Here is a 57,237-nt window from a genome sequence, read left to right as displayed (position 1 = left end):
CCAGTAATAGGGCGGATAGCCGTAGTACGGGTAGCTGTAATTGCCGTAGTAGGAGGGGTAGCCGTATCCGTAGCCGCGCCCATAGTAGCCGTAGCCGATGCTGCCGTAGGGCACGCCGTAATAGTCGTCGTAGCCGTAGTACTCGACCGAAGGCCGGCCGTAGTAGTAGTCGCCGGCGCCGCTGCGATAGCCGTAGTCGGTGACACAGCCGCTGAGCGCGGCGGCGGCCACCAGTGCGAGTGCGAATCGGCGAAGCATGGTCCAGCCCCTGTGGATAACCGAGGCCAGCATCGTCTTCCTGCTTTGAATCCGTGCTTAATTGCGCCGGAAAAGCACCGCCCTGGAACGCGGTGTTGCGGACGGCGAGGGTTTCGCGCGGGCGCGGTTCATCCGCGCGCCCCGCGCCGCCCGATGCGCTGGACACGACGGCCGCGCGCGCCCCAAGCTGCGCCCATGCAAGCCAGCGACCTCGCCTACCCCCACCTGCTCGCGGCGGCCGCGCGCATCGCCGCCTTCGCGCACGTCACGCCGGTCCTGCGCAGCGCCTCGCTCGACGCCGTCGTCGGCGCCACCGTGCTGCTGAAGGCCGAGCACCTGCAGCGCGCCGGTGCGTTCAAGTTCCGCGGCGCCTGCAATGCGGTGTGGTCGCTGTCCGATGCGCAGGCCGCGCGCGGCGTGGTCACGCACTCCTCGGGCAACCACGGCGGCGCGCTGGCGCTGGCCGCGCGCACCCGCGGCATCGCCTGCCACGTGGTCGTGCCCGAGGGCGCGGTGCAGGCCAAGCTGGCGGCGATCCAGGCCTACGGCGCGATCCTGCACCGCTGCGCGCCGGGCATCGCCGCGCGCGAGGCCGCCTGCGCGCGGGTGCAGGCCGAGACGGGCGCCGAGCTGGTGCATCCCTATACCGATGCGCGGGTGATCGCCGGGCAGGGCACGGCCGCGCTGGAACTGCTGCAGGCCGCCGGGTCGGCGGACACGCTCGATGCGCTGGTGGTGCCGGTGGGCGGCGGCGGCCTCGCCTCGGGCACCGCGCTGGCGCTGGCCGCGGTCTCGCCGCGCACGCGCCTGTTCCTCGCCGAGCCGGCCGGCGCCGCCGACGCCGCGGCCTCGCTGCGCGCGGGCGAGCGGGTGACCGACTTCGTGCCCGACACCATTTGCGACGGTCTGCGCGGCACGCTCGGCGCGCCGAATTTCGCGCTGCTGTCGGCGACCGCGCGGGCGCCGGACGTGGAAGTGCTGGTCGTCGAGGACGCCGCTACCGTCGCGGCGATGCGCCTGCTCTGGCAACGCACCAAGCAGGTGGTGGAGCCCTCCTCGGCGATCGCGCTGGCGGCGATCCTGGCGCAGCGCGAGCGCTTCGCCGGCCAGCGCGTCGGCGTGATCCTCTCGGGCGGCAACGTCGATCTCGACGCCCTGCCCTGGCCGTCCGCCGCGGCATGAGGGCGCGGCGCGCGTTCGCCCGCCGCCTGTTCGGCGCGCTGTTCAGGCTGCTGGCGCTTGTCGCGCTGTGGCTGGCGGGCGTGGCCGCCTGGATTCTGTGGGTGGGCGAACGCGACCAGGCCGCCGACGCCGGCGTGCGCGCCGACGCCATCGTGGTGCTGGGCGCGGCCGCCTACGACGCCGTGCCCTCGCCTGTGCTGGCCTCGCGCATCGACCACGGCATCGCGCTGTACCGCGCCGGCAATGCCGGCACGCTGATCTTCACCGGCGGCTTCGGCACCGGCGCGCGCTTCTCCGAATCGCAGGTCTCGCGCCGCTACGCCATCAAGCACGGCGTGCCGGCGCAGGCCATCCTGATCGAGACCCGCTCGCGCACCACCTACGCCAACCTGGTGGAAGCGCGCGCCCTGCTGCGCGAGCGCGGCCTGGGCCGGGTCATCGTGGTCAGCGATCCGCTGCACATGGCGCGCGCCCTGCGCCTGTGCCGCGAACTGGGCATCGACGCGCTGGGCTCGCCCACGCCCAGCACCCGCTTTCGCAGTTTCCGCCCGCGCCTGCAGTTCCTGCTGCGCGAGGTGTACTTCTTCCACCGCGACCTGTTCTCGGAAACGAGAACCTAGCGCGGCCCCAGCTGCTGCAGGCCTTCGTTGAGCATCAGCCGCGTGGCGGCCGCGCGCTGCGCCAGCGGGACGTCCTTGAGCGCATCGAGCATCCAGCCGAAGGAGCGGCAGCGCGCGTCGCGGCTGGCGGCATCGGCGCCGCTGGCAGTCATGCCGAGCATGAAATCGTCGTGCAGCAGCATCGCGGTGACGCCGGCCTGCTTCAGCGTCTTGGTGGCGGCGGCGGCGTCGAAGGGCTGGCGCGGCGACTGCGCGCCGGCAGCGGCGATGTTCAGCAGCGCGGTGCCGAAGCGCTGGCGGCTGTCCGGCCCGAGCCGGTTGGCGGTGGCGGCCAGCGCCTCGAAGCTGCGGTCGGCATGCGGATCGAACAGCGCGCACAGCGTGGCGGCATCGCGCGGCGTTTGCGAGGCGCGGTGCGCGGCCTGGAACAGGTCGTCGATGGCGGCGTCGGGCGCGCGCATCAGTACGTCGCCGGCGCTGGCGAGGATCGCGGCCGGATCGATCTGCGAGAGGTCGACGACGTAGTCCTGCGCGAGCACCGGGGCCGGCGCCAGGCAGAGCGCGAGCAGCAGCGCGCGCGGACGGAGTGGACGCATGGGATGGGCCATTCGGGCGGAGCGGATCGGCATTGCGGCCAGTCTAGTGGCTGTCCCGCAACGCTCCCTGAGCGGGCCGGCCCCCGCGCGAGCCTCAGCGCCGCCGCACCGGGATCGAGGCCGCCGGCACCGAGACCACGTCGAAACCGCCCTCGCGGATCGGCGCGCCCGGCTGCGGCGCCCAGGCCTGGGCGTAGATCACCTCCCAGGTGGCGGGCAGGCGGCCGTCGCCGCCGCGCATCGGCTCGTAGGCCGCCGCCGCGCGGGCGAAACGCGACTTGCCGGTGAGCGTGTGGCGGCGCGCGGTCAGCGCATTGGTGGCGCCGATGGCGCGCAGCTCGCGCATCAGCGCCGGCAGGTCGTCGTAGCCGCTGGTGAACACGTCGCGGTCGAGCACCGGGTTGCGGAAGCCGGCATGCATCAGCGCGTCGCCGAACTCGGCGATGCCGGCGAACGGGCTGACGTGCGGCGCCGCGTCGGCGAGCGCGAAGGCTTCGCGCAATTCGCCCAGCGTCTCCGGGCCGAAGGTGGAGCACAGCAGCAGTCCGTCCGGCTTGAGCACGCGGCGGAAGCCGGCGAACGCGGCAGGCAGATCCTCGACCCATTGCAGGCACAGGTTGCAGAACAGCACGTCGACGCTGTTCTCGGCCAGCGGCAGGGCGCGCGCGTCGGCGTTGATGCGGTCGATGGGCTTGTGCAACGGATTCAGGACGGACAGGTTCCAGCCGCCGCCGGTACGCGCCTGGCGCAGCATCGGCAACGCCAGGTCCAGGGCCAGCACGCGCGCGCGCGGCCAGCGCTTGCGCATGTGCGCAGCCGCGCGTCCCGGGCCGCAGCCCAGATCGACCACGACGTCGGGCACGCGGTCGTCCAGGTAGTCGAGCGATTCCAGCAGGCGCCGCTCGACCTCGTGCTGCAGGGTCGCCGCCGCATCGTAGCCGGCCGAGGCGCGCGAGAACGCGCGCCGCACGTGGCGGGGATCGAAAACCTCGCTCACGACGCCTCCGGCGACGGTGCGCCATCCAGGAAATCCCCGATCAGCGCGGCGACCTCGTCGGCATGGGTCAGGAATGGCGCATGCCCGCCATGCTCGACCTGCGCGAAGCGCGCGTCCGGCGCCAGCGCCGCGGCCTCGCGCATCGCCCGCGGATCGACCAGGCGGTCGCGGCGGCCCGCGATCCACAGGCTGGGCTGCGCCAGCCGCGGCAGCGCGTCGCGCAGGTCGGCGGTCTCCAGCAATTCCAGCCCGTCGGCGAGCACGTGCGCGGCGGGCTCGCCGCGCGCGAACAGTTCCTCGCGCAGCGCGCGCAGCTCGCCCCTGGCGTCGGTGGAGCCATAGGCCTCCAGCGCGATGAAGCGCTCCAGCGTGCCGCGATAGTCGCCGCGCAGCCCGCTGGCGAAATCCCGGAAGATCTCCGGCGACATGCCGTAACGCCAATCCGCACCGCGCACGAAGCGCGGGCTCGCGCACAGCATCAGCAGCGCCGGGACCGACGCGGCACGGGTGGCGGCGGCGTGCAGCGCCACCAGTCCGCCCAGCGACCAGCCGCACCAGGGCGCGGCGGGCACGCGCTCCAGGATCGCGGCGGCGCAGTCTTCCGGCGTCAGCGGCACCGCGCTGTCGCGGCTGCGGCCGTGCCCGGGGAGATCGACCAGATACAGGGTGCGCCGCTCGCGCAGGCGCGCCGCCAGCGGCGCGAACACGCCGCCGTGCATGGCCCAGCCGTGCAGCAGCACCAGCGGCGGGCCCTCGCCGAGGGTCTCGATGTACAGGTCGGAGGTCATGTCCGAGGCATTGTCCGGAATTTCATGGGGTGCGTTCTTGCCGTTGTATTCCTGGGGGCGCGTTCTTCCGTGTTTCCGGCTGCCGTGTTTCTGTGGGCCATGGCTGCCGTTCTTCTCTGCGCCGCATCTTCACTCCGTCATTCCTGCTAAAGCGGACATCCGCAAACGTTGGGGGTCGAAAAGCAAAGGCACTGGATTCCTGCTTGCGCAGGAATGACGGGGCAGATGACGGGGTGGCGGGACCGCCCGCAATGAAACGACGGCTCTGGCGCGGGCGCGCGCGCTTCATCGATCGCCCGCCTTTCCGGCCAGCGCGGAGAGCACCGCCACCGCCTCGTCGCGGCGTTCGGCCGGCACCAGCAGATGGTCGTGATGGAATGCGGCCAGGACGTTGCAGGCGATGCCGCGCGCGGCCAGCGCCGTCGCCACCGCCGCGGTCAGGCCGACGGCCTGCAGCGCCGAATGCACGCCCAGAGTCAGCCAGGCGGCGCGGAAATCGTAAGCCAGCCCCCGCGCGTCGGCCGCCTCGCGCGCCAGCACGTAGGTCGTGCCTTCGTCCTCGCGCAGCCAGGCCTGGGCCGAGGCGGCCAGCGCCGCATCGTCCCCGGTCCGCGTGACGAACACGTATTCGCCCTCGCGCACCCGCACCTGCAGCCCGGCCAGCAGGCGGGCGAGATCAGTTTCGGCTGCCATCGTCTTCCGGAAGCCGGGCGATGCCGCGATGCGCCGCTTGGATCGAGGATGCCGCGACGCGCGTGCCCGTCTCCTCCCACGCACGCGCGAGCGCTTCCGCCAGCCCTTCGATGTCCGCGGTGGTATGCAGCGCCGACAAGGCGATGCGCAGGCGCGCCCGGCCTTCCGGCACCGTGGGCGGACGGATCGCCGCCACCCAATAGCCGCGCGCCTCCAGCGCCTGCGCCATCGCCACGGCGCGCGCGTCGCTGCCGCACAGCAACGGCTGGATCGGCGTGTCCGAGGCCAGCAGTTCCAATCCGTGCAGCGCGGCGAGACGGCGCAGCTGCGCGATGCCGGCCTGCAATCTGTCCCGCCGCCAATGCTCGCTGCGCGCCAGCCGGACCGCCGCCAGCGTCGCCGCCGCCTGCGCGGGCGGCAGCGCGGTGGTGTAGATGTGCGGCCGCGCGGTCTCGGCCAGGTGCCCGATCACGTCCTCGGCGCCGAGCACCGCCGCGCCGTAGCCGCCCAGCGCCTTGCCGAGCGTGGCCAGCTGCAGGACGTCGCCGCCGCGCAGTTCGGCCGCGGCGACGCTGCCGCGGCCTTCGGGTCCGAGCACGCCGACGCCGTGCGCGTCGTCCACGTACAGCAGCGCGTGCTGCGCGCGCGCCACCAACGCCAGCTCGCGCAGCGGCGCCAGGTCGCCGTCCATGCTGAAGACGCCGTCGGTGGCCAGCATCGCCGCGCCGTCGGGCAGGGTGCGCAGCTGGCGCAGCGCGCCTTCGGCATCGGCATGCGGATAGCGGCGCAGGCGGCAGCCGCTCAGGCGCGCGGCGTCGATCAGGCTGGCGTGGTTGAGGCGGTCCTGCACGCAGGCGTCCTCCTCTTCCAGCAGCGATTGCAGCACGGCGAGATTGGCGAGGAAGCCGCCGCCGAACAGCAGCGCGCGCGGCGCGCCCAGCCATTCGGCCAGCTCGCGCTCCAGCGCCTGGTGTGGCCCGTGATGCCCGCAGACCACGTCCGAGGCGGTGCTGCCGGCACCGAAGCGCGAAGCCGCCTCCTGCAGCGCGTTCACCACCGCGAAGTGCTGCGACAGGCCGAGATAGTCGTTGCTGCAGAAATTGGCCAGCCAGCGCGGCTGGCCGTCCGGGTCCAGCACCTCGCAGCGGATGCCGTCGCGCCGCGTCACCGTGCGCCGCGCGCGCAGGCGGCCGGCGGCGACGCGTTGCGCGCGCGCCTGGGCGATACGGATGTGCAGGTCGGGCCGCGGCATGGGTCGGGGTCGGGCGGTCGGAAAGCGTCAGTGTGTCATCGCCCCGGTGACGGGGAATCGTTCGCGATCGGAAGCGGTCCGGCGGGATGCCCGGCTCGGGCCGCCTCGCGACGGCCCGGCAGGCTCAGGCCGCGCAGGGCCGCGCCGCCGGCTCGACGATCTCGGCATGCACCGTGCCGGCGTGGTCGTGCCCGTCCGCGTCCACCGCGACCTGCATCGGCCGCAGGCCCAGGCGCGCGAACAGCGCCTGGTCGCGCTCGGTGTCGGGATTGCCGGTGGTCAGCAGCTTCTCGCCGTAGAAGATCGAGTTGGCGCCGGCGGCGAAGCACAGCGCCTGCAGCTCGTCGCTCATCGCCTCGCGTCCGGCCGACAGCCGCACCATCGAGCGCGGCATCAGGATGCGGGCCACCGCGATCGTGCGCACGAACTCGAACGGATCCAGCTCGGTCGTGCCGTGCAACGGCGTGCCCTCCACCTGCACCAGGCGGTTGATCGGCACCGAATCCGGGTGCGCCGGCAGCGTCGCCAGCGTCTGCAGCAGCCCGGCGCGCTGGCGGCGCGATTCGCCCATGCCGACGATGCCGCCGCAGCAGGTCTTCATGCCGGCGTCGCGCACGTGGGCGAGCGTGTCGAGGCGGTCCTGCATCTCGCGGGTGTGGATGATCGATCCGTAGTACTCCGGATCGGTATCGATGTTGTGGTTGTAGTAGTCCAGGCCGGCGGCCTTCAGCGCGCCGGCCTGCGTCTGGCTGAGCATGCCGAGCGTGGCGCAGGTCTCCAGGCCCAGCGCCTTCACCTCGCGGATCATCGCCGCGACCTTCGGAATGTCGCGGTCCTTGGGCGAGCGCCAGGCCGCGCCCATGCAGAAGCGCGAAGCGCCCGCAGCCTTGGCCTGGCGCGCCTTCTCCAGCACCGCCTCGGTGCTCATCAGCTTCTGCGCCTCGACCCCGGTGTGGTAGCGCTGCGCCTGCGGACAGTAGGCGCAATCCTCGGGACAGCCGCCGGTCTTCACCGACAGCAGCGTGCTCACCTGCACTTCGGCCGGATCGAAATGCTGCCGGTGCACGGCAGCCGCGCGGTACAGCAGTTCGGTGAAGGGCAGATCGAACAGCGCCTCGACTTCGCCGCGTCCCCAGTCGTGGCGCAAGGGGGCGGGGAGCGGGGCGAGGGCGCTGGCGTCTTGGAGAGCTGGCATGGCGGGCCGGATGAGGACGAAACCGGCAGTCTGGGAAGCGGGCCGGATGCTGTCAACTTGACGGGAGCCGTCCGGGTTGACGAAAGCGCATGGGATCTCCGTCCGGCCCGGAACCGGTGTTCGCCACCGATTCGCTCGGTTCAGGCAACAAACATGCGCCTGTTTTGCGGTTTTTCGTGCCGTTTCTTGCGCCTATCGTGCAGGTCCGCCTTCCTTCGAGACCTGCCGTGGTCCGTCCGATCGGTTCCTTCTCGCGCCGTCTTCCCGCTCTGGCCGCTTTGGCGCTCGCGGCCCTGCTGCCCGGCGTCGTTGCCGCCGCCGACATCGCGCCTGCGGCCTTCGAGGCCGTCGGCCATACCTACGCCGTCGATTTCGGCGGCGGCAACGCCTTCGACATCCGCTTCGACTCCGATCGCGAGATGACCTTCACCAAGCGCCAGCCGCCCGGCCAGGGCCAGGTGGAAACCGTCCGCTTCCGGCACCGGCGGCTGCGCGAAGGCCTCTACCTCGTCTACTGGCAGGAAGCCGACCGCACCAGCGTCGTGCACGTGGAGGATTTCGCACGCGGCACGATCTACACCAACATCACCCGACCGGACGGAAGCTTCTTCAACGGCCAGTCGCCCCTCACCAAGATCCAATAACGAGGATTCGCCATGCACACTTTCCGCTCCGCGCCGCTGGCGGGCGCGCTCGTCCTGGCCCTGGGACTGGCCGCCTGCGCCGAGAACCCCGCGCCTCCGGCGGCGCCGGTCGCCACCGCACCGGCGACCGCCGCAACCGCCGAACCCGCCGCCGCGCCGCTGACGACCGAGGTCTACAACCCGGGTGCGGACGGCATCTTCCAGGTCAGCTCGACCCTGGTCGCCGGCGCGCGCGATGCGGTGCTGATCGACGCGCAGTTCTCCGTCGCCGACGGGCGCAAGCTGGTCGAGCGGATCCGCGCTTCCGGCAAGCGCCTGACCACGATCTACATCAGCCACGGCGATCCGGACTTCTATTTCGGCCTGGAGCCGCTGGTCGAGGCCTTCCCCGAGGCCAAGGTGCTGGCCACGCCGCAGACCATCGCCCACATCCGCGAAACCTCGGCCGGCAAGCTGCGGTTCTGGGGGCCCAAGCTCGGCGCCGGCGCGCCGACGCGCATCGTCGTGCCCGAACCGCTGCAAGGCGACCGGATCGCACTGGAAGGCAACGCGCTGCAGATCCTCGGCCTCGACGGCCCGACGCCCGATCGCAGCGTCGTCTGGATCCCCTCGATCCGGGCCGTCGTCGGCGGCATCCCGGTCGTCGCCGGCGAGCACGTCTGGATGGCCGACACGCAGACGCCCAAGTCGCACGCCGACTGGCTGGCCACGCTCGACCGCATCGCCGCGCTCAAGCCGGAGACGGTGGTGCCCGGGCATTTCGCGCCGGGCGCCGCGCAGGGCCTCGAGGCGGTGAGCTTCACCGCCGGCTACATCCGCGCCTTCGACGAGGAAGCGGCCAAGGCGAAGAACGCCGCCGAGCTGATCGCCGCGATGCAACGCCGCTACCCCGGGCTCGGCGGCGAGGCCTCGCTGGAACTCGGCGCCAAGGTCGCCAAGGGCGAGATGGCCTGGCCGTAAGGCCGATGCGTGCCCGCCGCGCGCGGACGCGGGCTTTTCCTAGCGTCCGCGCGGCGTTTCCCCGACTGCCGGAGCGCATGCGCTGCGGCAATCTGGCCGCATGCCTCCCCTGTTCGCGGACATCGCGCAGCGCCTTCCGCCTCCCGCCGGGCACACAGGCCTGCTGCAGCATCTCTGGCCCGCGCGCTGCCTGCTCTGCCGCGAACCGGCGGACGGCGCGCACGATCTGTGCGCGGCCTGCGCCGCCGTCCTGCCTTGGAATCGCCACGCCTGTCCGCGCTGCGCCGTACCGCTGCCGCCGGCGGACGATCCGACGGCGCCCGCTTCCGCGTGCGGCCGGTGCCTGCGGCATCCGCCGCCGCTGCAGTCCGCGCGCGCCGCCTGCCGTTACGGCTTTCCGCTCGACCGCCTGTTGCCGCGCTTCAAGTTCCACGGCGATCTCGCCGCCGGACGCCTGCTCGCGCAACTGATGGCCGCCGCCTGTGGCGAGTACGAACGGCCGGAGGCGATGATCGCCATCCCGTTGCATCACGCACGCCTGCGCAGTCGCGGCTACGACCAGGCCTGGGAGCTGGCGCGGCCGCTGGCGCGCGCGCTGGATCTGCCGCTGCTGCGCCACGCGCTGATCCGCCGCCGCGACACCGCGCCGCAATCGCGGCTCGATGCGGGACAGCGCCGCGGCAACCTGCGGCGCGCCTTCGCCGTCAACGCCGGCGCCGCGCTGCCGGCGCATGTCGCGCTGATCGACGACGTGATGACCACCGGCGCCACCCTGCACGCCGCGGCGCGCGCATTGCATCGCGCCGGCGCGATGCGCGTGGATGCCTGGGTGTGCGCGCGGGTGCCGGCGCCCGGCTGAGCAGGCCCGTTTTCGTGCAATCCCGCCGCGCGCATCGCAGGCGATACGCGCGGCGGCGATGGTCAGCTCGCCGGCTGCGCCGCCTCGTTCCTGCGTCCCAGCCACCACAGCGCCGCGCCGACCACGATCAGGCCGACGCGGATCGCGATGCCGACCGTCGGACCCCAGTTGTCGATCCAGCCCAGCAATTTGAACTCCATGTTCGCCAGATTCAGCAGGAACGAACCAAGTCCGAGAATGAACAGCAGACCGCCGATGGATTTCATGCGACTCCCCCAGAGTGAACGATGGTTGTGGGCCGGTTCCCCGCCGGCCGGGCGAGTCTAGCAAGCCATCGCAGTGCAGCAGACCGCCGCCGCAAGGCCGCCGCGGGCACGGGCGCCAGGGCAATGGCATGATCCGATCCCTGGACAGGCATCGGAACGGACCATGACCGCAACACGTCGCACGCTCGCGGGGCTGTGCCTCGCCGCCCTGCTGGCCGGCTGCCTGTCGCGCGCGCCCGAGGAAGCGCCTTTCACGCCGCCCTCGCCCCAGGTCCGCATCGAACTGCGCGACGTCCTCGACGCGCCGGAACCGGGATCGATCGAAGCCGCCGACGCCGAGGGCAAGCGGTACCGGCTGGCCGCGCGCCCGCTGCTCGACACGGGCGATGTGCTCGGCGCGCGCAAGGAGACCGACATCCACGGCATGCCGGTCGTCCTGCTGCGCTTCTCGGCGGACGCCGGCGCACGCCTGCAGCGCGATACCCAGTCCCGGCTGGGGCGGCAGGTCGCGTTCGTGGTCGACGGCCAGGTGGTGATGGCGCCGAACGTCGCCGGCCCGTTCGGCGACAGCGTGATGATCACCGGCCTGGCGGGCCAGGAAGGACAGCAGGCGCTGTTCGAGCGCATCACGCGATCGGGCGCGCACTGATCCGCGCGGCCGCCGCCGCGTCAGGAGGCGCGCATCAGGGCATGACCGGCGGCTGGTAGGCCAGCGTCAACCCGAGCAGCCACAGCAGGCCCAGCACCAGCGGGATGTGCACCAGCAGCTGCAGGAAGGTGAAGCCGACGATGTCGCGCGCCTTCAGCCCGAGCACGCCGAGCAGCGGCAGCATCCAGAACGGGTTGATCAGGTTGGGCAAGGCCTCGGCGGCGTTGTAGACCTGCACCGCCCAGCCCAGGTGCACCCGCAGCTCGTTGGCCGCCTGCATCACATATGGCGCCTCGATGATCCACTTGCCGCCGCCCGAGGGCACGAAGAAGCCGAGCACCGCCGAGTACGCGCCCATGACCAGGGTGAAGGTCTCGGTGGAGGCCACGTGCACGAACAGGCTGGAGAGCCGGTGCGCCAGCGTCTGCCCGTCGCTGTCGGCGGCCTTGGTGAGCATCAGCGCGATGCCGCCGTAGAGCGGGAACTGGATCAGCACCCCGGTGGTGCTCGGCACCGCCTTGGCCACCGCGTCCAGGAAACTGCGCGGCCGCCAGTGCAGCAGCAGCCCGAGGGAAAGGAACAGGAAGTTGTAGGTGTTGAGGTTGGCGATGGCCGAGACCGCCGGCTTGGAGGCGAACTCGGAGAACAGCCAGCCGAAGGCCAGCAGCGACAGCAGCACGGTCAGCAGCGGGCTGTATTCCAGCCACTCGCCCGGCCGCTGCCGCGGCGGCAGCGTCGCCGCGCGGTCCTCGCCGATCTCCACGAACTCCCCGGCCTGGCGCGCCGCCGCGCCCGAGGGCGCGGTGAGCCAGGCCACCAGCAGCGACACCGCGATCAGCACCGCCGTGAGCACGATCGACTGCCACAGGAAGATCGTCTGCGAGAACGGCAGCACGCCGGTGATCTCCAGCAATCCCGGCGGCATGCTGGCCGGATTGGCCTGCAGCTGCGCCGCCGAGGACGACAGCCCCATCGCCCACACCGCGCCCAGCCCGAGATAGGCGGCCGCGCCGGCGGCGCGGTAATCCATGTCCAGGTCCCGGCGCCGGGCCAGGGCCTTCACCAGCAGCCCGCCGAACACCAGCGAGAAGCCCCAGCTCAGCAGCGAGGTGAGCATGCTCACCAGGCCCACGTAGCACACCGCGCCGCGCCCGGTGCGCGGCGCGCGCGCCAGGAAATCGATGAAGCGCGCCATCACCGGCGCCGTCGCCACCACGTAGCCGCCGATGACCACGAAGGCCATCTGCATGGTGAAGGGATCAGGCTCCAGAAGCCTTCGCCGAAGGTCGCCGCGGTCGTCTTCGCTTCCGCGCCGGTCGCCAGGGTGCACGCCGCCACCAGCACCACGCCGAGCACGGCGAAGACGTAAGCATCGGGAAACCAGCGCTCGGCGAACGCCGCGCAGCGCAACGCGGCGCGTACCGGCCAGGCGGGAGGAGCGGCGCGTTCGGACGGATGCATCGGCGAATCTCCGGCGGCAAAGCCCGCATTGTGGCGGCGCGGCGCCGGCGCGGCAGCTATCCCTTGGTCTAGCCCGGCTGCGCGGACCTAGGCACCCGGCTGGAACAGGTAGTCGAGCGCGATCCCGGCGAACACCGCCATGCCCACCCAGTGGTTGTGCAGGAAGGCGCGGAAGCAGGCGTCGCGGTCGCGGTGGCGCACCATCACGAACTCGTACGCCACCAATCCCGCGGCCACCGCCAGCCCGCCCCAGTAGTACGCCCCGAGCCCCGAGCGCCAGCCCACCAGCGCCAGCGCCAGGAACACCAGCGCGTACAGCACGCCCTGGATCGCCAGGTCGAGCTCGCCGAACAGGATGGCCGTGGACTTGGCGCCGGCGCGCAGATCGTCGTCGCGATCGACCATCGCGTACCAGGTGTCGTAGGCCGTCGACCACAGGATGTTGGCCGCGTACAGCACCCAGGCCACCGGCGGCACCGTGCCCTGCACCGCCGCGAACGCCATCGGGATGCCCCAGCCGAAGGACATGCCCAGGTAGACCTGCGGCAGATGGGTGTAGCGCTTCAGATAGGGATAGCTGGCAGCCAGGAACACGCCGACGAAGCTCATCCACACCGTCAGCCGGTTCTGGGTGAGCACCAGCGCGAAGGCCGCCAGCATCAGCACCGCGAACACCGCCAGCGCCTCGCGCCCGCGCACCGCGCCGGTGGCCAGCGGCCGGCCGCGCGTGCGCTCGACCTGCGGATCGAGCCAGCGGTCGGCGTAGTCGTTGATCACGCAGCCGGCCGAGCGCGTCAGCCAGACCCCGGCGCTGAACACGAACAGCGTCCACAGCGGCGGCACCCCGCCGGCGGCGATCCACAGCCCCCACCAGGTCGGCCACAGCAGCAGCAGCCAGCCGATGGGCCGGTCGCCGCGCGTCAGCTTCCAGTACTGGCCGAGCCGTTCGCGCCAGCGCGGCTGCGCCAGGGGGCGCGAAAGGGGGAGAGGACGCTGTCCGGACATCCCATTAGCGTACGCGACTCGCGCCCCGGCGCACGATCGTGGACAATAGCCGGCCGCGCGCCCGTAGCTCAGCCGGATAGAGTAGTGGCTTCCGAAGCCATTGGTCGGGGGTTCGAATCCCTCCGGGCGCGCCAAATTTCCGCCATCTGGACCTGCATTGGCGCCAAACCGCGCAGCAATGCTCCCCGGCTACGGTTTAACAGCGACGGCTCGGCCTCGAGAAGCAACACGCCGAGCATATGCGGAATGAAGACTGCCTTGCCCGATCTGGCGACGATCGACATCGCCCAGGATTGAGCCCCTGAGCATCGGATCCACCGAAGCCCCGGCATTCCGCTCAGTTCCACTAGCGAAGCGGCTTCAATTCAAATGAATTCCGAGGCGACAATCCCTCTTCCAGCAATTGGCGCAAAAGAGCTGGAGAACAAGGCCATTGCAGCTTCCCCAGACATTCATGGCGTACTTTGCCCTGGAAAGGTAAAAACGGAACGGCACGCTCGATCCATGCGAAAAATCGCGGCAGGAACGGATAGGTGGTGACGATCCTCGATACGTCAATGCGGCCATCCGGATAGGGCTGCACGTCCAGGGCGTATCGAACACCCTCATGCCACCAGGACAACTGCCAGTTGCCTGCCTCGTAATGGGTGTCGTAATCAATGACCAAATGCCGTTCTCTGGCAATCGAGATCAGGAGATTTTTGAGCAATGAGTCTGCTTGCATTTTTCTCCTGGCACCGGACTGGGCCAGCCTGAAAAACAGCTTTCGCCCGGATTCTGGGGATCTTCGCGGCGAACCGTCAACGGTCGATGCTTTTCACGATCCCGCAACGCGCAGTCGCTCGGCAGTTGATGTGCATGTCGCCCCCCCAACGAACAAATAACGGTCCACCAACAACGACCCGGTACCATCGGCGCGCGTCATCAATGTCGCTCAAGGAGAGAAGGTCATGAAGAAGCTGTGTGCAGTCGCCCTGATGGGCCTCGCGTTCGGGACGAGCCAGGCCGCGTTCGCGGAAGTGGTCGTGCAGACCAACAACGCCGACGGCGCCAATCGGGACAGCGGCATCGCCGCCGTCAAGGAGAAGTTGAACGCCGCCTGCGCCGAACGCGGCGGCAAGCCCGTATCCGACTCGTTCGAGGTGGTGTTCGAGAAGACCAGCCCGAACCCGGACGTGCCCAAGCCGTACTACGTCGACGCGAAGATGAAGTGCGACCTTCCCTGAGGACGCCCGGCGCACCGTCGGCCCGCGGGCCGGCCGGTGCGCGATAGACAGAAAGCCCCGCTTCGGCGGGGCTTTTTGCATGGCGCCGTCGCGTCGTGCGAAGACGGCCAGCCGCGGTCGGCGCGCGGCGCCCGCCTACTTCTCGCTCGCCTACCTCAAGGGCAGGGGCCCTGCGCGATTTCGACACGGCCCTGCAGCACGCCGAAGGTCGAGACGAACCCGCTGCAGTCGATCCATCGTCCTCCGACCTGGTGGCCGGCATCGTCGTAGTACTTGTACTCGATCCAGCCGGAGCCGGTCGGCGGCGGGCGGGCGGCCGAGACGCCCAGGGCCAGGGCGGACAGCGAGGCTGCGATCAGCAGCGTGTTGCGGGCAAGCCTTTTCATGGAAAATTCTCCGGTTGAGTGCCGCATGCGGCAGCGCTGTGTCCTGATGCCGATCGGGACAGGCGCAGGTTTCCCGGGCACGGGTTCGCGTCCAGGGGAATCAGAACGGGTTCGGCTCGGTCGCGGGGCAAGGATCGAAGCAGGGCTTGCCGGGCAGGCAGGGCGGCGGCACGCACGCTCCGCCTGGCCCAGGCCCCCCGGGCCCGGTCCCCGGATTGTCCGGATCGATGCAGTACGGCGGATCGCCTACCTCGATCTGCCCCTCCGGACAGATCGAATGGTTCGGATCCAGCGGGCCCTGGCTCTGCGCGCTGGCCTGGCCGGCGCCCGTCGACCAGGCCGCGGCCTGCAGCGCGGCACCCAGCACCAGGATGTTCACAAGCATTTTCATCATGTTCCCCCTTGTCGAACGGATACGTCGCTTGTTATGCAGATCGAAAGCACGTCCTTGTGCCGGTACCAGCCGCCGCTCCATGCGGCACCGTCGGGCGCGTCCGATGCGCCGGATCGATCCTAGGCACGCCATCGCCCCGCTCAAGGCTGAAACCGGGCCATGCCGGGAACGAGCCGGGTCAGGAAGATCGCCCCCGCTCTTGCAAAGCCCCGCCGCGAATCCGCTCGCAGGCCCGGGCGACCACACCCGTCCAGGTTCGGCAGCCAGATAAAACAATGGGTTATGCGGATCCATTCCCGCCATTCGCGCCGCTGACCTCTCGTCTGCCTGCCGCCCATGCAAAAACGCCCCGGCCGGGCCGGGGCGTTCGATTGCGGCGATGCCGATTCGGTCAGGGACTGGTCTTCAAGGTCAGCGAATAGGCGCCGAGCACCGAGTTCAACGGCGTGTAGTAGCTGGTGTAGCGGGTGGTCTTCGCCGTGCAGCGGCCATCCGGGGTGTTGCCGCCGGACAGCACGCCCTGGCCCTGTCCGGCGGAGGTGATGAAGGAACCGCCGGAGTCGCCGCCCTCGGAGCAGGCGTTGGACCGGGTCAGGCCCGTCACGGTGCCGTCGGGGTTGCCGTCGTCATCCACGTACGAGACGGTGACGTTCTTGGCCTTGATGGTGCCGCAGCGCCAGCCGGTGGTGCGTCCGGAACGGCAGACCGCGGCGCCGATGCTGGCCTCGGTGCTGCCCTTCACCGTGACGTCGCCCTTGCCGTAGCCGTAGACCGACGGCGAGAGCGTCTGCGTGGTATCGACCTTCACCCAGGCGCGGTCGGGACCGCTTTCGTTGTCGTCCGGCATGCTGGAGGCGGCGAACGAACCGATCTTCACGTCGCTGGCTTCGTCGTAGACCACGGCGCCGCCGCTTGCGCTGTCGCAATGGCCCGCGGTGGCGAAGCCCTGATCGGACCCCTTCGACACCGGGAAGCCGATCGAGCAGCGCGAAATCCAGCCCGGACCGACTTCCGGAAGATCGCGATAGATGCCGTCGCCGCCCTGCAGGTTCGCCTGCAGTCTGGGCGCCGCGTCCATGGTCTCGAAGCGCACGGCGCCGGCGTCGGCGCCGCTGCGCGCGACGAAGTCGATGCCGGCCTCCTGCCCGTCCTTCGCCACGCCGACCACGACGCTGTTGCTCTGCGGATCGACGTACCAGCTGTAGACGCCCCTGGGCGCCCGCTTGCCGCGCTTGATCACCTCGTCCAGTTGTCCCTTCGAGGCGTTCAGGCCTTCGAGGTTGCGGCGCACCTGGCGGATCTCGACGCCGGCCATCGCCTTCTGCGGCTTGATCGAGGTGCTGCCCACGACGAGCTGGTAGCTGCCGTCGGCCTTCCTTTCGATCCAGCTTCCCGCGTAGTGGCTGCCTTGCGCCTTTGCCAGCGCCCGCTCCTGCAAGGCGGTGATGCGCTCGATCTTCTGGTACTGCACCAGCTGTTTGGCCGACATTCCCAGGTCGCGCTGCATCGCGGCCTTCAGGGTCGGGTTGATGTCCTCGCCCGCGAATGCGGGTGCGGCGACGGCCAGCGTCGCGACGACGACGAGCGGCGCGGAGGCGAGACGGTTCCTGAAACCAGACTTGGACATGCGAAGTTCCTCAAGGTTGAGATAGACAGGGAAAGACGGCGCCAGGGAGCGAAGGTCCTGTCCAAACCGCGCTCCAACGTATCCAAGAACGCGCTGCTGGCGCCGATCCCCTACCAAATCGACGTCACATCGGGCGATGTGCTATCGCAACGAATCCATTCGTCGTCGTCGACCTTGGAAACCGCGCGCAATGTGCGCACGCACCATCGTTCGCGCCATGCGATGGCGTGCGATCCTGCAGCCGGGCAATCGCGCCGCTGCCGGCATCGGATGTGCGAATGCGGCAAGCGCACCGGGACGCTCGCGATGCTTCGCCGGCCTGTGCCTGTTTTTCATGCGGGACGGCCGTCCGCGCAGCGGATACGATCAGGCGCGCCATCGACGACGGCGGCTGCGTCGTCAGTGTTCGATGTTTTCGACCGTGATGCGCAGCGGCGATTGCGCGTGCAGGATCGAGATCACGCCGTTCTCGTGGAACACCACCAGGGATCCGGGCGGCAGGCCCGGATAGGCCGTCACCGGCTGATAGTCGCCGTAGTAGGCCAGGTACAGGGCGAAGGTGTTCAAGGACGACCGGTGCCGTTCGTACAGCTGCCCGGCGCCGAGCAGGAAGAAGGCGCCGGCCAGCACGCCGCCGAACCGGCAGAACGTCCTCCATGTCGCGACGGTCCAGTCCTGCACCAGCAGCTGCGCGAACATGGCCACTTGCCAGAAGATCGCCAGGACGCCGAGCACGGCCGCCGCCATCCCGACGGACGCCGGCAGATAAAGCACCAGCGTAAGCATGGCCACGGCCCAGTCGAAATCCTGTCCCGGCAACCCCGTGGCCGAGGTCAGCACGGTGCGTGCCATGGCGTTGGCGATCAGCAATGCCACCGCGTGCGCGATCGCCATCAACGTGGCGGTGACCGGATGCCGCCAGGCCCGGCGCCATAACGGGAGGGTGGAGATCGCCACGCCGATGGCGAGCAGGGCGCCGCCGGCCACGACCAGGCCGTCCGACACGGGCGCGCGCGCATGCGCGAGGAAAAGCAGGATGCCCAGCAGGATGAACCCTGTGGCGACGCCGAAAATCCAGTCGACCAGGCGCGCCACGCGCCCGCGCGTTCCCTGCAGGGTCATCGCCGCCTCCGAGGTTTCCATGCCCGATGGCGGCGAGCCTACGCGATGGCCGTGCACGTTCCGTACACGGCCCGGCCTTCGGACAGGTCATGCCGGAGGGTTTCCAACGCCTTCACTGCTCGAGGCCGCGATCCCGGCGGGATACTGATGCTCGCACCCGGCGCCTCGCTCGCGCCGGGTGCGATGTCGTTGCCGCTATCGGCGATCCGTCACGCCATCCTCGCGGCGCTGGCGTTGCGGTTCTGCGCCTGCTGCTGGTCCTGATCCTGCTGCTGGGCGTTGTTCTGCGCGGCCACGTCCAGGCGTGCGAGGCTGTCCGGCAACGGTTGGTTGACGGCCTGGGCCTTGTCGACGTTGGTGTGCATCATGTCCATGTTGTTGCCCGGATTCGTCCACACCGCGAACAGGTTGCCGTTGACCTTGCTGGCGACCACGTCATGGATCTCCTTGAGCGGCGGCGTGGATTCCTGGGCGCTCAGCGCAAGGGCACCGGCGATCCGTTCCTTCTCGTCATCGTTGCGGTAGCCGCCCGCTTCCGGGCCCAGCTTGTCGAGCCCGCGCATGGCCTGTTCGAAGAGCGGATGCTCGCGACCCGGCAACGGCGGCGGACCCTGCCCGTCCCGGCGCTGGCTGGGATCGGCGTCCAGATCGGTCGGACGTTCGGAACGCCCGCCCGCTCCCGGGCCTCCCGGATACCCATCGCGGTTCGCGCCGTAGACCTCGCCTTCAGGACCGCGCGGCGGCCGGCCGTCGGGACACGGCGGCAGACCTACGGGACGTCCTCCTGCTCCCGGGCCTCCCGGATACCCATCGCGGTTCGCGCCGGAGACCTCCCCTTCCGGACCGCGCGGCGGCCGGCCGTCGGGACCCGGCGGCAGACCTTCGGGACGTCCTCCTNATTCGTCCACACCGCGAACAGGTTGCCGTTGACCTTGCTGGCGACCACGTCATGGATCTCCTTGAGCGGCGGCGTGGATTCCTGGGCGCTCAGCGCAAGGGCACCGGCGATCCGTTCCTTCTCGTCATCGTTGCGGTAGCCGCCCGCTTCCGGGCCCAGCTTGTCGAGCCCGCGCATGGCCTGTTCGAAGAGCGGATGCTCGCGACCCGGCAACGGCGGCGGACCCTGCCCGTCCCGGCGCTGGCTGGGATCGGCGTCCAGATCGGTCGGACGTTCGGAACGCCCGCCCGCTCCCGGGCCTCCCGGATACCCATCGCGGTTCGCGCCGTAGACCTCGCCTTCAGGACCGCGCGGCGGCCGGCCGTCGGGACTGGGCGGCAGACCTTCGGGACGCCCACCTGCTCCCGGGCCTCCCGGATACCCCTCGCGGTTCGCGCCGTAGACCTCGCCTTCAGGACCGCGCGGCGGCCGGCCGTGGGGACCGGGCGGCCGACCCGCGGGCCGGCCACCCGCTCCCGGGCCGCCCGGCTCCCCGTCCCGGGTGGCCCCGTAGACCTCCCCATCGGGACCCCGCGGCGGCCCGCCGTCGGGACCCGGGGGCCGACCCGCGGGCCCACCACCCGCGCCCGGGCCGCCCGGGTACCCTTCGCGGTTCGCGGCGTAGGCCGCCCCAGCGGGACGCCGCGGCGGCCGGCCGTCGGGACCCGGCGGCTGACCTTCGGGACGTCCTCCCGCTCCCGGGCCTCCCGGATACCCCTCGCGGTTCGCCCCATAGACCTCGCCATCGGGACTCCGCGGCGGCAAGCCGTCGGGACCCGGTGGCGGACGCATGCCCGGCATCGGCTCGCCGGGCAGCGGACGCTGCTGAGCCTGCGTTTCCTGCGGCTGGGTCTGCTGCGCCTGCGCGGTCTGCGGCTGCGCTTGCTGCGTCTGCGTTTCCTGCGACGGCGCCTGCTGCGCCTGCGCGGTCTGCGGCTGCGCTTGCTGGGCCTGCGTGTCCTGCGACGGCGTCTGCTGCGCCGGCGCGGGCTGCGGCTGCGCGTGCTGGGCCTGCGTTTCCTGCGACGGCGTCTGCTCCGCCTGCGCGGTCTGCGGCTGCGCGTGCTGCGTCTGCGTTTCCTGCGCCGGCGCCAGCTGCGCCTGCGCGGTCTGCGGCGGCGCTTGCTGCGTCTGCGTTTCCAGCGACGGCGCCTGCTGCGCCTGCGCGGTCTGCGGCTGCGCTTGCTGAGCCTGCGTCTCCTGCGACGGCGTCTGCTGCGCCTGCGCGGTCTGCGGCTGCGCTTGCTGGGCCTGTGTTTCCTGCGACGGCGGCTGCTGCGCCTGCGCGGGCTGCGGCTGCGCTTGCTGGGCCTGTGTTTCCTGCGACGGCGGCTGCTGCGCCTGCGCGGGCTGCGGCTGCGCTTGCTGGGCCTGTGTTTCCTGCGACGGCGGCTGCTGCGCCTGCGCGGGCTGCGGCTGCGCTTGCTGGGCCTGTGTTTCCTGCGACGGCGGCTGCTGCGCCTGCGCGGGCTGCGGCTGCGCTTGCTGGGCCTGCGTTTCCTGCGTCGGCGTCTGCTGCGCCTGCGCGGTCTGCGGCTGCGCGTGCTGGGCCTGCGTTTCCTGCGACGGCGTCTGCTGCGCCTGCGCGGCCTGCGGCTGCGCTTGCTGGGCCTGTGTTTCCTGCGACGGCGTCTGCTGCGCCTGCGCGGTCTGCGGCTGCGCTTGCTGGGCCTGTGTTTCCTGCGACGGCGGCTGCTGCGCCTGCGCGGGCTGCGGCTGCGCTTGCTGGGCCTGCGTTTCCTGCGTCGGCGTCTGCTGCGCCTGCGCGGCCTGCGGCTGCGCTTGCTGCGCCTGTGTTTCCTGCGACGGCGCCTGCTGCGCCTGCGCGGTCTGCGGCTGCGCTTGCTGGGCCTGCGTTTCCTGCGGCTGGGTCTGCGCGGGCGAAGCGCTCTGGTTTTGCGTCGTGTCGCCCGGCTTCTCGTTCGCCGCCACGTCCTGCTGCTTGTTCTGGCGATCGAAGCGACCGTCGTTGAGATCGGTCACCCAGGCGTCCGTCACGTCCTTGGGCGCCTCGATATGCACGTGCGCGCCCTGCGAATCGCCGGTGTTGCCCTGGTTGCCGAGGGTCTGCCCGTATTCGACGCGCTGGCCCTTCTGCACGTCCACTTCGGACATGTGATACATGTACGCCAGCCGGCCGTCGTCGCCCTTGAGGATCACCGAATTGCCGGCGCCGCCGCCGTAGTCGCCGGCGAACATCACCTCGCCCGCCATCGGCGACGGAATCTTCTGCTGCTCGGCGTTGCTGCCGTTGCCGAGCACCACATCGTTCACGCTGAGCTCCTGCGGCAAGCCGTACTCCGCGCCGCGCGTGCGCGTGGTCTGGCCATCGTGGTGCTGTTCCAGCTGGCTCGGATCGTTGATCACCGTTCCCGAGCTGTTCTTGACCTCGTAGGGCGTGTAGGTGGGCACCTGCTGCGATGACGTGTCGCCGGGCTGCTGCGTCTGCGTGGTCGAAGGCGACTGCTGGCCAGGCTGCGTGGTCTGCTGTTGCGACGTGCCCGGCTGTTCGGAGGCGTCCTGCTTGGGCTGCGACTGCTCGGCCGAAGGAACGCCCTGCTGCTGCGTCTGCTGCTGCTGCGTGTCCTGCTTCTGCGTGTCGGTCGCTTGCGTCTCGGCCTCGGGCTTCTGCTGCTTGGTCTGGCCCTCGCGCCAGACCTCGGCGAATCCGTTGGGATGCTCGCCGGGGTTGGCGTAGGAGAAGGCTTCCAGTTCCTGCGGCGTCATGCTGGTGACGTTCTGGCGCGCGGGATCGCCGACGACGAAGTTGCCCTGTTCGTCCTTGCCCGCCACGTAGATGAAGTGGCCGCCGCCGCCCGGCAGGCCGCCATTGAGCACGACGCTGTGGCCGCGATCGATCGCCGCGCCCACCGCGGCCGCCGAGCCGTCCGGGTTGTAACTCGACTCCATGCCTGCTTTCTTCGCCGCGTCGGCGACCAGCGAGGCATTGCCCGGAACGCCGTCGTTCTCGTTGGCGCCGGTCAGGTTGATCATCTCGTTCAAGGTGGCGTCGTTCGAGGGGCGCATGCCCCACGACGACATGGCCATCGTCAAGGAGGTCGGGCCGCACTGCCAGTTGCCCGGCTGCGACTTGTACCAGTCGTTGCGGTCGAGGTTGGGGCCGACGGCCTCTTCGGCACCGGTGTTCGCGCCCGAATCGGTGGTCGTGGTATCCGTCGTCCCGTTGTTGCCGCCGGACTGCCCCGCGGCAGGCGTCTGGCCGCCGGGCGCGGGCGTCTGTCCGCCGGTGCCGGGCGATGCGGGCGTCTGGCCGCCGGTGTCCTGGGCGGGCGTGGACGGGTTGCCCTGCGTCGGCGCGGTCGTGGTGTCCTGCGTCTGCGACGGCAGGGTCACGCCGTCGCCGAGCGCCGTCTGCGCGCGCTCGTGATAGGCACGGCGCGCATCGATGCCGTTGAGGCCGCCGTTGATGCGGCGGGTGACTTCCTCGAAATTGCCGGCGTCGGCGGCGCTGTTGATGTCGCGCTGCTGCCAGTACCACGCCGCCGTCTTCGCCGCGACGTCCGGATCGCTCGCCAGTTCCGGGTTGCCCACCAGATCCACGCCCAGCGCCTCGCTGGCGGCCGCATAGTTGGCGCGTCCGGTGAGCTGGATGAAGCCGCGTCCCTTGAAGCGTTCGCCATCGCCGGGCTCGGTATTGCCGAGGTCCGCGCGCCCTTCGTAGTCGGCGCCGCTGGCGTACTCCTCCATGGTGTTGAAGCCGTCCGTTTCCTGCGCCAGCTGCGCCAGGAACATCGATTGGCGCTGCGGCGTGTTGGCCTCGGCGGCCACCATCGCCTGCGTCAAGGGGCCGGCGAGTTGCGCGGCACGCTCGGCGCTAAGATTGGGTGCGATCTGCTGGACTTGCTCGGCGGTGAGACCGCCGGTGGAAGGCGCGGGCGAAAGCGGAGCATCGGGCATTCGGCGCTGGACATTCATAACGGAACCTCATAGGTTTCGATCGGTGATTGATGTGCCTTCCGGAGAACGACATATGTCTATCGTGCGTAAGGCGGTGCCTTTCCTAGGACTCATTGCACTCAGCAACATGTGCTTCGCCGCCGAGCCTGATTGCGCGGACGAAGCACGTTTGCAGGCGAAACGGTTACTGACTTTTCATGTCGGAGAGGACGACCGCATCGCGATCGATCCTACCGTCACTCAGCGCATTCCCTTGCGCAATCCCGCCAACCGGAAACAAAAATTCACCGTGCTCGAAGTATGGGGTCACGTCTACAAGGGGTCGTACCGGATGCGCCTGATCTATGCCGAACCGGCGCGCGGCTGCACGCTGATGGGACAGGAGATCCTCGAGCACGCAAGCCTGTGAACGACCCATTGCCTTGGCACGATATTTCCGTTGATGTCTTTTTCGCGTCGAGGGGAGACGACAGGACATCGCGCGGCGGCGCGGGCGGGCGCCTGATCCCGGCGCCCGTCCCGGCGTCGTAAGTGCCTGAATGGATTGGCCACGGCCTTGAGGCTGAACAGGACACGCCGGCGATGCCGGCGTGCCGGAGCGGCGCCGTTTTAAGACGCGCGTCTCATTTCAGCTTGTAGACGAACTCCAGGGCGACTTCCCGGCCGATGGCGTAGTCGGTCGCGCCGAACTCGTAGTCCCCGGCGTAGCGGTCCTTGTGCCCGGCGTTGTCGAGCAGGTCGTTGACGTACAGGCCCACCGACACCCGCTCGTCGAAGAGATAGCGCGCCGAGAGGTTGAACAGCCACGGCCGCTTCACGCGATCGAAATAGCGCTCGGCGGTCTTGCCGTAGTTGGAGCTGGTCGCATCGGTGCCGACGCAGGTGCGGTCGTCGATCGCCGTGCCGCGCTCGCCGTTGTCGAACGGCACGCAGCCGCCCCAGTTGCTGCCGCGATAGTCCGAGCGCTTGGTGGCGAACAGCGTGGCGTTGAAGTCGCCGCGCTCCCAGCCCAGTGTCGCGGTGGTCTTGGTGTGGTAGCCGTCGTCCGGCGCGCCGGGCGCGCCTTCGCTCCATGGCGAGGCCTCGAACTGCTTGGTCTCCACCTTGAGCACGTTGGTGTAGTTCAGGCCGAAGGTGAAGTTGCCGAAGCGGTCGGTCTCCAGGCGGTAGCGGCCGGAGAAGTCGACGCCGCTGGTCCTGCGCCCGGCGCGGTTGATCGGGCCCTCGCGCACGGCGGTGATGGCGCCGTTGGGGCCGTTGCGCTCGATGCGCGAGGCGATGAAGTCGCAGAACTCGCCGCTCGGCGGCCGGCCGGTCGCCGGATCGGTGTACGGCGAGCCGTCGTCCTTGCGTCCCAGGGCGCAGCCCAGTTCGCCAGCGAGGATGTCGTCGGTGCTGATCTCCTCGATGATGTCGCGCAGGTCGATGTTCCAGTAGTCCAGGCTCAGCGAAAGGTCGCGCGTGGCGTCCCAGACCACGCCGGCCGTCCACGATTCGCCGTTCTCGTATTCGAGCAGCGGCGAGCCCTGGCGGGTGGTGATGCTGCGGTAGCTGGTGCTGGTGGCCGGATCGCTGTCGCCGTCCTGCGGGTAGCAGTTGCCGTACTTGCCCTGCTGGCCGCAGCGCAGGCGGTCGAGGATGCCGCGGTACGACTGGCCGCCCTGGGCGTAGACGTAGTGCATGTCCGGGGCCCGGAAGCTGGTCGCGTAGGAGCCGCGCACCAGCAGGTTGTCCAGCGGCCGCCATTCCACGCCCGCCATCCAGGTCGACTTGGCGGCGTCGAGCGTCTGCGTATAGTTGTCGTAGCGGCCGGCCAGGCTCATGGTCGCCGAGCCGATGCCCGGCGTCTTGCTGTCCCAGACCGGCACGCGGAACTCGGAACCCACCGCCCAGCGCTTGCGCGAGCCGCCGCCGAGGTCGAAGCCGTAGTAGGGGCTGCCGAAATCGGTGACGAACAGATTGTCGAGCCGGCGCTGCGGCTCGTTCGCGTTCTGCTCCAGGGTCGGCACGGTCCTGGGGTCGGGACGCAGCGCATAGCTCTGCTCGGCCCATTCGCCGACGGCGGCGAAGCTGATCGGCCCCGCCCAGCCCTGGAAGAGATCGCCGGACACCACCAGCTGCACCTGGTCGACCTTGGAGCGCGCGCGATCGTGGCCGTGGGTCGACATCGATTCCCAGTCGCGCCGGGTGATCGGCGTGAAGAAGCGATTGACGTCCACGGCGTGGATCGGCGTGCCCACCGGCACGCCGGCATAGCTGGCGTCGGTCACGCCCAGGCGCGGCCCGAGGTAGAAGTCGTTGACCAGCGCCGGCACCGCGGCCGGGTAGCTCTTCTTGACCTCGTATTCGGCGTGGTCGACCGAGGCTTCCCAGTCGAACCGCTCGAAGAGCGTGCCCTTCAGGCCGAGGGCGTAGTCGTAGGAACGCTCGTTGCTGTAGGTCAGCGCGTCGCCGATCTCCTGGCGGGTGAAGAAACGCTTGCCCTCCACGTAGGCGCCGATCTCGGAGTCGTACCATTTGACCTGCGGCACGTAGCCCATGCCGAAATCGCCGATGCTGCTGGTGCCTTCGCTGTCGAAGGCCATCACGCTGGCCCAGCCCTGCAGGCGGTCGCTGAAGTCGTAGGTGCCGTAGAGGTAGAGCGAGGCGCTCTCCTCGCCGTCGCGGATCGTCCAGTTGTGCGGGAACTTGCCGTTGGCGCAGTACTGACCGAGCGAGGGCCCCAGCGTATCGGTGGCGTTGTCGTACAGGCGGAAGTCCCAGCGCTGGGGCACGCCGCCGAAGCCCGGGTTCTCGCAGGCGCCCGGCGGCGGCGAGATGCGCCGGTTGCTGCCGTCGAGCAGGCTCAACCGCGCGGTGTCGTAGTAGTTGTTGAAACGGTTGCCGCGCGCGCGCGAGGCCTCGTCCCATGCCAGCCAGCCGGCGTCGTTCTCCGAATCGAGGAAGTCGCGCTCGCCGGCGAAGAGCGGATCGCGCTTGAGGTACTGCGCGGCGTAGGTCAGGCTCCACTTCTCGCCGGCGCGTCCGCCCGCCCACGACGCGTCCACCAGCGCGCGGCCGCCGTTGGTGGCGCCGCCGGCCTTGATGCGGAATTCGTCGCCGACGTAGCCCTTCTTCAGCACCACGTTGATGACGCCGGCGATCGCGTCCGAGCCGTAGATCGCCGAGGCGCCCGAGGCCAGCACCTCGATGCGCTCCACCGCCGCGCTCGGGATGTTGGTGAAGTTCTGGAAGTTGCTGCGCCCGCCGTAGGGCAGCGGATAGTCGGCGGCGCGATGGCCGTTGATCAGCAGCAGGCTGCGTCCCGGCCCCATGTTGCGCAGGTTCAGGGGACTGGCGTTGCTGGTGTGCGAGCCCCAGCCGGCATCGCTCTCCACGTAGCCGGTGGCCTCGGTGAGCGAGGACAGCGCGTCGTGGATGGTGACGAAGCCCTGCTTGCGCATGTCCTCGGCGGTGATGACCGTGACCGGCGTCGGCCCCTCGACCTGGGCGCGCGCGATGCGCGATCCGGTGACGACGATCTTTTCCAGGTCCGCCGGCGCTTTTTTCGCCTCGGGCGCGTCCTGGGCGAACGCCGCGGAAGGCGCGAACGGCGCAAGGGCGAGTGCGCTGAGGAGCGCGGTACGCAGTGGCATGTCTGGCATGGTCATTCCCCGGTCGAATCTCGTGAAGCGCGGGACGGCAGTGCCCGCGTTGCGAAGGCGCGCGATGCGCCCGGTCTCTCCCGCGGCGTCCGCCGTGGCCGCCGCCGTTCCGTCTCCGCCGCACCCCCCTGTCGGCCGCGGCGGCCTTGCTCGATCCTGGCGGATGCCGGCCGGAGCGGACTCCGGCCGGCATCGCGCGAGGCCTCAGTGCTCCAGGACGCTGATGCTGGTGCGGTAGACCGAATCGCTGGTCCACGGCGAGGCGTTGCCGACGCCCAGGGCGAACTGCAGGGTCTTGCCGGTGATGTTGCCCAGGTCGAAATAGCGCATCGGCACCAGCGCGCCCGGGCACCAGCTGCGCGGGTTGGTGGTGTTGTTGTTGCGGAAGATGCCCGGGTTGCCGCGCGGACTGTACTGCTCGTAGCTGGCGCAGTCGATCTTGGTGCTGAAGGTGGCGATCTGCGCGCCGTTGAACTTCACGCTGATGCTGGTGTTGGTGTACTCCTGTCCGCCGGAGGACGCGCCGTAGCCGGCGATGCTCACCGCCAGCGTGGCGATGCCGAGGTTCGCGCTGTGCGAGGCGGTGCCGGTGGTGATGTTGTCGTCCTTCTCGTCGGAGCGGGACAGGAAGCTGATCACGTCGGGATCGCCGCCGGCGGTGAAGGGCTTGGTCGACACCAGCGCCAGCGAGTACTTGAAGCCCACCTCGGCGATCGCCGGATCGGTCACCTTGGGAACGTGCGTCTCGCAGGCGTCCCCGCCGTACTGCGGGTTGGAACCGCCGCTGATGCCGACCCAGATGTCGCGGTCGGGGTTGGCCAGCGCGGCCGCATACGGATCCATCGGCGCATCGGGATAGACGCGGGTGGCCTTGGCGCCCTGGTACATGTCGCTGAAGGGCGAGATGAAATCGGTGAAGGTCACGCGCGGCGTGTCGACGGTCGGCGCGACGCCCTTGGGCATGCTGATGAAGAAGGCCGAAGCGAAGCGGTCGTAGGGATCGCACTGGGCATGGTAGGTGATGCGCAGCGCGACGTCGTCGCCGATCTTGGCCTTCTCCGCGTCGCTGAGCTTGCGCGCGTACTCGGTGCCGCGCTTCCACATCAGCACGCCGGCCGGCGGCGTATAGGTGGTCGGCTCGGTGCTGCGGTAGATGCCGAACTGCGGCACCTGGTCGAGCACCTGCACCACCTGCTCGCCGGCCGCCGCGGTGTCGTTCACCTCGAACTCGTAGATGCGCGCCGCGGCGTCGCTGGTCTGCGTCGGCGTGGTGATGTTGAGCCGGGCGTAGCGCGCGCTGGTGGCGGCGATGTTGTGCGTGGTGACGCTGGCGGTGTTGTTGCTGACCGTGGCCGCCGTGCTCCAGCTGCTGCCGTTGGCCGAGGTCTGGATGTTGAAGTTCTTGGTGTTGTACGCGGCGGCCTCTCCGCCGGCGCCGGCGTGCTTGACCACGAAGCTGGCGATGGTCTGGGCGCTGCCCAGGTCCACCTGCAGCCACTTGCTGGAGGCGCTGGAACAGAACTTGTCGCTGTTGCCGCCGCCGACGCTGCCGTTGACCGCCTTGGCGGGGCCTTCGTTGCTGTTGCAGGCGGTCGAGCCGGTGGCGGTCTTGTTCAAGGCCAGGTTGGTCGCGGACGCGGTGCCGGCCAAGCCGGTGCAGAGCAGGAGGCCGACGGCTGCGGCCGTGCGGCATGCCTGCGATGGGCGAGGTTGGGAATGCATGGTGATGGTCCTTGGAGGTCAGTGAGCGGTTTCGGTCATGGAGCGCCCCGTCGGGTGCCGGCCCTGGAGCCCGGACCCGTTGCGCGCCTGTCTATCCGACGAAAGAACAGCCAATGGTTTAATGGTCCAGCCACTCCGGGCATGCCACGCCCCGCTTTCCCATGCCTATGCCCCGGCGAGGTCGCGCGGCGGTGCGCCCGGATTTAGAACGATCCAACTTCCCGGCCCACGCCGCGCTCCTGCGAGGCGACATTCGGCCCTGTTGCGGTCTATCCGGTCCTGCAAGTTGCGGACGTTGAATACCACAGCCGTCCGCCCCCCGCATTCCGCACTAGCACATTCCCTGTCCTGTTCCTCCAAGTCCTTGTCTGGAAAGAGATTCCTGATGGGCGGCGACGCCTGGCCGGGCCCGGCGGCCCCGTCAGAAATCGTCAGCCCGCCGGTAGGCCTCGATCACCCGCCGCTCCCCGTCCGCGCCGGGCATCGCGTTGCCGTGCTCCATGCCGAAGACGAAATCGCGTCCTTCCTTTGCCATGCGCTCGTGGATGTGGGCGAAGACGTTGCGGTAGTTGATCTCGCCCGTGCCCGGCTCCTTGCGCCCGGGCACGTCGCCGATCTGGAAATAGGCGATCTCGTCCCAGGCCAGGTCGATGTGGCGGATCAGGTTTCCCTCGTTGCGCTGCAGGTGATAGATGTCGTAGAGGATCTTGCAGGCGGGGCTGTCGACCGCGCGCGCGATCGCGTAGGCCTGGGCCGAGGTGCGCAGGAAGAGTTCGGGCCGGTCGCTGAGCGGTTCCATCACCATGGTCAGGCCATGCGGTTCGAGCACTTTCGCGCCGGCGCGGATCGCATCGATCACGTGGGCGGTCTGGATGTCCGGCGGCAGGCTGGCGTCGAAGAAGCCCGGCACGACGGTCATCCATTTCGCGTTCACGCGCTTGGCCACCGCCACCGCCTCGCCGCAGGTCCTGACGAAGGCCTCGCGGAACTCCGGCTTGCCGGTGGCATAGGACACCTTCCAGTTGTCGCCGGCATCGATCACGAACACGCCCATGGTCATGCCCGCGCGCGCCAGCGCCTGGCCGATGCGTTCCTGCTCGGCGACCGGGCGCTCCATCAGCTCGTTGTCCTCGAACGCGCGGAAGCCGGCCTTGGCCATGAACTCGATCTGCGCGACCGGATCCTTGCCCGCCGAGGCTTCGAACATGCCCAGGTGCGGCGCGTACTTGAGCTTGAACGGCGCGCCGGCGGAGACGGCCGGCCCGGCGGCCTCGGCCCTGGCGACGGCCGGGGACACGGCCGCGGCGGCGGCGAGCGATGCGGTGGAGCGGAGGAAGGCGCGTCGGTGCATGGGCGGATCCTGTCGGGAGGGAGGCGGTGCGGACCGGGCGGCGGCGCCGCTCAGGTCCACCACGGTTCGTCGGGCGGCTCGCGCAGTAGCGCGCGCTTCAAGGTGTGGATGGCGGTCTGGAAGCCCTGGTCGGAGGACATCAGCGCATCCTCGTGCTCCAGGCTCACCACGTAGTCGTAGCCGGCCACGCGCAGCGCCTGCATGATCTGCTTCCAGGCCAGCAGGTCGTGGCCGTGCCCGACCGAACGGAAGTTCCAGGCGCGCTGCGCGATCTCGCGATAGGACTTGGCGTCGATCACGCCGTTGATGGCGACGTTGCCGCGGTCCAGCGCCACGTCCTTGGCGTGGAAATGGAAGATCGCCGGACCGAGCGCGCGGATCGCCTGCGGGATGTCGACGCCGCGCCACAGCAGGTGGCTCGGATCGAGATTGACGCCCAGGTGGTCGCCGGCCTCGGCGCGCAGGCGCAGCGCGGTCTCGGGGTTGTGCACCAGGAAGTTCGGATGCGGCTCCAGCGCCACGCGCACGCCGTGCTCGCGCGCGAACGCGGTCGCCTCGCGCCAGTACGGGATCGCCTTCTCGTTCCACTGCCACTCCAGCGTGCGCAGCATTTCCGGCGGCCAGGGCGAGGTGATCCAGTTGGGCACGCGCGCCTGGTCGCTGTCGCCCGGGCAGCCGGAGAAGGTGACCACCACCGGCACCTGCAGCCGCTCGGCCAGGCGCACGGCGCGGCGGAACGCGGCATCGTCGCGTCCCGCCGCCTCGCGGTCGGGATGCAGCGGATTGCCGTGGCAGGACAGCGCGCTGACGATCAGGCCGTGGCCGTGGACGCGGGCGAGGAAGTCGCGGGCGCGGTCGGTGGAGGCCAGCAGGCCGTCGACGTCGACGTGGTCGGCGCCGGGAAAGCCGCCGACGCCGAACTCGATTGCGTCCAGGCCGGCCGCCTGCGCGCGCGCGAGCACGTCCTCCAGGCTCAGCCTGGCGAACAGGGGAGTGAAGACACCGAGTTTCATGCCGTGTTCCTTTCCGGTTGCGCCGCGACATCGACCCGCGTCCACGCGCCACCGCCGGCCGCGCTGGCCAGCATGGCCTCGACCACGCACTGCACGCGCAGCGCATCCTCGAAGGTGGCCACCGTCGGCGGCAGGCCGCCGCGGTCCTCGTCCCAGCGCGCGATCGCGGCGTACAGGTCGCGCATCAGGTTGCAGAAGGCATCGCTCCAGGCTTCCTGGTGGCCGCCGGGCAGACGCGCGTAGGGCCGCGCCTCGGGCGAGAGCAGCGCGGGGTCCTTCTGCAGCACTTCGTTGGCGCGGTCGCGGTGGCCGATCCACAGCTCGTTCTGCGCTTCCTGGCGCCATTTCATCGAACCGGCGGCCGCGCACACCTCCAGCGCGAGGTCGTTCTTGTGGCCGGCGCAGACCTGGCCGACCGTCAGCGCGCCGCGCGCGCCGTTGTCGAAGCGCAGCAGCACCGTCGCCAGGTCCTCGCGCGCCATCTCGACCCACTGCGCGTCTTCTTCGTTGCCGGCGGCGGCGAACGTGCCCGCCGCGCGCGCCGGCTTGCGCCGCCGCGGCACCACGGTGGCCGGATCGGCCAGCACCTGGACGATGCGCAGGCCGCTCACGTGCTCGGCCAGGTCGCACCAGTGCGAGCCGATGTCGGCCAGCGCCAGCGCGGCGCCGCCCTGCCCGGGCTCCAGGCGCCAGGACCAGTCGTCCTCGCGCAGCAGCCAGTCCTGCAGGTAGTGGCCGTGCACCAGGTGCGGCGCGCCGATCCGGCCGGCGGCGATGGCCACGCGCGCCTGCTGCACCAGCGGATTGCCGCGGTAGTTGAAGGTGACGGCGTGGAAGACGCCGGCCGCGCGCGCCGCGGCGAGCAGTTCGCGGGCCTGTTCGACCGTGTCGGCCAACGGCTTGTCGCAGATCACGTGCTTGCCGTGGGCGATCGCGCCCAGGGCCACGGCATGGTGCAGGTGGTTCGGCGCGGCGATGTGCACCACGTCGACGCCGGGGTCGGCGACCAGCGCGCGCCAGTCGCCGTAGGCGCGCGGAATGGCCAGCTCGCGGGCGCGTTCGCGCGCGCGCGCATCGTCGCTGCCGGCCAGCGCCACCACCTCGACCGTGCCCAGGCGGCGCAGCGCATCCACGTGCCACGGGCCGATGAAGCCCGCGCCCACCAGGCCGGCGCGCAATGGCCTCATGCGCGCGGCGCCCCGCCGCCCGTCGCCGGCTTCGGCGCGCGATCGCGGAAGCACAGCGCGAACAGCAGCAGCACCGCCGCCGCGCCCAGCGCCGGCACCAGCCAGATGCGCGACCAGTCGTGCAGCACGGGATCGGCGGCAGTGCGGTAGGCGTCGACCACCTTGCCCGAGATCCACGAGCCGATCAGCATGCCCACGCCCCAGGTGACCAGGGTCAGGAAGCCCTGCGCCGAGGCGCGCAGGTGCGCCGGCGCCTCGCGGTCGACGTAGATCTGCCCGCTGACGAAGAAGAAGTCGTAGCACACGCCGTGCAGCAGGATGCCCAGGTACAGCATCCACAGGTGCGCGCTGGCGTCGCCGCCGGCGAACAGCAGGTAGCGCGCCGCCCAGGCCGCCATGCCGATCAGCAGCATCGCCTTGATGCCCAGGCGACGGAAGAACAGCGGCATCGCCAGCATGAAGGCGATCTCGGACATCTGCCCGAAGGTCATCTTGCCGGCGGCGTTGGGCACGCGAATCTCGTTGAGGAAGCCGTTGGTGAAGGCGTAGTAGAACTGCAGGGGAATGCAGATCAGCATCGAGCCGAGCATGAACACCGCGAAGGAGCGGTCGCGCATCAGCTGCAGCGCGTCCAGGCCGAGGAACTCGCGCAGGCCCGGGCGCGCCGCGCCGGCCGCGCGCGGCAGCGGCGGGGTGTGCGGCAGCAGCAGCGAGAACAGCCCGAGCGCCACCAGCGCGATCGCCGCGACGTGGAACTGGGTGGCCTTGTCCTCGGCGTGCAGCAGGTAGCCGACCACCCAGCCGGCGGCGATCCAGCCGATGGTGCCGAGCACGCGCACGCCCGGGAACTGCTGCTGCGGCCTGTCCATGTGCCGGAACGCCACCGCGTTGCTCAGGGCGATGGTGGGCATGAAGCACAGCATGTGCAGCAGCAATGCCGCGTAGAACGGCACGAAGGCGGTCTGCAGCGAGGCGTAGTAGAGGGTGGCGGCGCTGAGCAGGAACAGCACCGCCAGCGCGCGCTCGCTGGCGAACCAGCGATCCACCACCAGGCCGACGAACAGCGGCGAGACGATCGCGGCGATCGAGGCGGTGCCGTAGGCCAGGCCGGTCTGCTCGCCGGAGAAGCGCAGCGCCTGCAGCAGGTAGGTGCCCATCGTCACCGTCCAGGCGCCCCAGGCGAAGTACTGCAGGAACATCATGGTCGACAGGCGCAAGCGGATCGACGGGTGCATGGACGGCTCCGGGATGAGGACGGGCGATCGAATCCCTGTTCGCTGGCCGCGCCGGCTACAGCGCGCGCAGGCGGATGTTGCGGTAGCGTACCCGGTCGCCATGGTCCTGCAGGCCGATCACGCCGCTGCGCAGGACGCCGAAGCCCGGCCAGTCCTTGAACTTGCTGGCCGCCACGCGCGCCTTCCAGTCGGCAGAGCCGAGCGTGTAGGCGACCACCTTCTCGCCGTTGAGCCAGTGCTCGACGTGGTCGCCGCGCGCGACGATGCGGGTCCGGTTCCATTGGCCGGCCGGACGCACGGTGATCTTCTCCGGCGCGTACAGGCTATAGGCGGCCGAAGCCCAGCGGTCGCGTCCGTTCCTGCCGTCGGGATGGCGCTCGTTGTCGAGCACCTGGTACTCGACGGCGGTGCGGTAGATCTCCGGCTCGGATTCGTCGCCGCGATAGAAGATGCCGCTGTTGCCGCCAGGCGCCACCTGCCAGTCGATGCGCAGCTCGAAGTCGCCGTAGCGGCCGTCGCTGACCAGGTCGCCGCCGGCGCCGGTGCGCACGATCGCGCCGTCCTCGACCGCCCATCCCGCGACGGGTTCGCCCGGCTTGCGATAGCCGTGCCAGCCGCGCAGCGAGTGGCCGTCGAACAGCGATACGAAGCCCTGCTTGCGTTCGGCCGCGCTCAACGCCGCGCCCGGCGCGGGCGGCGCCGCGCCGGAGGAGGCCGCCAGGCAGGCAAGCAGGAGACCGAGGCCGATACGGAACGGGAAGGCGGATCGAGGCAGGCGGATCATGGCGTCACCGAGGATGGCATGCGGGTGGATGCGAGGCGCGTGATGGCGGTTGCATGCGAATGCGCGACGCGCTCGCCATCGTAAAGCCGCCGCGCGCCGCGTGGCCAGGCAGCGGAAAGATGGACTTGCGCGCCGGCGGCGTCCGGCGCCAGCCGCTCCATGCGCATGGCCGCGCCGGGCACCGACGCGACCAGGCGCGCGCCGGCCTCCGGGCCGAGCAGCGCGGCGGCGGTGTCCAGGCCGTCGGCATCGATGCCGCGGCGCGCGATCACGGTGGTGGCGCTGCGGCCCTGCATCGGCCAGCCGCTGCGCGGATCGATCAGGTGCGAATAGCGATGCCCGTCGGCTTCGAACCACTGCTCGGCATCGCCGGCGGTGGAGACGGCGGCGTGGCGCAGCAAGAGTACCGGCGCAGCGTGCGCCGGCAGCAGCGGCGCGATCGTCACGCGCCAGCCCGCCTCGCCCGGCGGCGCGTCGGAGACGGCGATGTCGCCGCCGAGCGCGACCAGCGCGCGCGACGCGCCTTGCGCGGCCACCGCCGACAGCGCCTCGTCGACGGCGTAGCCCTTGGCGATGCCGCCCACGTCCAGCCCCATGCCGGGACAATCGATGCGGGCGGTGCGCGTGCGCGCGTCCAGATGCAGGCAGCGATGGCCGCCGAGCGCGCGCGCCTGCGCCACGCGCTCGGGGCGCGGCAGTTCGCTGAGCCGGCGCGCGCCGCGCCACAGCCGGGTCAGCGCGCCCTGGGTGACGTCGAAGGCGCCGTTCGAGCGTTCGGCCACGGCCTGCGCGGCCTGCAGCACGCGGAACAGGTCCTCGCCGATCGCCGCCTCGCCGCCGCCCGCCTGCGCGGCCAGCCGCATCAGCTCGCTGTCCTCGCGGTAGTCGCTCAGGCTGCGGTCGAGCGCGGCGATGCGCGCGAAGCCGGCGCGCGCCGCGCGCGCGGCGGTGCCGGCATCGTCGGCATACAGCACGATCCGCGCCTGCGTGCCCATGTGCGCTTCGCGGTACTCGTAGCGCACCGGGGACGCGCCCGCCGGCGACGGCGCCGATGCCAGCAGCAGGCAGGCCGCCAGCGCGCGCCTCACTCGCCCGCCGCCCATTGCACGGCGCCCAGCAGCAGGTGCTGGAAGCGCGGGTCGCGCCAGACCTCGGGCCGGTGCCCGAGCGCGGTGTAGAACACGCGGCCCCGGCCCTGCGCGCGCGTCCAGGCCAGGGCGAAATCGCCGTCCTTGCGGTGCACCTTGGGATGGGCCAGATCGACCGAGGCCGTGTCCAGGCGCAGCAGCACGTGCACGTCGGCGCGCGACCAGTCCTTGAACTGGTAGATCTCGTCGGCGATGTCCAGGCGCCTGCTCAGGTGCCGCGTGGCCGGATGCCGGCGGTCTTCGACCCTCACCGTGACCTGCTGATTCCACGGATGCTCGTCGAAGTATCCGCCCAGCATCCGCCCGTATTCCGGCCATTGGTAGAAGGTGTCGCTGGCGCTGTGAATGCCGACGAAGCCCTTGCCGTCCTCGACGAAGGCGAGCAGGTCGCGCTTCTGGCGCGCATCGATCGGCAGCTCGCCGGTGGTGTAGAACACGACCACGTCGAAGCGCGCCAGGCGCGCGGCGTCGAGGATCGCCGGATCGTGGCTGACGGTGACGCGCATCCGCCCGGACTCCTCGCCCAGCTTGGACAGGATGCGCTCGGACTCGGGCACGACCTTGTGCCGGTAGCCGGCCGAATAGGTGAAGTAGAGCACTTCCGCCGCGGCCGGACGCGTACGCGGCGCCGCGCCGGACGGCAAGGCGAGGCAGGCCAGCAGCCACAGAACGCACACTGCCGCGCGCGCCGCGCCGCCGGCCACGCGCGCGCTCACGCCGCCTTCGCCCCGGGCTTGCCGGGCATGGCCACGGCCGGCACCGCGATCGCGCCGCTCAGCGCGAACGGCCCCGGCGCCAGCGTCTCCTCGGCGTTGAGCGCCTCCTCCCAGGTGACGCGGCCGCCGCTGTAGCCGGCCATGCGCCCCATGATCGCGCTGAGCGTCGCCTCGGACACCTGCTTGAGCGCGTTGAGCGGCTTGCCGCCGCGGATCGCCGCGATCAGGTCGGCATGCTCCTGCACGTAGGCATCGGTGTCGTTCTCGGTCACGCGCGGGTCGCGTTTCCAGGCGTTGGCGCCGGTGATCGCATGCTGGTCCACGCGCGCGTTGCCGCGCGTGCCCACCAGCGCCTCGGAGATGTTGTTGGCGCAGCCGTCGATCTGCCGGCACATGCTGATCAGGTGCGCGCCGCTCTCGTACTCGAAGTCGGTGGCGAAATGGTCGTAGACGTTGCCGTACACCGACTCGGTGCGCACCTGGCGTCCGGCCAGGCTCACCGCCGCGGCAGGGTGCGCGTTCATCGCCCAGTTGACCACGTCGATGTTGTGGATGTGCTGCTCGACGATGATGTCGCCGGCCAGCCAGTTGAAGTACAGCCAGTTGCGCAGCATCCACTCGCCGTCGCTCCAGCCCGGCTCGCGGTCGATGCGCCACAGTCCGCCCTGGTTCCAGTAGGCGCGCGCGGCCACGATCTCGCCGATGGCGCCGTCGTGGATGCGCTGGATCGTGTCGAGATAGCCGGCCTGGTGGCGGCGCTGGGTGCCGGCGGCGATCTTCAGGCCCTTGCCGTCGGCGATGTCCGACAGCGCCAGCACCTGGCGCACGCCGGGCGAATCGACCGCGATGGGCTTCTCGGTGAAGACGTGCTTGCCGGCCTCGATCGCCGCGCGCAGATGCTCGGGACGGAACGCCGGCGGGCTGGCGAGGATGACGTAGTTGATGTCCTGGGCCAGCACCTGCTGGTAGGCGTCCAGGCCGGCGAAGCGGCGCTCGGGCGGCACGTCGAGCGGCTTGCCGAGCTTGGCCTCGATCGCCGCGATGCTCTTGTCCAGGCGATCGGGGAACGCGTCGCCGATGGCGACCACGCGCACGCCCGGCGCGGCTTCCAGCACGTTGCGCAGCGCGCCGGTGCCGCGGCCGCCGGCGCCGACCAGGCCGACGCGGATTTCGTCGCTGCCGCCGGCATAGGCGGCGCCGAAGGCCGAGGCGAGGCCGATCGCCGCCGCCGTGCCCGCGCCGCGCTTGAGGAACTCGCGGCGCAGCGGATCGAAGGAATGCGCGGACGCGCGGCGGTCTTGTTCGGTCATGTCTGCCCCCCTCGGGATGGTCGGAATCGATTGGCGGATTGCCGGATGGCGCGGCTGGATGGAACCGTTCGACGGCGCATGCGTCTCCCGATGCTTCTATTCGTTCGGGCTGGCGCGGGTGATCTTCGATTTGAACGACTTCAATGCCGGCGCCTCGTCCACGGCGCGCACCACGCGGAAGCCGACGAAGCTGGCGTCGGTGTGCCACCAGATGCTTTGCGGCTCCTGCGGGTCGCGGCGGCTCCAGGCCGGCTTCGACGCGCGACGGGCGGCGCTGCGCAGGTGCTCGGCGTCGTCCTCGAACGAACCGCCGCGCACCACGTGCGGATAGCGCGCCGCGCCCGGCATCGCCAGCGGGTCGGTGGTCGCCTTGCCCTCGAGCGCGGCGTAGCGCCCGGCCTCGTAGCGGTCCAGCGTCCATTCGGCGACGTTGCCGTGCATGTCGTACAGGCCGAAGGCGTTGGGCTGCTTGCCGCCGACGCGGTGCGGCACGCTGTTGGCGTTGCCGGCGTACCAGGCGCTGGCCTCCAGCGAGGCGGCCTGCGCGCCGGAGGACCAGGGCGTGTCGGTGCCGGCGCGCGCGGCGTATTCCCATTCGGCCTCGGTGGGCAGCCGGTAGTGGTGGCCGGTCTTGGCCGACAGCCAGCGGCAGTATTCGGTCGCCGCGTGCCAGGTCATGCCGATCGCCGGCTGCCTGCCCTTGCCGAAGCCCCAGGACTCGTCGGCATAGGGCGGGGTCGGGCCGGTGACCGCGTCGCCGGGCGCGTCGGCGCCCTTGCTGAGCGCGGGCGCCTGCTTGCGGAACTGGTCGTATTCGTCCCAGGTGACCTCGTGCTTGCCGATCCAGAAGGCGCCCACGCGCACCTCGGCCTGCGGCCCCTCGTCCTGGCCGCGCCCGGCTTCCGAGGCCGGGCTGCCCATCCGGAAGCGCCCGGCCGGGACCGGCACCATGTCGAAGGCGACCTGCGAGCCGGGGATCGTTTCGGTATAGGGCTTGGCAGCCGCCGCGGGCGGCTTGGCGCCGGCGAAGGCGCCGGACAGGCAGAGCGCCAACGCCAGCGCGACGCGCGAGCCGGTCTGCGGAAAGCACGAAGCGGCGGATCCGGGCAAGTGGCGGGACGCGATCCCGGGATGGATGGCGCACGATGGCGTCTGGCGGCTTGCGATCACGGAACTCCCTTGACGAGCGACCGGCCCAATGGTCCAACCTGTAAGTCCCCAAAGGCCGCTGCTTTCGTTTGCGCCCGGAGCCCACAAGGCCGCCCTCCGGCCTTGAACGTCCCCGACCTTAGCGGCAATACAGGCGCATAAATGTGAATATGATCACAATTTATAACGATCTAATGGCCGAGACTCGCGATTCGGGGCGAGACCACCAGGGCCGGGGCCAGTCCGGCATGCCCCCAATTCCGGGGGAGGGAAGCGACACGGAGTACTTCTGGTCGCCGCGAATTCCCGGATATAAATGGTCCAACCAATAGGCCAATGAGGGGCATGATGAAGGTTTGTCTATCCGCCGCGCTATGCGGGCTGTCGCTGCTGCTGTCCACCGCTCCCGCCCCCGCCGCGGCGCCGCCCCCGGCCGCCGCCGCGCCCGGCCACGCCGCCGAAAGCGCCGAGGCCAAGGCGCGGCGGATGCAGTGGTTCGCCGACGCCAAGCTCGGCATCTTCATCCACTGGGGCATCTACGCCGTGGACGGCGTCGACGAGTCCTGGGCCTTCTTCAACGGCAAGATGTCGCACGCCGACTACATGAAGCAGCTGCGCGGCTTCACCGCCAGCCGCTACGACCCGGCCGCCTGGGCGGACGCGGTCCGGCGCAGCGGCGCGCGCTACGCGGTGCTCACCGCGCGCCACCACGACGGCGTCGCGCTCTGGGACAGCCGCCAGGGCCTGAACGTGGTCAAGGACACGCCGGCCGGACGCGACCTGGTCGGACCGTTCGTCGAGGCACTGCGCCAGCGCGACCTGAAGGTCGGCCTGTACTACTCGCTGCCCGACTGGTCCTACGACGACTACGACGTGTTCACGCGCAAGAGCAAGCGCTACGACTTCGCCCGGGAGCCGCAGCGCTGGCAGCGCTTCCTGGACTACTACCAGGGGCAGATCGAGGACCTGGGCGAGCGCTATCGCCCCGACCTGTACTGGTTCGACGGCGACTGGGAACACGATGCCGCCGGCTGGCAGTCGGCCAAGGTGCGCAGCGCGATCCTGGCGCGCAATCCCGGCGCGATCATCAATTCGCGCCTGAACGAATACGGCGACTACGCCACGCCCGAGCAGGGCGTGCCGGTGCTGCGGCCCGAGCCGCGCTACTGGGAGCTGTGCCTGACCATGAACCAGTCTTGGGGCTACCAGCCGCGCGACACCGAATACAAGAACGCCAACCAGATCATCCACCTGTTCGCCGGCGTGATCGGCATGGGCGGCAACCTGCTGCTGGACATCGGCCCGCGCGAGGACGGCACGCTCGATCCGCGCCAGGCGCAGATCCTGGAAGGCCTCGGCCGCTGGACCGGCAAGCACGCGCAGGCGATCTACGGCACGGTCGCCGGCCCGTCGCTGGACCACTACGCCGGACCGAGCACGCTGTCCAAGGACGGCAGGACGCTCTACCTGTTCGTCGACGGCAAGCCCAGCGGCGAGGTGCTGGTGAAGGGACTGGATGCCGCGGTCGCCAAGGCCTACGTGGTCGGCGGCAAGCAGCCGGTGGGCACGCGCGTGCTCGGCAAGTACGACTGGAGCAAGGTGCCGGGCCTGCTGTACCTGTCGATCCCGTCCGAGGCCTACGACGCGGACATGACCGTGATCGCGCTGGAACTCGACCGCCCGCTGGCGCTGTACCGCGAGGCCTCCAAGCCGATCGAGAGCAACGAATGACGGCGCTGCGCATGCTCGCCTTCGCGCTGCTGGCCGCCTGCGCCGGCGCGGCCTGCCTCCCCGAAGCCCGCGCCGACAGTCCCGGCGACTACGTGCCCGAGACCGATCCGCTGGTGCTGCGCAAGCTCGACCGGTGGCAGGACTGGAAGTTCGGCTTCATGGCCCACTGGGGGCCGTACAGCCAGTGGGGCGTGGTCGAGTCGTGGTCGATCTGCTCGGAGGACGTGGACTGGTGCGGGCCCTCGAAGAACAACCCGCATACGGCGCGATACGCCGACGACTACGTCGGCTACGTGAAGGCCTACGAGCAGTTGCCCGCCACCTTCGATCCGGTGAAGTTCGATGCCGGCGCCTGGGCCGACGCGGCCAAGGACGCCGGCATGCAGTACGTGGTGTTCACCACCAAGCACCATGACGGCTTCGCGATGTTCGACACCCGGCAGAGCGACTACCGCATCACCGCGCCCAACGTGCCCTTCCACGACGATCCGCGCGCCGACGTCACCAAGCAGGTGTTCGAGGCGTTCCGCGCGCGCGGCTTCGGCATCGGCGCCTACTTCTCCAAGCCGGACTGGCACAGCGACGACTACTGGTGGCCGCGCTTCGCCACGCCCAGCCGCCACGTCAACTACGACCCCCGCAAGCATCCGCAGCGCTGGCGGCGCTTCGTCGACTTCACCCACGCGCAGATCGGCGAGCTGACCTCGCGATACGGGCCGCTGGACATTCTGTGGCTGGACGGCGGCTGGGTGCGGCCGGACGCCGCCGGCGAGGACGCGCATTCGACCAACCCGGCGCCCGGGCCGCAGGACATCGACATGCCGGGCCTGGCGAAGCTGGCGCGCGCCAACCAGCCCGGCCTGATCGTGGTCGACCGCGCGGTCGGCGGCCGCTACGAGAACTACCGCACGCCCGAGCAGAAGATCCCGGACCAGCCGCTGCCCTATCCGTGGGAAACCTGCATGACCCTGGGCGATTCCTGGTCCTACGTGCCCAACGACCGCTACAAGCCGGCGCGCGAGGTGGTGCAGATGCTGGTCGACGTGGTCGCCAAGGGCGGCAACTACCTGCTCAACGTCGGGCCGGACGCCAACGGCGAACTGCCGCCGGTGGCGGTGCAGCGGCTGCGCGAGATCGGCGGCTGGATGCGCGTGAACGGCGAGGCGATCTATGCCAGCCGCGCGGTGCCGCCCTACCGCGCCGGCAAGTTCCGCTATACGCGGATGCGCAACGGCGACGTGTTCGCGATCTACCTGCCCGAGGCAGGCGAGGAGCGTCTGCCGGCCACGCTGCGCATCCCGGGCCCGGCGCCGCGCGCCGGCGCGCGCCTGACGCTGCTGGGCAGCGACGCGGCGCTGGCCTGGACGCGCCAGGGCGAGGCCACCGTGGTGGACGTGCCCGCCGCCGCGCGCGCGGCCACCGCCCAGGCCTATGCCTGGGCGATCCGCCTGCCGGGCGCGGCCGGAGCGGCGCGATGAAGGCGGCCTGCGCGCTGCTGGCGGCGCTGCTGTGCGCGCCGGCGTCCGCGGCCGGTCCCGGCGCGCCGCCGCCGGCCGCCTTCGGCAACGACCACGACGACCCGCGCACCGCCTATCCCTCGCCCGCGCCCGCCGACGTGCCGGCGTGCACGGTGGAGGTGCTGCACCATGCCTTCGACAGCTTCGAACCGGCGCGCGCCGGCATCGACGCCGCGCGCCGGTGTCCCGGGCCCTGGCACCGGATCGTGCTGCGCATCGACGGCAGCGTGAAGGGCCGGCAGTACGATCGCATCGGCCACGTCAGCGTCGGCGGCGTGACGGTCTTCCGCACCAGCTCCCCCGAGCCTTCGCGCGAGGGCATTGCCTGGCAGGTCGAGAAGGACGTGAGCGCCTATGCATCGCTGTTCACCGCGCCCCAGCCGGTGGAGATGCACCTGGGCAACGTGGTCAACGACACGCACACCGGCGTGTTCGACGTGCGCCTGCGCCTGCAGTTCTATCCCGCCGACGCCGCGCATCCGCCGGCGCCCAGCGCCGACCTGGTGCTGCCGCTGCAGGACCTGCGCCAGGACGGCCCCGACACCGTCGGCGCGGCCTCGCTGCCGGCCAATGCCGAACGCGTGGTCGCCGAGGTCTACGCCACCGGCTCGGGCGGCGGCTGCGAGGAGTTCTGGTACTTCGCCGTCGACGCCGAACAGGTCTGGTGCCGTGCCCCGCAAGGGCCCTACCGCGAGGTGCAGGTGCTGATCGACGGCCGCGTGGCCGGCGTGGCGGCGCCGTATCCGCACATCTATACCGGCGGCTGGTCCAACCCCTTCCTCTGGTATGCGATCCCGGCGCCGCGCGCGTTCGACATCGCGCCGATCCGCTACGAACTCACGCCCTTCCTCGCCCTGTTCGGCGACGGCAAGCCGCACGAGGTGCGCCTGCGCGTGGCCGGCCTGGCCGCCGACGCCAAGGGCTGGACGCTGATGCCGAACCTGCAGGTCTGGCGCGATGCCGGCAGCCGGCGCGTGGTCGCGCGTCTGCTGGAAACCGATCCCGGGACCACGACCGTGGACGGCGAGCTGGAAACGCTGGACCGCCGGCAGCCGCGCCTGCGGCAACGCTGGCAGCGCCGCTTCCTCGCGCGCGGCGAGGCGCGCACCTCGCACGGCGTGGTGCAGACCACGGTCGAGCGCGCGATCGAAGGCGACGTGCACCACCGCTGGACCGCGCAGGAGCATGAGGACGACGAAGGCGACCATGCCCTGCTGGGCGAGTGGCGCGACAGCGAAACCGTCGTCCGCCGTCCGTCGCGCGGCGCGGCCTCCACCGAGCGCAACGATCATCGCTTCGGGCTCGACGGCACGCTGCAGACCCGTCCGGTCGACGGCAAGCCGCGCCTGACCACCGCGCTCGATCTCCACGACCAGGCCACGCAGGTTCGCGACGGCGCCTGGACCCGCACCCGCGACCGCTTCGTCGGCACCGCGTCCTACACCGGGCAGGTACCGCGCGAGCAGCGCAACGCCACCGCCGACACGCGCCAGAGCTGGCGGCGCGAGGACAGCGCCGGCGGCTGCGCCGAACGCAGGATCGAGAACCGCAACGGCCGCTTCGTCGTGGACGAACGCGGCTGCCTCCCCGCCTCCCTGCCCCGGGACATGCAATCGCCATGAGCGCCTCGCACCGCAATGCGCCTCCCGCGCCGCAGCGCCGCCGTTTCCTCGCCGCGCTCGGCGCCGGCATCGCGCTGCCCGCCTGCGCCGTGAGCGCCGCGGCCGCGCCCAAACGCGCGGCCGCCGCCGTCGACACCGCGGCGCGCCCCGTGCCCACGCCCGCACAGCTGGCCTGGCAGCGCGAGGAGCTGTCGATGTTCGTGCATTTCACCGTCAACACCTTCACCGACCGCGAATGGGGCGACGGCACGGAATCGCCGCAGGTGTTCGCGCCGACGCGGCTGGACGCGCGGCAATGGGCGCGCGCGGCCAGCCAGGCCGGCTTCGCCAGCATGGTCCTCACCGCCAAGCACCACGACGGCTTCTGCCTGTGGCCGACGGCCACCACCGCGCATTCGGTGGCCGCCAGCCCCTGGCGCGAGGGCCGCGGCGACCTGGTGCGCGAATTCGTCGAGGCCTGCCGCGCCGAAGGCCTGCGCACCGGCGTCTATCTCTCGCCCTGGGACCGCAACCATCCGCGCTACGGTTCCGGCCAGGAGTACAACGACGTCTACATCGCGCAGCTGACCGAACTGCTCACGCGCTACGGCCCGATGACCGAGGTCTGGTTCGACGGCGCCAACGGCGAAGGCCCGGGCGGCCGTCGCCAAACCTACGACTGGCCGCGCATCCACGCCACGGTGCGCCGCCTGCAGCCGAACGCGGTGATGTTTTCCGACGCCGGCCCGGACGTGCGCTGGGTCGGCAACGAAAGCGGCAGCGCCGGCGCCGTCAACTGGAGCACGGTGGATCCGGCGCGCGTGCCCGCGCCCGGCGTCAACGATCCCTGGACCACCGAGGCGCTGCAGCAGGGCGATCCCGACGGCGCAGTGTGGCGGCCGGCGGAAACCGACGTGTCGATCCGTCCCGGCTGGTTCTGGCACGCCCGCGAATCGGATCGGGTGCGCTCGGCCGACAATCTGCTCGAGCTGTACTTCAACTCGGTGGGCCGCAACAGCAAGCTGCTGCTCAACGTGCCGCCCAACCGCGAGGGCCTGTTCGACGCGCCGGACCTGGCCGCGCTGGCCGGCTTCCATGCGCGGCGCACGGCGCTGTTCGCCGACGACCTGCTGCGCCGCGCGCGCGTGCGCGCCAGCGGCGGCCGCGACGCCGCGGCCGTGCTCGATCCCGATCCCGATCGCCACTGGCAGGCCGATGCGCGCAGCGGATGGCTGGAGTTCGCCCTGCCCGAACCCGTGCAGTTCGACGTGGTGCGCCTGGGCGAGGCGATCGCCCACGGCCAGCACGTCGGCGCCTGGCGCCTGCAGGCGCACGCGGGCGAGGATTGGCGCACGGTCGCCTGGGGCAGCACCCTCGGCCACTGCCGCCTGGCGCGGATGGCGCCGGTACGCGCGCAGCGGCTGCGGCTGATGATCGACTTCGCCTACGACACGCCGCGCATCGCCCAGGTGTCCCTGTTCCGCGGTGCGGCAGCCTTCGCGCCTGGCAAGCGCGCGGACGATCACGGCGACGCCTGAGGGCGCCGTCGCCGTCTCGGCGAAGAACGGGATCGGAAGACCGCAGATCGATGGCCGCGGTCAGTCGGCGAGGATCTCGAACTCGCCCTGCTGGCGGATGTCCTCGGAACCGGATCCCACCATCACGCGGAAGCGGCCGGGTTCCACCACGCGTTGCATCTGCCGGTTCCACAGCGCCAGGTCCTCGGGCTTGAGCGCGAAGCGCACGGTGCGGCGCTCGCCGGCCTTCAGATGGATGCGCTCGAAGCCGCGCAGATTCTTCTCGTAGGTGGTGACCGAGCTGACCAGGTCGCGCGTGTACAGCTGCACCACCTCGTCGCCGTCGCGGTCGCCGGCGTTGCGCACGTCCACGCTGACCGCGACCTCGCCGCCCGCGCGCTGCCGCGCCGGCGTCACGCGCAGATTGTCGTAGTCGAAGCGCGTATAGCTCAGGCCGTGGCCGAAGGCGTACAGCGCGCCGTTGACCCGCGATTTCTCGCCCTCCCACTGCGCGTTGGGCTTGCTGGGGAAGTTGAAGGGAATCTGTCCGGCCGTCCTGGGAAACGTCACCGTCAGCTTGCCGCCCGGATTGTAGTCGCCGAACAGCGCGTCGGCGATCGCGGTGCCGCCCTGGTCGCCGGGAAACCAGGCCTCCAGGATTGCCGGCACGTGCGCGTCGGCCCAGTTCACCGACATCGGACGGCCATTGATCAGCACCAGCACCACCGGCGTGCCGGTGGCGTGCACGGCCTGCAGCAGCGCCTCCTGCCGGCCGGGCAGGTCGAGGCTGGTGCGGCTCAGGCTCTCGCCCACCGTGCGGTCGCCATCGCCCAGCACCACCACCGCGACGTCGGCGCCGCTGGCCGCCCGGACGGCTTCGTCGATGCCCGCGCGCTCGGCCGCGCTCAGCGGCTCGGGCAGGATCTCGATGCGCGGCCAGTTCTCGCCGGCGATCTCGGTGCCCTTGGCGTAGCGCACGTCCACGCCGGCGCCGAGCTTGGCGCGGATGCCCTCCAGCACCGTGACCGGATCACCGCCGCCCGGCCCGTAGTGGCGGTGCGCATAGCGACCGTCGTCGGCGTTGGGCCCGATCACCGCCACGCGGCGCAGCGTCTTGCGCAGCGGCAGCGCGGCGCCGGCGTTCTTCAGCAGCACCAGGCTCTCGCGCGCGGCCTGCAGCGCCGCCGCGCGGTGCTCGGGGGCGTTCACCAGCCGCGCGCTGGCCTCGGCGTCCTCGACGTAGGGACGGTCGAACAGGCCGAGGGTGAACTTGACGCGCAGGATGTCGCGCACGCGCGCATCGACCGTGGCCATCGGCAGCGACCCGTCGCGCACCGCCGCGCGCAGCGGCAGCACGAACTGCTCCGGCGGCGTGAAGTTGGTGCGCACGTTCAGCCCGGCGGCCACCGCCTGCCGCGCCGCGTCCTCGGCGTCGGCGGCGACCGCGTGCTTGCTGTACAGGTATTCGACCGCCTCGCTGTCGGAGACGACATAGCCGCGGAAACCGAAATCCCCGCGCAGCCGTTCGGTCAGCCAGTAGGCGCTGCCGGTGACGGGCACGCCGTCGTAGTCGTTGTACGAGCTCATCACCCCGAGCAGGCCGGCCTCGCGGATCGCCGCGGCGAACGGCGGCAGGAAGATGTCCTCGACCTCGCGCGGAGTGGCCTGCGGATCGGTGCGCGCCTCGCCCTCGCGCGCGCCCTTGTTGTTGCTGTACACGGCGAAGTGCTTGGCGGTGGCGGCGGCGGTGAAGTCCTGCTGCAGGCCCTGGACCATCTCCACGCCCAGCCGCGCCACCAGGTAAGGATCCTCGCCGTAGACCTCCTCCATGCGCCCCCAGCGCTGATCGCGCGCCACGTCCAGGATCGGCGCGTAGACGTTGCTGTAGCCCAGCGCGCGCGCCTCCAGGCCGGTGATGCGCCCGATGCGGCGCACCAGCGCCTTGTTCCAGGTGTGGCCGATGCCGAGCTGGCTGGGAAAGTTGGTCGCGCCCCAGGCCTCGACGCCGCGGATGCCCTCGTTGCTGAAGTCGGCGGGAATGCCGAGCCGGGTCTGCTCGATGAAGAAGCGCTGCACGGTGTTCATCGCCCAAACGTGCCGGCGCAGGTCGGTCGCGTAGGGACTGGCCTTGCCGTCGCCGAAGCCGTTGTGCATCTCGTCGATGTTGCCGATGCCGTCCTTCCACAGCGCGCGCTTCCAGGCCGGCGTCGGCAGCGGATCGCGCAGCACGCGGCCGTAGCCGTACAGCGTGGCCATCTGCGCGGTCTTCTCCTCCATCGTCATCCGCGCCAGCAGGTCGTCCACGCGCGCGGCGATGGGTGCGCGCGGGTTCTCGTAGACGTCCTGACGCCCGTTCTTATTCAGGTCGAGCCAGCCCTCGCGCTGCACGCCCGGCACGGGCGCGAATGCGGCGCGGTCGGCCGGGGGCGCGCCCGCGCCCTGCGCGCCGGTGCAGGCGGCGAACGCGCACGCCGCCGCGAGCAGGCGGCGCCGCGCGCGGATCAATGCCGCCACCAGCTCTCGGGCACCGGCTCGGCGGCGGCGCCGTCGCGCTCCACCAGCAGCTGCAGCTGCTTGTCGCCGCCGCCCTGGAAGTAGCGCAGCTCGAAGGCGTGCAGGCCCGCGGCCAGCCCCGCGCTGCCGTAGGAATCGCCCGGCGACTGCAGTCCGTCGCGCTCGACCACGGTCTTGTCGTCGATCAGCACGCGCGCGCCGTCGTCGGAGCCGAGCACGAAGCGATAGACCCCGTCGGCCGGAATGTCGATGTAGCCGCGGTAGCGCAGGCCGAAGGTCTCCGCGCGCGCCTGCTCGGGCAAGCCGATGCCGCGCGCCGTCTCGGTGCGCAGCGGCGTCTGCGCCAGCAGCTGCTCGGTACGCGTGATCGCCGCCTCGTAGTACGCCCGTTCGAGTCCGGCCTTCAAGCCCTTGCGCTCGGCGCGCGTGGCCGGCTGCAGCTGCGCCAGCGCGTAGCGCGCGCGACTCACTGGCCCCAGGCGTCCGCCGGGCTGCTCCAGCCGCGCCGAAACCACGGTGCCGGCCGTGGCGAGCTCGAGATCGAGGGGGCGCTCGTAGACGGGCGATGCCGCGGTCGGATCGCTGCCGTCCAGGCTGTAGCGCACGCGTGCGCCGGGCAGCGGCGAGGCCAGGCGCACCTGCGCGCGCGGCTGCAGCGAGATCGCGTCGCCCTCGAGCCCGATCACGTCGGGCACGCGGTAGTTGACCCGCAGCTGGTCGAGCGTGCGCAGCTGCGGCTCCAGGCGGCGCTTGAAGTCGTCCCAGCCCGGGCGCGCGCGCGGCGACCACAGCACCTCGCTCAGCGCCAGCGCGCGCGGCCACAGCATGTACTCCGCCGCCTGGCTGGTGCGCACGCGCTCGGTCCAGAGATTGCCCTGGCCGCCGATCACGTGCTTGGCCTGCGCGGCGGTGAGCGAGTCGGGCACCGGCTCGAAGGCGTAGACCTGCCGCAGCGGCAGGTTGCCCGAGCAGACCGGCTCGCTCGGCGCCAGCGACTGGCAGTAGTCGAGATAGACGTGCGAGGTCGGCGCCATGATCACGTCGTGGCCGAGCTTGGCCGCGCGCACGCCGCCGTCCATGCCGCGCCAGGACATCACCGTGGCGCTGGGCAGCGGATCGCCGTCGAGGATCTCGTCCCAGCCGATCATCCTGCGCCCGTGCGCCTGCAGGTACTTCTCCACCCGGCGCATGAACCAGCCCTGCAGCGCGTGCTCGTCCTTCAGGCCCTCGCGGCGGATGATCTCCTGGGCCAGCGGACTCTGCTGCCAACGCACGATCGGCGCCTCGTCGCCGCCCAGGTGGATGTAGGGCGAGGGGAAGATGTCCATCACCTCGGCCAGCACGTTCTCGATGAAGGCGAAGGTCTGCTCGCTCGGGCACAGCACGTTGTCGTCCACGCCCCAGGTGGTGCGCACCTCGAACGGGCCCGGCGTGCAGCCCAGTTCCGGATAGGCCGCCTGCGCGGCGACGGTGTGTCCGGGCATCTCGATCTCGGGGATCACCTGGATGTGCAGCGTCTTCGCGTAGGCCACCAGCTCGCGCGCCTCGGCCTGGGTGTAGAAGCCGCCGTAGCGCTTCTCCTCGAATGTGTCGGGACCGCCGCGCTGCTGCAGCGAGGTGCGCGCGCGCCAGGCGCCGATCTCGGTCAGGCGCGGATAGCGCTTGATCTCCAGCCGCCAGCCCTGGTCCTCGGTCAGGTGCCAGTGGAAGGTGTTGAACTTGTAGCGCGCCATCAGATCGAGGGTGCGCTTGAGGAATTCCAGCGGGTAGAGATGACGGCCGACGTCGAGCATCAGCCCGCGATAGCCGAAGCGCGGCGCGTCCTCGATCAGCACCGCCGGCACGCCCGCCTTGGCGCTGCCCGGCGGCGCCAGCTGGCGCAGGGTCTGCAGGCCGTAGAACAGGCCGGCGGGCGTGGCCGCGCTCAGGCGGATGCCGTCGGCGTCGGCGCGCAGCGCGTAGCCCTCCGGATGGGCGCCGGGTGCCGGCTGCAGCGATAGCGTCAGGTCCGCGCCCGCCTCGCCCTTGGACTCCAGGCGCACCGGCACCGCCCAGGCCTCGCGCAGGATGGTGGCGGCCAGTTCGCCCAGGGCGCGGCCCTCCTCGTCCCCGGCGGGGAGTTCCACCCGCGCCGAGGCCCCGGACAGGTAGCGACCGGGCAGTGCCTGGATCCGCGCCGGCTGCGGCATCAGCGCGGGCAGGGGCGCCTCGGGCGCCTGCGCCAGCGCCGGCAAGGGAGCGCACAGGACGACCAGGCAGAGGGCGAACAATCGAGGGAGAAAACTCACGAGGCGCTCCGTGTTCGGGAATGGATGTCGGAGAAGGGGGATGATCGGGAGCGGGGGTGGACGCTTCCGGCCCGCCGGCGTCTAATCGCGGCGTGCCGGCTGGGGTTCCAGGCGACGCCTCGATGGACTGGAGCGACTCCTGTAAAGGTCCAATGGTCTAACCATTACCACACTATGCCTGTCCAAAGCATCCAGAATCGCCGGCTCTATCAGCAAATCGCCGACCAGTTGCGCGTTTTGATCAACCGCGGCGAGTACCCGCCGGGCAGCTACCTGCCCGCCGAGCGCGAGCTGTCGCAGCAGTTCGGGGTGAGCCGCACCTCGCTGCGCGAGGCGCTGATCGCCCTGGAGGTGATCGGCATGGTCCGGGTCCGCGTCGGCGACGGGGTGGTGGTGATCGGCCCGGAGCCGCCGCTGGCGAGCGAACCGGCCGCGCCCGCCCACGATGCCGCCGGCCGGGTGCTGGAGCGGGCGATGCGCAGCCAGCCCTGGGTGCCGGACCCCGAGCTCGGCATCGAGACCGACCTGGACGCGGAGATCCCGCCGTTCTCCCTGCTGCAGGCGCGGCGGCTGGTCGAGCCGGAAACCGCGGCACTGGCCGCCGAGAACGCCAGCGACGCCGAGATCGACGGCATCGAGGCCGCCTACCAGCGCAACATCGAGGACAACCGCGTCGGCTCGGCCACCCATCCGGGCGACCGCCTGCTGCACATCCGCATCGCCGACGCCAGCGGCAACCCCGCCTACGCGCTGCTGATCCGCCACCTGCTCGGGCACAAGTACGGCGCCATGTTCCAGCGCGTGCAGGCGCTGTATTCCAGCCATGACATGCCGCACCGCTCCGAGGACGAGCACGCGGCGATCGTCATCGCGATCCGCCGCCGCGACGCCGCCGCCGCGCGCCTGGCCATGCAGCAGCACCTGGATTCGGTGCTGCGCATTTTCTCCGGCGGAGAACGCTGAGGATCGCGCGCGGCGCGGGCACGCGATCGCGCGCCTGCGCACGAGCGGCCGCTCAGTACTTCGCGTCGAAGGCGAAGATCGGCTTGCGCGCGCGCCACTGGCCGCGGGTGAAGTCGGGGAACTCCAGGGTCTTGAAGCCCTCGGCGATGGACTGCTCCGACAGCGGCGTGATCGCGCTCCAGGCCAGCGCGTCGTAGATGTCGATCGGCATCGGCGCCTCGGCCTTGAGCGCCTCGACGAAGGCATGGATGACGAAGTAGTCCATGCCGCCGTGGCCGGCGCCGGCGGCGGTCTCGGCGTACTTGCGCCACAGCGGGTGGTCGTACTGGTCCTGGTAGGCCTGGAACGGCTCCCACTTGTGCGGCGGGCTGCGGCCCTCGATGTGGATCGACTGGTTCAGGTCCATCCACAGGCCCTTGGTGCCCTGGACGCGGAAGCCCAGCGAGTACGGGCGCGGCAGCGAGGTGTCGTGCTGCAGCAGGATGGTCTCGCCGTTCTCGCAGGCCAGGGTGGTGGTGACGATGTCGCCCAGCTTGAAGCGCACCTGCGTGCTGGGGTGGGTGGTGCCGCCGCTCTTCTCCACCGTGTATTCGTGCAGGCCGCGCGCCTTGCTGGCGAAGCTGTTGATGTGGGTGAAGCGGTTGCCGCGGTTGATGCCGGTGTACATCGCGCACGGGCCGATGCCGTGGCTGGGATACAGCTCGCCGTTGCGGCGCACCGAGTGCTCGGTGCGCCAGCGCGCCTCCGACCAGCCCTTGGGCCCGAACTCCACGCCGCTGTCATACGGTTCGTTCGGGTTGCCGGAATTGAACTTCACCCCGCGCAGGTCGTGCTGGTAGCCGCCCTGCAGGTGCACCAACTCGCCGAACAGGCCGGCGCGCACCATCTGCAGCGCCGCCATCACGTCGCGCCGGTAGCACACGTTTTCCAGCAGCATGTACGGCATGCCGCTGCGCTGCTGCGCTTCCAGCACGTCCCAGTGGTCCTTGAGGGTGACGCCGGCCACCACCTCGCAGCCGACCGCGAGCTTGGCCTGCATCGCCTCGATCGCCATCGGCGCGTGCCATTCCCAGGGCGTGGCGATCAGCACCGCGTCCAGCCCGCGCTGCGCCAGCAGGCGGCGGTAGGCATGCGCGTCGCCGTCCTCGCCGTAGGCTTTCGGCGTCGGCTTGCCGGCCTTCTCGGCCATCTCCAGCGCGCGCTTGAGCATGATCGGCTCGATGTCGCACAGCGCCGCCACCTCGACATCGTCGCGGCGCAGCAGCTCGTGCAGCAGCACCTGGCCGCGCATGCCGGTGCCGATCATGCCCAGGCGCACGCGGCGGCGGGACGCGCGCGCCGGCGCGGCGGGCAGCAGGCTGGTCGCGCCCAGCGCGGCGGCGGTGAGGAGGAAGTCCCTACGATGCATGGCGATGTCTCTCTCTGTTGCGATGGTGCGGATCGTGCGGCGCGGCACGCGGGAGCGTGCCGCGAATGCCGCCTCAGGTTAGCGCAGCTCCCTCAAGGCAAGGCGTCCAGGTCGATCGCCGGCGGCCGGCCGTCGGCGGTGCGCACGAAGCTCTGTCCGGGCGTCACCGGCGGCGAGAAGAAGCCGCCCAGGCGCAGGTGGAACAGATTGGCGTTCACGCCGCCGGCGTAATCCAGGCGCTGCCGGTTGCTGCCGGTCGCGTCCACCGTGAAGCGCGCGGTGACGAGTTCGGTCCAGGCGCCGCCCGCCGGCTTGGCCCACTGGTTGCCGTAGCGGGCGCTGCGGCCGAGGTAGCCGTTGTCCGGCAGGAACGACTCCAGGAACGAATACAGCGAGCGCAGCGCGGTGGGGCCGCCGGGACGCCGCCAGGTGGCGATCAGCCGCCAGTCGCGGCAGCGTCCGCCATTGGCCTGGCTCGCCGCCTCGGCGAACCAGGCGCTGAACAGCGTGCCGCCGCTGCCGTCCGGGCGGGCGCGGGTGAGGAAGCGGTAGGTGTGCCCGGCCTTCCACGGATAGACGAGATAGCTCTGTCCGCCGGTGCCTTCGCCGCCGAAATCGTTGTCGACCACCTGCGGCCCCTTGGCGACCAGGGTCGTCTTGCCGCCGTCGGGCGCGTCCCAGATCGAGAACAGCACGCGGCGCTCGCTGCGCGAATTGACCTGGATGCCGAAATAGCCGCCGTCGAAGCCGTTGGCCATGTAGTACGTGCCGACCGGGTCCTGGCCCTCGGGCACGGTCACCTCGCTGTAGACGTATTCGGTGTCGGCGGGGGCCTGGTAGCCCAGGTGCACCGAGGGCCCGCGGCGCGACCAGTAGAAATTCTCCGGATCGTCGGCGAACACCGCGCCGGCCGCGGCGCTGCCGGCGATGCGCAGTGCGCTGATGTCGCCGAAGTAGCCGCCGTCGGTGGACACGCCCTGCAGGTCCACCTTCACGTAGCCCGGGCGGTCGACGGTAAAGCTGCCGACCGGAAACACCGCGCTCTCGGCGCCGAACAGGTCCACCGGCAGCGAGCGCCCGCCCACGGTGACCTTGACCTTGCTGCGGTTGGCGCCCGCCAGCGCGCCCTCCAGCGCCAGCTGCAGCTCGCCGGCCTGCGGCACGCTGAAATAGACGCTGACGACGGTGCGCTTCGAACTCCACTCGTGCAGGCCGGTCTCGGTGATGACCTCCTGCGCCGACGGCGTCGAGCGGGTGAGATAGGCATTGCCGCCCAGCGGCACGCTGACGGCCTCCTGCGCGAGGGCCAGGCACGGCAGGGCCCACCACAGCAACGCGAGACTTGCACGGACGAGCGATCTCATGGGGTTCTCCGGAACGAAAGTTCGGGCTGGGATCCGCCGCGGCCGGCATGCGCCGGGCCGCGGCGGCACGCTGCGACGGCTAGAACTTGTAGTTCAGCGAGACGCTGTAGCTACGGCCATACAGGTTGGCGTAGTCGCTGGCGTCGCCGAGGAAACTGTTGGGGTCGTAGAACGGCAGGCGGTCGAACAGGTTCTTCACGGTGAGGCCGACCTTGACGTTCTCCGTCGGCTTCCAGGCCACGCCCAGGTTCGCCGTCCACCAGGCCGGCACGCCGTTGCACTGCCCGGGCGAGGGCTTGTTGTAGTAGGCCATGCACTTGCCCGGCAGCGAATCGATGTCGGTCGGATCGTAGGCCCACTTGGTACGGCCGACGTAGTTGACGAACAGGCTGGTGGTCCAGTTGCCGTAGTTCCAGTCGGCGTTCAAAGTGGCGCGCAGGCGCGGATTGCCGTAGTAGCCGACCGTGTTGGTGTAGGCCAGGCCCTGGTCGGCATCGAGCGTCGTCGTGTCGTTGCGGCGTGCGATGGTCGCGGCCAGGCCGACGTTCAACCCGCCCCATTCGCCCAGCGAGAAGCGGCTGCGGGCGTCGATGTCGAAGCCGTCGACCAGGGTGCGGCCCTGGTTCTTGTACTGGCCGACGACGCTGGAGACGTTGCCCACGCTGTAGGTCGGCAGCGTGCCCGGACAGGTCACGCCGCTGGCCGGATCGGCGCACATCGCCGCCACCGCCGCCACGTTGGCGCGATCGGCGTCGGTGATCGGGAAGCGCGTCGAGGAGAGGATGTCCGCGGCCTTGCTGTAATCGGGCGCGGCGATCTGGTCGCGGCGATAGATGAACCAGTAGTCGGCCGACAGCGACAGCCATTGCGTGGGCTCGTAGACGAAGCCCAGGGTGGCGATCTTGGCCTTCTCCGGCTCCAGGTCCTTGTTGGGCTGGGTCATGCGCGCCACGGTGCGGCTGCAGTCGGCGTTCAACAGCGAGTTGCCCAGCTCCACGTCGCCCGGACGCCGCGAGCGCAGCAGCAGGTTGGCGATGGCATTGGTCTCGTCGCAGCGGATATCGTCCTTGTAGCCGCCGAGCTGGGCGAACACGCCGCCGGTGCCGGACTCGGCCAGGCTCGGCGCGCGGAAGCCCTCCGAATAGGTGCCGCGCAGCATCAGCTGCGGCAGCATCTGGTACTTGATGCCGATCTTCGGCGCGACGTTGGCGCTGAAGTTCGGATACTTGTCCACGCGCACCGCCGCGTCGAGCTCGAGCTTCTCGGTGATCGGCGCCACCGCCTCGGCGAACAGCGCGCTGGTGGTGCGCTCGCCGTCGAACCAGGAGCCGCCCTGCTGGGTGATCAGGCCGTTGGCCGCGTCGGGATTGCCCGGGGTGAAGAACGATTCGCGCATCACGCTGAAGCCGAACGCCGCGCGCACGTCGCCCGCGGGCAGGGCGAAGAGCGGGCCCTCGACCTTGCCGTCGAGCGTGGTGAGCCGGGTCCAGGAGTGGATGTCGAAGGTCGGGTAGGCCTCGCGCAGCAGCTTGGCGTTGGCTTCGCTGATCACGCCGAACTGGTAGGCCGGCCGGTCGGCCATCAGCGTGCGCCCGGTGGCCGGATCGACCGTGAACGGGCCGAAGGCCTTAGCGAAGCCTTCCAGGTTGACGTTGACGGTCTGGTAGGTGACCGAATGCGTGCCGGCGGTGGCCAGCGCGGTTTCCCAGCTCCAGTCGCCGATGCTGCCGCGCAGTCCGGCGAGCGCGCGGTAGCTCTTGTCGGTGTTGCGCTGGCCGAAGTAGTCGTTGCCCACGTCCTGCAGCAGGTACTGCAGGCCGACCACGCCGCCCATCATCGCCTTCAGCTCGGGGCTGGCGTTGTTGTAGATGTTGTTCGGACCCAGGAACGGATAGCTGAAGGTGTTGACGTTCACGCCGGTGTTGCGCGCGAACCAGCTGGTCGGCGCGCCGCTGGTGCTGTTGAAGGCGCGCGGCGTGCCGCCGTTGGCGGTCAGCTCGATGTCCGTGTAGGTCGCCTCGGCGAAGGCCTCGGTCGATTCGCCGATCAGGAAGTTGCCGTGGAAATAGAACGTGGCGCGCTTGGACTTGGCGCCGGCGTCGATCTCGTTGTTCAGCCACGTCTGCCAGATGCAGCGCGGACCGGAGGGCTCGGTGGTCAGCACGTTGGCGCAGCCCGGCGCGGCCTCCTGCCTGCGGCCGCCGGTGGCCGGATCGAAGGCGAAATAGCTGCCGGGGTTGAACACGCCCGGCGCGCTGCCGTTGTTCAGGCGGAAATTGTTGATGTAGTTCGGGTTGTTGACGTAGTACTGGCGCGGCTTCTTGTCGTACCAGTCGCTGAGCGGGATCGGATCGCGCCGGTACAGGTTCACCGAGGCGTACATGTTGTAGCGGTCGGTGTCGAGGTCGCCGATGCCGGCGGTGAAGCTGGCCTGGTGCTCGCCGTAGGAATCGATGCGCGAGGACTTGTCGGAGGACAGGCTGAACTCGGCGCCTTGATAGGACTTCTTGGTGATGACGTTGATCACGCCGGCCACAGCATCCGTGCCGTACACGGCCGAGGCGCCGTCGGTGAGCACTTCCATGCGTTCGATGGCCGCGGCGGGGATCGCGTCGATGTTGACGAACTGGGTCTGGAAGCCCGCCGGCGCGCCGTAGTACGACAGGCGGCGGCCGTTGAGCAGCACCAGCGTGCCCTGCGCGCCGAGGCCGCGCAGGTTGGCCTGCGAGGCGCCGTCGGAGCCGGTGAACAGCGACTTGTAGTCCTGCTGCGCCGGCCGCGCGGCCGGCAGGTTGTCGAGCACCTGCAGCAGGGTGCGCGCACCCATGTTCTCGATGTCCTGCTTGGTGACGATCTGCAGCGGCGAGGCGGTCTCGACGTCGGTGCGCTTGATGTTGGAACCGGTGACCTCGACCCGGGCCAGTTCGGTGGTCTTGCCGTCCTGCTGGTCCGCGGCGTCCTGCGGCGCGGTGTCGGAGGATTGCGCGTGGAGCGGAGCGGACGTGGCCAGGGCCGCGCCGAGGGCGACGGACAAGGCGGTGGCGGGGATGCGGCGATGGCGATGGCGTTCGGACAACATCTGTGTCTCCTTGTTCGATCCGCGGCGCGGGAACCGCGCGGGTGAAGGGCTGTGGGTCGGCGGCGTCGGGCCGGGAAAGCGGTGGATGGGGTGCGGCAGGCGCTAGGGCGAAGCGATCGTGGCGGCGTCGCCCTCCTGTCCGATCAGGACCGCGTTGGCCCAGTTGCCGCACACCTGCGCCGGCCGCGCGCCCTGCGCGCCGAGGGTGCGCAGGCTCAGCCGCTGCAGGCCGCGGATGTCGAGTTCGGGCTTGACCACGCCCGGCGCGCGCACCAGGCCGCTGTCGTAGAGCAGACGATCCTCGCCCCAGACCTGGAAGCGCAGGCCGCCGGCCTCGCGGCAGCGATCGTCGATCCCGAGGTCGGCGCGCAGCAAACGCCAGCCGCCCTGCAAGCGCAGGTCGATGTGGGTGTCCGGTCCGACGCCGAGGCCGTGGCGGAATTGCAGGCCGTTCATGCGCATCGCGCCCTGGCCGCCGAGCGCGCCGTCGCGCGCCACGCGCTCGGCCAGCGCCGGCGGCAATGGCAGCTCGGAGAGATAGCGCTGCAGCGCCGGGCGCTCGGGCACCGCGTGCTCGAGCACGCGGAAGCTCGACAGCGCGATCGGGCCGACGTCGCGCGGCTGCAAGGCGTCGAAGGCGCGCGCGCCGTCCGCCTGCGCCGCGCTGACCATGGGGTCGGCGCCGCTGGCGCCGTCGCCGTCGGGGTTCTGCGTGCTGAGCACGCGGAAGCGCAGCAGGCGCCCGGCGCGCGCCGGGAACTCGATGCGCTGCATGCCCTGCTGCAGCTTCAGCTGGCCGCGCGCGACCGGCTCGCCCCACTCGCCGTTGCTGTCGGCCAGGTAGATCTCGTAGTCGCGCACCTGTCCGTGCTTCCAGTGCTGGTCGTTGCGCGGCGCCAGCTCGACGCCGTCGATCAGGCGGCGCTCGCCCAGGCCCAGCGTCCATTCGTGCGCACCGGTG

46 protein-coding genes, 1 tRNA gene and 1 pseudogene (2 of these 48 cut by a window edge) are annotated in these 57,237 nt (G+C 70.7%); 14 read left to right on the top strand and 34 right to left on the bottom strand.

All coding sequences use genetic code 11. The features are described 5' to 3' along the window. Nucleotides 1-258, bottom strand: partial view of a hypothetical protein gene (locus tag MD221_RS11475; protein ID WP_242111876.1) — the 5' end (the start) only. The gene continues 423 nt to the left of window position 1, outside the view; the window shows 258 of its 681 coding nt (coding positions 1-258); it begins with the start codon at nt 256-258; its stop codon lies off the left edge, out of view. A 195-nt stretch (nt 259-453) separates the two neighbouring features. Here MD221_RS11475 and MD221_RS11470 point away from each other — a divergent pair, with 195 nt between their 5' ends. After that, complete coding sequence (locus MD221_RS11470; RefSeq protein ID WP_242111875.1) at nt 454-1,440, top strand: pyridoxal-phosphate dependent enzyme; 987 nt, start codon at nt 454-456, stop codon at nt 1,438-1,440. Next, complete coding sequence (locus MD221_RS11465; protein ID WP_242111874.1) at nt 1,437-2,060, top strand: YdcF family protein; 624 nt, start codon at nt 1,437-1,439, stop codon at nt 2,058-2,060. Before MD221_RS11470 ends, MD221_RS11465 begins: the two co-directional genes overlap by 4 nt. Here MD221_RS11465 and MD221_RS11460 read toward each other — a convergent pair. The 6 genes from MD221_RS11460 to bioB all read right to left on the bottom strand — a co-directional run bounded on the left by MD221_RS11460 (nt 2,057) and on the right by bioB (nt 7,581). Beyond that, nucleotides 2,057-2,656 carry a hypothetical protein gene (locus MD221_RS11460; protein ID WP_242111873.1) on the bottom strand — a complete coding sequence of 200 codons (600 nt, stop codon included), beginning with the start codon at nt 2,654-2,656 and terminating at the stop codon, nt 2,057-2,059. The two genes, MD221_RS11465 and MD221_RS11460, sit on opposite strands and share 4 nt — an antisense overlap. Nucleotides 2,657-2,750: 94 nt before the next feature. Continuing rightward, the gene (gene bioC / locus MD221_RS11455) at nt 2,751-3,653 is read right to left on the bottom strand and encodes a malonyl-ACP O-methyltransferase BioC (RefSeq protein WP_242111872.1); all 903 of its coding nucleotides are present in this window, start codon (nt 3,651-3,653) and stop codon (nt 2,751-2,753) included. Next, entirely contained in the window at nt 3,650-4,429 is a 780-nt protein-coding gene (gene bioH / locus MD221_RS11450) for a pimeloyl-ACP methyl ester esterase BioH (RefSeq protein ID WP_242111901.1), read from the bottom strand. The genes bioC and bioH overlap by 4 nt, the downstream gene beginning before the upstream one ends. A gap of 297 nt (nt 4,430-4,726) precedes the next feature. Then, nucleotides 4,727-5,134: an ACT domain-containing protein gene (locus tag MD221_RS11445; protein ID WP_242111871.1), complete on the bottom strand. Its 408-nt coding sequence runs from the start codon at nt 5,132-5,134 to the stop codon at nt 4,727-4,729. Then, nucleotides 5,118-6,386 carry an 8-amino-7-oxononanoate synthase gene (gene bioF, locus MD221_RS11440; protein WP_242111870.1) on the bottom strand — a complete coding sequence of 423 codons (1,269 nt, stop codon included), beginning with the start codon at nt 6,384-6,386 and terminating at the stop codon, nt 5,118-5,120. The genes MD221_RS11445 and bioF overlap by 17 nt, the downstream gene beginning before the upstream one ends. 124 nt (nt 6,387-6,510) lie before the next feature. Further along, nucleotides 6,511-7,581, bottom strand: coding sequence for a biotin synthase BioB (gene bioB / locus MD221_RS11435; protein ID WP_242111868.1), 1,071 nt, complete (start codon nt 7,579-7,581; stop codon nt 6,511-6,513). Nucleotides 7,582-7,670: 89 nt separating this feature from the next. Here bioB and MD221_RS11430 point away from each other — a divergent pair, with 89 nt between their 5' ends. The 3 genes from MD221_RS11430 (at nt 7,671) to MD221_RS11420 (ending at nt 10,044) form a co-directional block, all read left to right on the top strand. Then, the gene (locus tag MD221_RS11430) at nt 7,671-8,225 is read left to right on the top strand and encodes a MoaF-related domain-containing protein (protein ID WP_242111867.1); all 555 of its coding nucleotides are present in this window, start codon (nt 7,671-7,673) and stop codon (nt 8,223-8,225) included. Between the two features lie 12 nt (nt 8,226-8,237). Next, the gene (locus MD221_RS11425; protein ID WP_242111865.1) at nt 8,238-9,185 is read left to right on the top strand and encodes an MBL fold metallo-hydrolase; all 948 of its coding nucleotides are present in this window, start codon (nt 8,238-8,240) and stop codon (nt 9,183-9,185) included. Nucleotides 9,186-9,285: 100 nt separating this feature from the next. Continuing rightward, on the top strand, nt 9,286-10,044 hold the full coding sequence (locus MD221_RS11420; RefSeq protein ID WP_242111864.1) for a ComF family protein: 759 nt from the start codon (nt 9,286-9,288) through the stop codon (nt 10,042-10,044). 62 nt (nt 10,045-10,106) lie between these two features. Here MD221_RS11420 and MD221_RS11415 read toward each other — a convergent pair whose 3' ends face one another. Next, nucleotides 10,107-10,310, bottom strand: coding sequence for a hypothetical protein (locus tag MD221_RS11415; protein ID WP_242111862.1), 204 nt, complete (start codon nt 10,308-10,310; stop codon nt 10,107-10,109). Between the two features lie 163 nt (nt 10,311-10,473). On the opposite strand from MD221_RS11415, the gene MD221_RS11410 reads away from it, so the two are divergent. Next, a complete protein-coding gene (locus tag MD221_RS11410) occupies nt 10,474-10,959 on the top strand; it encodes a SecDF P1 head subdomain-containing protein (protein ID WP_242111860.1) in 486 nt (161 codons plus the stop codon). A 34-nt stretch (nt 10,960-10,993) separates the two neighbouring features. Here MD221_RS11410 and MD221_RS11405 read toward each other — a convergent pair. Then, nucleotides 10,994-12,420, bottom strand: a pseudogene (locus MD221_RS11405) (short-chain fatty acid transporter). A gap of 87 nt (nt 12,421-12,507) precedes the next feature. Next, the gene (gene ubiA, locus MD221_RS11400) at nt 12,508-13,425 is read right to left on the bottom strand and encodes a 4-hydroxybenzoate octaprenyltransferase (protein ID WP_242111859.1); all 918 of its coding nucleotides are present in this window, start codon (nt 13,423-13,425) and stop codon (nt 12,508-12,510) included. Between the two features lie 57 nt (nt 13,426-13,482). On the opposite strand from ubiA, the gene MD221_RS11395 reads away from it, so the two are divergent. Next, nucleotides 13,483-13,559: transfer RNA gene (locus tag MD221_RS11395), tRNA-Arg, on the top strand. Nucleotides 13,560-13,771: 212 nt separating this feature from the next. On the opposite strand, the gene MD221_RS11390 is transcribed toward MD221_RS11395, so the two are convergent. Then, complete coding sequence (locus MD221_RS11390) at nt 13,772-14,149, bottom strand: hypothetical protein (protein WP_242111858.1); 378 nt, start codon at nt 14,147-14,149, stop codon at nt 13,772-13,774. A gap of 226 nt (nt 14,150-14,375) precedes the next feature. Here MD221_RS11390 and MD221_RS11385 point away from each other — a divergent pair, with 226 nt between their 5' ends. Further along, on the top strand, nt 14,376-14,651 hold the full coding sequence (locus MD221_RS11385) for a hypothetical protein (protein ID WP_242111856.1): 276 nt from the start codon (nt 14,376-14,378) through the stop codon (nt 14,649-14,651). Nucleotides 14,652-14,806: 155 nt separating this feature from the next. On the opposite strand, the gene MD221_RS11380 is transcribed toward MD221_RS11385, so the two are convergent. From MD221_RS11380 to MD221_RS11355, 6 genes are all read right to left on the bottom strand, one after another. Continuing rightward, nucleotides 14,807-15,037, bottom strand: coding sequence for a DUF6289 family protein (locus MD221_RS11380; RefSeq protein ID WP_242111855.1), 231 nt, complete (start codon nt 15,035-15,037; stop codon nt 14,807-14,809). Between the two features lie 100 nt (nt 15,038-15,137). After that, nucleotides 15,138-15,428 carry a hypothetical protein gene (locus MD221_RS11375; protein WP_242111854.1) on the bottom strand — a complete coding sequence of 97 codons (291 nt, stop codon included), beginning with the start codon at nt 15,426-15,428 and terminating at the stop codon, nt 15,138-15,140. Between the two features lie 394 nt (nt 15,429-15,822). After that, the gene (locus tag MD221_RS11370) at nt 15,823-17,058 is read right to left on the bottom strand and encodes a S1 family peptidase (RefSeq protein ID WP_242111853.1); all 1,236 of its coding nucleotides are present in this window, start codon (nt 17,056-17,058) and stop codon (nt 15,823-15,825) included. 399 nt (nt 17,059-17,457) lie between these two features. Then, nucleotides 17,458-18,180, bottom strand: coding sequence for a hypothetical protein (locus MD221_RS11365; protein ID WP_242111852.1), 723 nt, complete (start codon nt 18,178-18,180; stop codon nt 17,458-17,460). 209 nt (nt 18,181-18,389) lie between these two features. Next, the gene (locus tag MD221_RS11360; protein ID WP_339328426.1) at nt 18,390-18,779 is read right to left on the bottom strand and encodes an XVIPCD domain-containing protein; all 390 of its coding nucleotides are present in this window, start codon (nt 18,777-18,779) and stop codon (nt 18,390-18,392) included. A 170-nt stretch (nt 18,780-18,949) separates the two neighbouring features. Next, complete coding sequence (locus MD221_RS11355) at nt 18,950-22,825, bottom strand: peptidoglycan DD-metalloendopeptidase family protein (RefSeq protein ID WP_425602257.1); 3,876 nt, start codon at nt 22,823-22,825, stop codon at nt 18,950-18,952. Nucleotides 22,826-23,108: 283 nt separating this feature from the next. Here MD221_RS11355 and MD221_RS11350 point away from each other — a divergent pair, with 283 nt between their 5' ends. Continuing rightward, a complete protein-coding gene (locus tag MD221_RS11350; protein ID WP_242111849.1) occupies nt 23,109-23,444 on the top strand; it encodes a hypothetical protein in 336 nt (111 codons plus the stop codon). 214 nt (nt 23,445-23,658) lie between these two features. Here MD221_RS11350 and MD221_RS11345 read toward each other — a convergent pair whose 3' ends face one another. The 11 genes from MD221_RS11345 to MD221_RS11295 all read right to left on the bottom strand — a co-directional run bounded on the left by MD221_RS11345 (nt 23,659) and on the right by MD221_RS11295 (nt 38,255). Further along, on the bottom strand, nt 23,659-26,679 hold the full coding sequence (locus MD221_RS11345) for a TonB-dependent receptor domain-containing protein (protein ID WP_242111848.1): 3,021 nt from the start codon (nt 26,677-26,679) through the stop codon (nt 23,659-23,661). Nucleotides 26,680-26,883: 204 nt separating this feature from the next. Then, nucleotides 26,884-28,401 carry a galactose-binding domain-containing protein gene (locus MD221_RS11340; RefSeq protein WP_242111847.1) on the bottom strand — a complete coding sequence of 506 codons (1,518 nt, stop codon included), beginning with the start codon at nt 28,399-28,401 and terminating at the stop codon, nt 26,884-26,886. Between the two features lie 421 nt (nt 28,402-28,822). Next, entirely contained in the window at nt 28,823-29,752 is a 930-nt protein-coding gene (locus MD221_RS11335; RefSeq protein WP_242111845.1) for a hydroxypyruvate isomerase family protein, read from the bottom strand. Between the two features lie 50 nt (nt 29,753-29,802). Further along, nucleotides 29,803-30,765 carry a sugar phosphate isomerase/epimerase family protein gene (locus tag MD221_RS11330; RefSeq protein WP_242111844.1) on the bottom strand — a complete coding sequence of 321 codons (963 nt, stop codon included), beginning with the start codon at nt 30,763-30,765 and terminating at the stop codon, nt 29,803-29,805. Beyond that, nucleotides 30,762-31,952, bottom strand: coding sequence for a Gfo/Idh/MocA family protein (locus tag MD221_RS11325; RefSeq protein WP_242111842.1), 1,191 nt, complete (start codon nt 31,950-31,952; stop codon nt 30,762-30,764). The genes MD221_RS11330 and MD221_RS11325 overlap by 4 nt, the downstream gene beginning before the upstream one ends. Beyond that, nucleotides 31,949-33,187, bottom strand: coding sequence for a nucleoside permease (locus MD221_RS11320; RefSeq protein WP_242111841.1), 1,239 nt, complete (start codon nt 33,185-33,187; stop codon nt 31,949-31,951). Before MD221_RS11320 ends, MD221_RS11325 begins: the two co-directional genes overlap by 4 nt. Nucleotides 33,188-33,242: 55 nt before the next feature. Continuing rightward, complete coding sequence (locus MD221_RS11315; protein ID WP_242111840.1) at nt 33,243-33,971, bottom strand: 3-keto-disaccharide hydrolase; 729 nt, start codon at nt 33,969-33,971, stop codon at nt 33,243-33,245. Next, nucleotides 33,968-35,059, bottom strand: coding sequence for an FAD:protein FMN transferase (locus tag MD221_RS11310; protein ID WP_242111838.1), 1,092 nt, complete (start codon nt 35,057-35,059; stop codon nt 33,968-33,970). Before MD221_RS11310 ends, MD221_RS11315 begins: the two co-directional genes overlap by 4 nt. After that, nucleotides 35,056-35,835 (bottom strand): ThuA domain-containing protein, encoded by a 780-nt coding sequence (locus tag MD221_RS11305; protein WP_242111837.1) that lies wholly within the window; start codon nt 35,833-35,835, stop codon nt 35,056-35,058. The genes MD221_RS11310 and MD221_RS11305 overlap by 4 nt, the downstream gene beginning before the upstream one ends. Then, nucleotides 35,832-37,145: a Gfo/Idh/MocA family protein gene (locus tag MD221_RS11300; protein ID WP_242111836.1), complete on the bottom strand. Its 1,314-nt coding sequence runs from the start codon at nt 37,143-37,145 to the stop codon at nt 35,832-35,834. The genes MD221_RS11305 and MD221_RS11300 overlap by 4 nt, the downstream gene beginning before the upstream one ends. Nucleotides 37,146-37,241: 96 nt before the next feature. Beyond that, nucleotides 37,242-38,255 (bottom strand): formylglycine-generating enzyme family protein, encoded by a 1,014-nt coding sequence (locus MD221_RS11295; RefSeq protein WP_242111834.1) that lies wholly within the window; start codon nt 38,253-38,255, stop codon nt 37,242-37,244. Between the two features lie 384 nt (nt 38,256-38,639). Here MD221_RS11295 and MD221_RS11290 point away from each other — a divergent pair, with 384 nt between their 5' ends. The 4 genes from MD221_RS11290 to MD221_RS11275 are packed head-to-tail and all read left to right on the top strand — an operon-like array spanning nt 38,640 to nt 44,681. Then, entirely contained in the window at nt 38,640-40,025 is a 1,386-nt protein-coding gene (locus MD221_RS11290; RefSeq protein ID WP_242111833.1) for an alpha-L-fucosidase, read from the top strand. Beyond that, on the top strand, nt 40,022-41,503 hold the full coding sequence (locus MD221_RS11285) for an alpha-L-fucosidase (RefSeq protein ID WP_242111832.1): 1,482 nt from the start codon (nt 40,022-40,024) through the stop codon (nt 41,501-41,503). The genes MD221_RS11290 and MD221_RS11285 overlap by 4 nt, the downstream gene beginning before the upstream one ends. Continuing rightward, complete coding sequence (locus tag MD221_RS11280; protein ID WP_242111831.1) at nt 41,500-43,164, top strand: peptide-N4-asparagine amidase; 1,665 nt, start codon at nt 41,500-41,502, stop codon at nt 43,162-43,164. The genes MD221_RS11285 and MD221_RS11280 overlap by 4 nt, the downstream gene beginning before the upstream one ends. Beyond that, nucleotides 43,161-44,681 (top strand): alpha-L-fucosidase, encoded by a 1,521-nt coding sequence (locus tag MD221_RS11275; protein ID WP_242111830.1) that lies wholly within the window; start codon nt 43,161-43,163, stop codon nt 44,679-44,681. Before MD221_RS11280 ends, MD221_RS11275 begins: the two co-directional genes overlap by 4 nt. Before the next feature lie 60 nt (nt 44,682-44,741). On the opposite strand, the gene MD221_RS11270 is transcribed toward MD221_RS11275, so the two are convergent. Together MD221_RS11270 and MD221_RS11265 are read right to left on the bottom strand one after the other, a co-directional pair. Beyond that, entirely contained in the window at nt 44,742-47,174 is a 2,433-nt protein-coding gene (locus tag MD221_RS11270; protein ID WP_242111829.1) for a glycoside hydrolase family 3 C-terminal domain-containing protein, read from the bottom strand. Continuing rightward, on the bottom strand, nt 47,162-49,462 hold the full coding sequence (locus MD221_RS11265) for a family 20 glycosylhydrolase (protein ID WP_242111828.1): 2,301 nt from the start codon (nt 49,460-49,462) through the stop codon (nt 47,162-47,164). Before MD221_RS11265 ends, MD221_RS11270 begins: the two co-directional genes overlap by 13 nt. Before the next feature lie 174 nt (nt 49,463-49,636). Between MD221_RS11265 and MD221_RS11260 the strand changes: the two genes are divergently transcribed. After that, nucleotides 49,637-50,425 carry a FadR/GntR family transcriptional regulator gene (locus MD221_RS11260; RefSeq protein ID WP_242111827.1) on the top strand — a complete coding sequence of 263 codons (789 nt, stop codon included), beginning with the start codon at nt 49,637-49,639 and terminating at the stop codon, nt 50,423-50,425. Nucleotides 50,426-50,477: 52 nt separating this feature from the next. Here the strand turns inward: MD221_RS11260 and MD221_RS11255 are convergent, their stop codons facing one another. The 4 genes from MD221_RS11255 to MD221_RS11240 all read right to left on the bottom strand — a co-directional run. Further along, nucleotides 50,478-51,833, bottom strand: coding sequence for a Gfo/Idh/MocA family protein (locus MD221_RS11255; protein ID WP_242111826.1), 1,356 nt, complete (start codon nt 51,831-51,833; stop codon nt 50,478-50,480). Nucleotides 51,834-51,925: 92 nt separating this feature from the next. After that, a complete protein-coding gene (locus MD221_RS11250) occupies nt 51,926-53,197 on the bottom strand; it encodes a DUF3472 domain-containing protein (protein WP_242111824.1) in 1,272 nt (423 codons plus the stop codon). Nucleotides 53,198-53,276: 79 nt separating this feature from the next. Further along, nucleotides 53,277-56,276: a TonB-dependent receptor domain-containing protein gene (locus MD221_RS11245; RefSeq protein ID WP_242111823.1), complete on the bottom strand. Its 3,000-nt coding sequence runs from the start codon at nt 56,274-56,276 to the stop codon at nt 53,277-53,279. Nucleotides 56,277-56,378: 102 nt separating this feature from the next. Continuing rightward, nucleotides 56,379-57,237, bottom strand: partial view of a TIM-barrel domain-containing protein gene (locus MD221_RS11240; RefSeq protein WP_242111900.1) — the end only. The gene runs 2,465 nt beyond the window's last position; only the last 859 of its 3,324 coding nucleotides appear in the window; its start codon lies beyond the right edge, outside the window; its stop codon occupies nt 56,379-56,381.

Source organism: Luteimonas aquatica, assembly GCF_022662575.1.
Classification (GTDB): domain Bacteria; phylum Pseudomonadota; class Gammaproteobacteria; order Xanthomonadales; family Xanthomonadaceae; genus Luteimonas; species Luteimonas aquatica.
This window is presented reverse-complemented; position numbering and strand designations above follow the sequence as displayed.

Excerpts from the sequence above, each read along its gene's own strand:
- MD221_RS11425 (WP_242111865.1), top strand. The coding sequence starts at position 8,238 with ATGCACACTTTCCGCTCCGCGCCGCTGGCGGGCGCGCTCGTCCTGGCC.
- MD221_RS11445 (WP_242111871.1), bottom strand. The coding sequence starts at position 5,134 with ATGGCAGCCGAAACTGATCTCGCCCGCCTGCTGGCCGGGCTGCAGGTG.
- MD221_RS11260 (WP_242111827.1), top strand. The coding sequence starts at position 49,637 with ATGCCTGTCCAAAGCATCCAGAATCGCCGGCTCTATCAGCAAATCGCC.
- MD221_RS11340 (WP_242111847.1), bottom strand. The coding sequence starts at position 28,401 with ATGCATTCCCAACCTCGCCCATCGCAGGCATGCCGCACGGCCGCAGCC.
- MD221_RS11345 (WP_242111848.1), bottom strand. The coding sequence starts at position 26,679 with ATGCCAGACATGCCACTGCGTACCGCGCTCCTCAGCGCACTCGCCCTT.
- MD221_RS11470 (WP_242111875.1), top strand. The coding sequence starts at position 454 with ATGCAAGCCAGCGACCTCGCCTACCCCCACCTGCTCGCGGCGGCCGCG.
- MD221_RS11280 (WP_242111831.1), top strand. The coding sequence starts at position 41,500 with ATGAAGGCGGCCTGCGCGCTGCTGGCGGCGCTGCTGTGCGCGCCGGCG.
- MD221_RS11365 (WP_242111852.1), bottom strand. The coding sequence starts at position 18,180 with ATGACCCTGCAGGGAACGCGCGGGCGCGTGGCGCGCCTGGTCGACTGG.
- MD221_RS11385 (WP_242111856.1), top strand. The coding sequence starts at position 14,376 with ATGAAGAAGCTGTGTGCAGTCGCCCTGATGGGCCTCGCGTTCGGGACG.
- MD221_RS11300 (WP_242111836.1), bottom strand. The coding sequence starts at position 37,145 with ATGACCGAACAAGACCGCCGCGCGTCCGCGCATTCCTTCGATCCGCTG.
- MD221_RS11330 (WP_242111844.1), bottom strand. The coding sequence starts at position 30,765 with ATGAAACTCGGTGTCTTCACTCCCCTGTTCGCCAGGCTGAGCCTGGAG.
- MD221_RS11290 (WP_242111833.1), top strand. The coding sequence starts at position 38,640 with ATGATGAAGGTTTGTCTATCCGCCGCGCTATGCGGGCTGTCGCTGCTG.
- MD221_RS11430 (WP_242111867.1), top strand. The coding sequence starts at position 7,671 with ATGGGATCTCCGTCCGGCCCGGAACCGGTGTTCGCCACCGATTCGCTC.
- MD221_RS11420 (WP_242111864.1), top strand. The coding sequence starts at position 9,286 with ATGCCTCCCCTGTTCGCGGACATCGCGCAGCGCCTTCCGCCTCCCGCC.
- MD221_RS11380 (WP_242111855.1), bottom strand. The coding sequence starts at position 15,037 with ATGAAAAGGCTTGCCCGCAACACGCTGCTGATCGCAGCCTCGCTGTCC.
- bioF (WP_242111870.1), bottom strand. The coding sequence starts at position 6,386 with ATGCCGCGGCCCGACCTGCACATCCGTATCGCCCAGGCGCGCGCGCAA.
- MD221_RS11375 (WP_242111854.1), bottom strand. The coding sequence starts at position 15,428 with ATGAAAATGCTTGTGAACATCCTGGTGCTGGGTGCCGCGCTGCAGGCC.
- MD221_RS11465 (WP_242111874.1), top strand. The coding sequence starts at position 1,437 with ATGAGGGCGCGGCGCGCGTTCGCCCGCCGCCTGTTCGGCGCGCTGTTC.
- MD221_RS11370 (WP_242111853.1), bottom strand. The coding sequence starts at position 17,058 with ATGTCCAAGTCTGGTTTCAGGAACCGTCTCGCCTCCGCGCCGCTCGTC.
- MD221_RS11325 (WP_242111842.1), bottom strand. The coding sequence starts at position 31,952 with ATGAGGCCATTGCGCGCCGGCCTGGTGGGCGCGGGCTTCATCGGCCCG.
- MD221_RS11275 (WP_242111830.1), top strand. The coding sequence starts at position 43,161 with ATGAGCGCCTCGCACCGCAATGCGCCTCCCGCGCCGCAGCGCCGCCGT.
- MD221_RS11350 (WP_242111849.1), top strand. The coding sequence starts at position 23,109 with ATGTCTATCGTGCGTAAGGCGGTGCCTTTCCTAGGACTCATTGCACTC.
- MD221_RS11460 (WP_242111873.1), bottom strand. The coding sequence starts at position 2,656 with ATGCGTCCACTCCGTCCGCGCGCGCTGCTGCTCGCGCTCTGCCTGGCG.
- MD221_RS11415 (WP_242111862.1), bottom strand. The coding sequence starts at position 10,310 with ATGAAATCCATCGGCGGTCTGCTGTTCATTCTCGGACTTGGTTCGTTC.
- MD221_RS11335 (WP_242111845.1), bottom strand. The coding sequence starts at position 29,752 with ATGCACCGACGCGCCTTCCTCCGCTCCACCGCATCGCTCGCCGCCGCC.
- bioB (WP_242111868.1), bottom strand. The coding sequence starts at position 7,581 with ATGCCAGCTCTCCAAGACGCCAGCGCCCTCGCCCCGCTCCCCGCCCCC.
- MD221_RS11285 (WP_242111832.1), top strand. The coding sequence starts at position 40,022 with ATGACGGCGCTGCGCATGCTCGCCTTCGCGCTGCTGGCCGCCTGCGCC.
- MD221_RS11245 (WP_242111823.1), bottom strand. The coding sequence starts at position 56,276 with ATGTTGTCCGAACGCCATCGCCATCGCCGCATCCCCGCCACCGCCTTG.
- MD221_RS11390 (WP_242111858.1), bottom strand. The coding sequence starts at position 14,149 with ATGCAAGCAGACTCATTGCTCAAAAATCTCCTGATCTCGATTGCCAGA.
- MD221_RS11250 (WP_242111824.1), bottom strand. The coding sequence starts at position 53,197 with ATGAGATCGCTCGTCCGTGCAAGTCTCGCGTTGCTGTGGTGGGCCCTG.
- MD221_RS11315 (WP_242111840.1), bottom strand. The coding sequence starts at position 33,971 with ATGATCCGCCTGCCTCGATCCGCCTTCCCGTTCCGTATCGGCCTCGGT.
- MD221_RS11410 (WP_242111860.1), top strand. The coding sequence starts at position 10,474 with ATGACCGCAACACGTCGCACGCTCGCGGGGCTGTGCCTCGCCGCCCTG.
- MD221_RS11320 (WP_242111841.1), bottom strand. The coding sequence starts at position 33,187 with ATGCACCCGTCGATCCGCTTGCGCCTGTCGACCATGATGTTCCTGCAG.
- ubiA (WP_242111859.1), bottom strand. The coding sequence starts at position 13,425 with ATGTCCGGACAGCGTCCTCTCCCCCTTTCGCGCCCCCTGGCGCAGCCG.
- MD221_RS11255 (WP_242111826.1), bottom strand. The coding sequence starts at position 51,833 with ATGCATCGTAGGGACTTCCTCCTCACCGCCGCCGCGCTGGGCGCGACC.